Here is a 57671-nt window from a genome sequence, read left to right on the forward strand (position 1 = left end):
CGAGATGGACGGGGTATCAACATATCTGGCGTTGACTTTTGGCACGCTGTTGAGTTCTCAAGGAACGGAAGCTTCCTTCGAGACCGTTTCACCGGTCCCTCCGGGCTTTCCCTTCGTTGTCTCCAGCTTAGCAGATCCGATTTCCTTCTCTGCCACCCTCTGGAGGGGGTTCGCCGTCCGACTTTCGCTTTTCGGCTTTTCCGACTCTATCAGACTCTTTCGTGTCCGATTCCCGCCGGCGGGATTTCCTGCTTTTGCGTTTCCGCCTTTCGGCTTTCGCGCTCCCCGACTTTAGCAGATGCTTTTCGTCGGATTTACCGCACCGCTTCGAGGGCGCACGTTTCCGTGGCGTTCTCGTCGCGGGGGTTGTGCCAACGTACTGGAGCGGGGCACCCCGATGCAAATCGAGGGTGCCCCGCTCCTGGTGGTGCGTCAGACCTCCACGACCACAGGGAGGATCATCGGGCGGCGACGGTAGTTGTCGGAGACCCACTTGCCGATCGCACGGCGGATGAGCTGCTGCAGCTGGCGGACCTCCGCCACGCCGTCGGCGGCGGCGCGGGCGAGGGACTCCTCGATCTTCGGGAGGACTTCGCCGAAGGCCTCGTCGTCGATGCCGGAGCCGCGGGCCTGGATGTACGGCCCGCCGACGGCCTTGCCGGTGCTGCTGTCGACCACGAGGAACACCGAGATGATGCCCTCCTCGCCGAGGATGCGGCGGTCCTTGAGGGAGGTCTCGGTGATGTCGCCGACCGAGAGGCCGTCCACGTAGACGTATCCCGCCTGGACCTTGCCGGTGATCTTGGCGACGCCGTCGACCAGGTCGACGACCACGCCGTCCTCGGCGAGGACGCAGCGGTTCTTGGGAATGCCCGTGGCCTGGCCCAACTCGGCGTTGGCGCGCAGGTGCCGCCACTCGCCGTGGACGGGCATCAGGTTGCGGGGCCTGCAGATGTTGTAGAAGTACACCAGCTCGCCCGCCGAGGCGTGGCCGGAGACGTGCACCTTGGCGTTGCCCTTGTGCACGACGTTGGCGCCCCAGCGGGTGAGGCCGTTGATCACCCGGTAGACCGCGTTCTCGTTGCCGGGGATCAGCGACGAGGCCAGGACCACCGTGTCGCCCTCGACGATGCGGATCTGGTGGTCGCGGTTGGCCATCCGGGACAGGGCGGCCATGGGTTCGCCCTGAGAGCCGGTGCAGACGAGGACGATCTTCTCATCGGGGAGGTCGTCGAGCGTCTTGACGTCCACGATGAGACCCGGCGGGACCCGCAGGTAGCCCAGGTCGCGGGCGATGCCCATGTTGCGGACCATGGAGCGGCCGATGAAGGCGACCTTGCGGCCGCGTTCGTGGGCGGCGTCCAGGACCTGCTGGATGCGGTGGACGTGGCTGGCGAAGCTGGCCACGATGATCCGCTTCTCGGCCTTGGCGAAGACCTGGCGCAGCACCGGCGAGATGTCCCGCTCGTGCGGGATGAAGCCGGGGACCTCGGCGTTGGTGGAGTCGGAGAGCAGCAGGTCGATGCCCTCCTCCGACAGCCGCGCGAAGGCGTGCAGGTCGGTGAGGCGGCCGTCGAGCGGCAGCTGGTCCATCTTGAAGTCGCCGGTGTGCACGACCATGCCGGCCGGGGTGCGGATGGCGACCGCGAGGGCGTCGGGGATGGAGTGGTTGACGGCGACGAACTCGCAGTCGAAGGGCCCGATGCGCTCGCGCTGCCCCTCGGCCACCTCGAGGGTGTACGGCCGGATGCGGTGCTCGGCGAGTTTGGCCTCGATGAGAGCGAGGGTCAGCTTCGAGCCGATCAGCGGGATGTCGTCCTTCTCCCGCAGGAGGAAGGGGACGGCGCCGATGTGGTCCTCGTGGCCGTGGGTGAGAACGATGCCGACGACGTCGTCCAGCCGGTCGCGGATCGAGGTGAAGTCCGGAAGGATCAGGTCGACTCCGGGCTGCTCCTCCTCGGGGAAGAGCACCCCGCAGTCGACGATCAGCAGCCGGCCTCCGTACTCGAAGACCGTCATGTTGCGGCCGATCTCTCCGAGGCCGCCGAGCGGGGTGATACGGAGGCCGCCCTCGGGCAGCGCGGGGGGTGGGCCGAGCTCAGGGTGCGGATGGCTCAAAGTCTCTCCTCACCACGCACGCCACAGGCCCCGGGGAGACCCGGGGACACCGTGCGCGCATGACATCGTGCTTTCTGTTACTGGTTCTCAGGACCGATATTCAGTTCTTAAGTCTTTGGTTACAGCTGTACCCCGCCGGCGGCGAGATCCTGCTTCAGCTGTGCCGTCGCGGCCTCGCCGAGCTCCACGAGCGGGAGCCGCAGCGGGCCGGCGGGCAGCCCCTGCAGGGCCAGGGCGGCCTTGGTGGTGATGACGCCCTGGGTGCGGAAGACGCCGGTGAAGACGGGGAGCAGCTTCTGGTGGATCTCGGTCGCCTTGTGGATGTCACCTGAGAGATACGCCTCGAGGAGGGCCCGGAGCTCAGGGCTGACCAGATGTCCCACGACGGAGACGAAGCCGACGGCGCCGACGGAGAGCAGCGGCAGGTTGAGCATGTCGTCGCCGGAGTACCAGGCGAGGCCGCTGCGGCTTATCGCCCAGCTCGCGGCGCCGAGGTCGCCCTTGGCGTCCTTGTTGGCGACGATCCGGGGGTGCTCGGCGAGCCGGACGAGGGTCTCGGTCTCGATGGGCACGCCGCTGCGGCCGGGGATGTCGTAGAGCATGACCGGCAGGCCGGTGGCGTCCGCGACGGCGGTGAAGTGCCGGTACAGGCCCTCCTGCGGGGGCTTGTTGTAGTACGGCGTCACGGTGAGCAGGCCGTGGGCGCCGGCGCGCTCCGCCTGGCGGGCCAGCTCGATGCTGTGGTGGGTGTCGTTGGTGCCGACCCCGGCGACGACGAACGCGCGGTCGCCGACGGCCTCCAGTACGGCCCGGACGAGCTGCTCTTTCTCCACGTCGCTGGTGGTCGGCGACTCACCGGTGGTGCCGTTGACGACCAGGCCGTCGTTGCCTGCCTCGACCAGGTGCGCGGCGAGCCGCTGCGCGCCGTCGAGGTCGAGGGCGCCGTCCGCGGTGAACGGCGTGACCATTGCGGTCAGGACCCGCCCGAAGGGGGTCTGCGGGGTGGAGGTCGGAGCCATGAGTCCAACGCTACTCGGTGCGGGTGCCGGGTCACCCCCTCGGGACCTGCGATGAGGACTCCGGCGCTGCCTGCTCGGGGGTTCAAGCAGCACCGGAATCCGTTTCTGAAGACTAGACGAACTGCATGAAACCCGGCAATCGGAACATTCCGGATGAGTGGTGACCTGCTACGGAGCGATCCGGCCGTTGGCGTTGAAGGCGTCGTGCGTGAGCGGCATGAGCTTCGCCCATTCGGCTTCCATCCGCTCCCCGACCATCTCGATCTCCCGCTGCGGGAAGGACGGGACCTTTGCGAGCTCATGCTGGGTGCGCAGGCCGAGGAAGTGCATCAGCGAGCGCGCGTTGCAGGTGGCGTACATCGAGGAGAACAGACCCACGGGCAGCGTGGCCCGGGCGACCTCGCGGGCAACGCCGGCGGCCAGCATCTTCTGGTACGCGTCGTACGACTGCCGATAGGAGGCCTCCATGGCGGCGGTGACGGCCGTGTGCTGTTCGGGAGTGCCGTGGACGAACTCGTACTTGCCGGGGCGGCCCTGCTGGACCAGTTTGCGGTCCTCGCCGGGAACGTAGAAGACCGGCTGGAGCTCGCGATAGCGCCCCGACTCCTCATTGTATGAATTGTGCACGACAAATCCGTCCGCGATGAAGTTGTGGTGCGGCGGCGGCATGGAGATGTCATAGGTCATCTCCTCCCCATCCGGAACGACGGAGACAACGCCCTCCCAGCGCACACCGTTCTGCAAGGCGCGGCGGCGCACTCCGATCGGCACGCCTTCGTCGTTGGTCTTCCGCTGGTGACACGACTTGCAGACCGGTCGCAGGTTCGAGACGTCGAGTGCCTTGGTCAGATCGGTGTCCACGGGGATGACATGGTCCAGTTCCAGATCCATCGCCTCGAACTTCTCCTCGCAGATGTAGCAGAGGTCGATGGGTGCGACGAGACCGGCTCGCTGCTCAGCGGTCCAGATCTGAATCCCTTCGCGCAGGCGCTTCGGGATACCGACCCGCTCGCCGACCCCCACTCGGCCGAGCCGCCCGACGCGGTCACCGACGCGCAGGTCGCCGGCGCGAACCCAGCCCTCCGGCGTCCAGACACGGTGGTCCGCGGTGCACCGCAGAGCCTTGCCGTTGGTCGTGGAGACCTTGATGATCGGCTTCACGCCGGACTCGAAGACGTCGACCATGGACGCCTTCTCCGCCAGCCCGGTGTCCAGGTTGATCGTGTCGGCCAGGAGGTTCTGGCGGGACTTCAGCCTGCGTGTACGCCCCATGGAGTCGGTCACACCGATCTTCCAGTCCCGGTGGATGTCCGCGATGCGTTTGGCCTTGCCGTTCTTGCCCGTACCGACGCGGATCATGGAGTCACCCGGCAGACACCAGCCGACCCGGTGCCGCATGAACTCGCGGAAGACGAAGATCGGCGCGCTGACGAAGAAGGTCATCGAGTTGTGCTCGAAGGGGCTGCCGTGACGGTCCCGCATGAGGTAGTTGATCAGCCCCTTGGAGCGCTCGGGGTCCTTCGTCAGCTCCTCCAGGGACTGCTCGCCCGCCGTGGACACCCGGGCGGCCCACAGCACGTCGGAGTCGGCGGCGCTGTGCTTGACGAGCTCGACGGTCACGTCGTCGCGGAACTGCACGGAATCGTCGGCGGAGGTGTCGGTCACCGGGCGTCCTTCCTCATGGAGCTGGGGGCGGCGCCCAGCCTATGCGCCCGCTCCGACATCGCCCGACACCCGTCGACACCGGCCGTACCCACCGCAAAGCCCCGCAAGGCAGACGACCGGCGGACCACTGCTGGCCGGTCCCGGCGGGGCCCGCTAGCCTCACCGATGTGTCTCTGCCCTTCCTCGCCGCCGACAGCGGCCATGACGAGTACGCCGCGGACGCCGTCCTTCCGCACCGCGTTCAGGACCGGTGGATCCGTCCGTACCGCCCGGGGCCCTGGCGGGTCGCGGCGGCGGCGATGCTGCTGGTGCTCGCCTCGTACATGCTCTTCGCCGCGGTGATCATGGGGCTCGCGGGCAGCGGGTCCGGGGTTCTCCTGACGGTCGGCGGCGCGGTGCTGGTGATCGTCTGCGCGCTGCGGCTGCTGCGCGTGGGGTTCTGGGTGAGCGCGCGCGGGCTGCGGCAGGTGGGGCTCTTCTACACGACGACGCTGCCGTGGAACCGGGTCGGCTCCGTCCGTACGGCCCAGCAGCCGGTGAAGTGGCTGGGGCTGCCCCGGACCGTACAGGGCCAGGCCCTGGTCGTCTCGCGGGCGGGCGGGGAGCTGCTGCGACCGCTGCTCACCGACCACAACGCGGACTTCCTGGGCCGTACGCAGGCTTTCGACCAGGCGGCCGACGCCATAGAGACCTGGGCCGCCGAGCTCCGCTAGAGCGCCGGCTCCGGGGCCTGCTCGGGGCGGTGGCGGGCGATCGGGTTCGCCAGTTCGCCGACGAGCTGCAGCGCGCCGGCGGGGTCGGCGAGGTCGACCATCTGCCTGTTGTCGCGCAGCTGGAGCCGGTTGAGGCAGGACAGGGCGAAGCTGTCGGTGAACAGGTCGTACCGCGCGAACCGGTGGGCCAGCTGCGGGGCCGAGCGCTGGTAGTCGCGCGCGCACTCGGCGACGGTGCGCCAGAAGGCGTCCTCGTCGAGGAGGCCCTCGCCGGCGAGGACACCGTTGAGGAAGCGGAAGAAGCAGTCGAAGACGTCGGTGAAGAGTGACAGCAGCTTCATGGACTCGGGGACCTCGGCGCGGACCCGCCGGACGGCGGGCGGCAGGGCCGCGTCCGGGTCCATCACGCAGATCTCCTCGGCGATGTCCTTGAAGATCGCCCGTTCCACGGCGCCGTTCTCGCCGAGGACGAGGATGACGTTCTCGCCGTGCGGCATGAAGACCAGGTCGTAGGCGTAGAAACAGTGCAGCAGCGGGGTGAGATAGGCGTCGAGGTAGCGGCGCAGCCACGCCTCGGGGGTGAGGCGGGACTCCGCGATGAGGCAACCCACCAGGGAGCGGCCGTCGGGGTCGGTGTGGAGCAGGGACGCCATGGTGGCCAGGCGGCGGCCGGGCTCCAGGCCGGCGACGGGGCTCTCGCGCCAGAGGGCGGCGAGCATCTTGCGGTACGGGGAGTGCCGGTCGGTCGCGGCCTCGTACTGGCGGTGGTGGTAGCCGATGGCGGCGTGCTCGCGGATGATCGACAGACGGGTTGCCTTGAGGACCGCGTCGCGGTCGATGAGCCCGGCGAGCCAGTCGTTGATGGCCGGGGCGGCCTCCATGTAGGCCGCGGACAGGCCGCGCATGAAGCCCATGTTCAGCACGGACAGGGCCGTCTTGACGTAGTGCTTCTCGGGGTGGCTGGCGTTGAAGAAGGTGCGGATCGACTGCTGGGCGAGGTGATGGTCGTCGCCGGGGCCGAGGAGGACCAGGCGCCGGGTGGCGATCTCGGCGGCGAAGGTGACGGAGAGCTTGTTCCACCACTGCCAGGGGTGGACGGGGATGAGCAGATGGTCGTCGAGGTCCAGGCCGAGGCCGCTCAGGGTCGCGGAGAAGCGGGCGAGCACGGCGTCGCCGAGTTCGGCGCGGATGAGGCGGTCGTAGTCGGTGTCCGAGCAGTGGGTGAAGGTGGCGTGGTCGCGGTGGGCGGCGAGCCAGATGAGCCGGACGGGGGCAGCGGCCTCGGGGGCGTACGCGTGGAACTCGTGGGCGCCGAAGCCGAGCCTGCCGTTGTTGGCGACGAAGCAGGGGTGGCCCTCGGTCATCGAGCTCTCGATCGTCTGGAAGTCGGCCCGGGCGAGCTCGGCGGCCGTGTGCCGGGGCTTGCCGAGTGTGTAGGCGGCGCCGGCGAGGGTGGAGCTGATCTCCTCCAGGTAGACCGGCAGGACCTCGTCGGACAGGCCCAGTGCGGTGCGCAGCTCGATGACGAAGTCGACGGCGTCCAGGGGGAGTTCGGCGCCGTCGCGGTGGCGGGTGATGCTCGCGGCGTCGACCAGCCAGTGGTCGAGGGTGAGGACGCGGGCGGCGAAGCGGTACTCGGTGGTGCCGTCGTCGCTGGTGACGGTGTAGCTGCCCGGTGCCGTCTCCTGGGGGTGCAGCAGGCGCTCGTGGGAGAACTCGGCGAGGGCCTTGCGTATGAGCTGACGTCCGGCGCGGTCCCACAGCTCGGGGGTGAGGTGGGCGACGGCGTCGCGGGCGGTGCCGGCTGCGGCGGTCGCGGTCATGCGGTTGCTCCTCGGGCGGCCGGGCCGGCCTGGGTGGCCAGGAACTGCTCGCGGGTGCAGGTGGTGAGCAGTGCCTCCTTCTCGGGCTTGGTGATGGCGCCGACGACCTCGAAGCCGACGGCGGCGTTGAGGGTGTGGACGGCGGTGTTGCGCAGGTCGGGTTCGACGACGACGCGGCGGTGGGCGGGGTCGTCGAGGAGGAAGGCCATGACGGTGGTGATCACGGCGAGGCTGAAGCCGCGCAGGGGCCGGTCGGTGGGGGCGCACAGGAAGTGCATGCCGACGTCGCCGTCCTGCGGTTCGTAGAGGCCGACCAGCTCCACGTGACGGGGGTCGTAGCGCTCGACGAGGAAGGCGGGGCGGCCGCCGTGGAGGCCGACGAAGGCGTCGTGGTGCGGGTGGTCGGCGATCTTGCCGTACTCGTGGGCGACCGCCGCCAGGTCGGCGTCCTGCATCATCCAGTAAGCGGACTTGGGGTGGGTGACCCACCCGTGCAACAGCTGGGCGTCGCCCGCGGGGTCCAGGGGGCGCAGGGCGAAGGTGCCCAGGCGCCGGTCGGTGCGGGAGAACAGGAGGGTGGCGGTGTTCACGCGGCGGCTCCCGCGGGGGCGCCGAACTCCTGGAAGGCGATGGACTTCTCGACGGGGTAGATCTCGCGGCCGAGCAGCTCGCGGATGATCCAGGAGTTGCGGTAGGGGCCCATGCCGAGGTCCGGGGAGGTGATGCTGTGCGTGTGGGTGCCGCCGTTCTGCAGGAAGATGCCGCGGCCGGTGGTGTCGATGCTGTAGTTGCGGGCGACGTCGAAGCGGCCGTGGCGGTCCCAGCGGATGCGGTCGCGGACCGGCTCCAGGAAGGCGGGGACCCGGTACTTGTAGCCGGTGGCCAGGACGAGGCCCTGGGTGTCGAGGGTGAAGTCGAGCTCCTGCTCGGTGTGGCGCAGGCCGAGGGTGTAGGTGCCGCTGCCCTCGTCGTAGGCGGCGGTGGTCAGGGCGGTGCTGGTCATCAGCCGGGTGGGGACGGGGCCGCCGACGCTCTTCTGGTAGAGCAGGTCGAAGATGTTGTTGATGAGCTCGGCGTCGATGCCCTTGGACAGGCTCTTCTGCTGGGCCTCGAGGCGGTAGCGGGTGTCCTCGGGGAGTGCGTGGAAGTAGTCCACGTACTCGGGCGAGGTCATCTCCAAGGTGAGCTTGGTGTACTCCAGCGGGAAGAACCGCGGGGAGCTGGTCACCCAGTTGAGGCGGTAGCCGCCGTCGCCGGTGCCGGCGAGGAGGTCGTAGTAGATCTCGGCGGCGCTCTGGCCGCTGCCGACGACGGTGATGGACTCCTTGGCCTGCAGGGCGGTCCTGGCTTGCAGGTATCCGGAGTTGTGGATGAGGTCGCCGCCCAGATCGCGGCAGGCCTTCGGGAGGTACGGCGGGGTTCCGGTACCCAGGACCAGGTGGCGGGCGCGGTGGGTGGTGGTCTCGCCGGTGGTGCGGCGGGCGTGGACGGTGTAGAGACCCTCGCTCTCGTCGTACTCGACGCGGGTGGCCTCGTGGCCGAAGCGGACGTTGCCGAGTCGGCCGGCGGCCCAGCGGCAGTAGGCGTTGTACTCCTCGCGGACGGGATAGAAGTTCTCGCGGATGTAGAAGGCGTACAGCCTTCCCGACTCCTTGAGGTAGCTGAGGAAGGAGTACGGGGAGGTGGGGTCCGCCAGGGTGACGAGGTCGGCCATGAAGGGGGTCTGGAGGGTGGCGAAGTCCAGCAGCATGCCCGGGTGCCAGTCGAAGTGGGGCTTGCTCTCCAGGAAGAGGCCGTCGAGGCCGTCGACGGGGTCGGTCAGGCAGGCCAGGCCCAGGTTGTAGGGGCCGAGCCCGATGCCGATGAAGTCACGGGTGGACATGAGGAGCGCTCCGTGGGGGGTGACGAGGGTTCGGGGTTCAGCCGGCTCGGCGCTCGGGCCCGGTGTCTGCGCCGTCCAGGTGGCGGCCGGCGTGCTCGGCGAGCAGGTCGAGGACGTGGGCGATGTCGCCCAGTGACGTCTCGGGGTTGAGCAGCGTGAACTTCAGGTAGTGGCGGCCGTCGACCTCGGTGCCGGCCACGACGCCCTCGCCGGAGGCGGCCAGGGCCTCGCGGGCGTACAGGTTGGCTTGGTCGGTGCGGGCGCGGGCGGGCTCGTCCGGCGGGAGGTAGCGGAAGACGACGGTGCTGAGCTGGGACTTGGTGACGACCTCGAAGCGGGGGTCGGCGTCGAGGAGCCGCCAGGCCTGGTCGGCGCGGTCGCAGACCTCGTCGAAGAGGGCTCCGACGGCGTCCGGCCCCATGATGCGCAGGGTGAGCCAGAGTTTGAGGGCGTCGAAGCGGCGGGTGGTCTGGATGCTCTTGTCGACCTGGTTGGGGACCTTCTCCGCGGTGCGCGCCGGGTTGAGGTAGTCGGCGTGGTAGGTCGCGTGGCGCAGCGCGGCCCGGTCGCGGACCAGGACGACGCTGGAACTGACCGGCTGGAAGAAGGACTTGTGGTAGTCGACGGTGACGGAGTCGGCGCGCTCGATGCCGTTCAGGAGGTGGCGGCGGGTGCGGGAGACCAGCAGGCCGCAGCCGTAGGCGGCGTCGACGTGCAGCCACACGCCGGCCCAGTCGCACAGGTCGGCGATGGGCTGCAGCGGGTCGATGGAACCGAAGTCGGTGGTGCCGGCGGTGGCGACGACGGCCATGAGGACGAGGTTTTCGCGCTTGCAGCGCTCGATCTCGCGGGCGAGGGCGGCCGGGCGCATGCGGCGCTCGCGGTCGGTCTCGACGGTGATGACGGCCTCGGGCCCGAGGCCCAGCATCTTGGCGGACTTCTTCACGCTGAAGTGGCTCGCCTCGGAGGAGATGACGCGCAGTCTCGGCAGGATCCCGTGCTTCTCCACCGGGACCGGGGAGTCCTTCGCCGCGCGCAGGCAGGACTCCTCGCGGGCGAGCAGCAGGGCTTGGAGGTTGGACTGGCTGCCGCCGCTGGTGAAGATGCCGTCGGCGTCCTCGCCGAGGCCGATGCGCTCGGCGGTCCAGTCGACAAGGCGGCGTTCGATGAGGGTGCCGCCGGCGCTCTGGTCCCAGGTGTCGAGCGAGGAGTTGACGGCGGTGAGCACGGCCTCGCCGAGCAGGGCGGGGATGACGACCGGGCAGTTGAGGTGGGCGAGGTAGCGCGGGTGGTGGAAGTACACCGCGTCGCGCAGGTAGACCTCGTCGAGTTCGTCGAGGGCGGCGCCGGGATCGCCGAGCGGGGCGTCGAGGTCGATGCCGGAGATCCGGGGGGCGAGCCGGTCGGGGGTGATGCCGGTGAACGGCTGTCCGGTGCCGGCGATCCGGCCGGCGATCCGGCCGACGCCCTGGGTCAATGAGCTGCGGTAGTGGTCGAGGTTCAGCTCGTTGAACAGGTGCGCCCGTGCGTTTCGTCCGTCGCCGTTGGGAGCGGCGGGGGCTGCCGCCGCGGTCGGGTCCTCTTCGGTGCCGGCGAGGATGGTCATGGGGGTCCTCTCGTGGGGGATGTCAGTCGTCGGCCCCGGCGCCGGTGCCGGCCCCGGCCTCCGCCCGCAGGTGGTCCTCGCTGGCGCCCTTGCGCCAGTAGCCGACGAAGGTGACCGCTCGGCGGTCGAGGCGGCGCTCGCCCACGAGGTGGCGGCGCAGGGCGCGGACGGTGCCGGACTCGCCGGCGATCCAGGCGTAGGGCGTGCCGGCGGGAAGCCCGGCGGCGCGTACGGCCTCGATGAGGCCGGTGCCGTGCGATGCGGCGGCCGGGTCGCGGACCAGCCAGGTGATCTCGGCGTCGGCCGCGGTGGTGAGTTCGCGGAAGTCCCCGGCGTGCGGGACCTCGATGAAGACCTTGGCCCTGGTGCCGGCGGGCAGCCAGGCGAGGATGCCGTCGGCCGCGGGCAGCGCGGTCTCGTCTGCGGCGATCAGCACCCAGTCGGTGCCGGCCGGGGGACGGAAGCGTACGCCGGAGTTGTCCTCGACGACGGGTCCGATGATCTTCACCCGGTCGCCGGGGCGGGCGGACGCGGCCCAGCGGGAGGCGGGGCCGCCGTCGCCGTGCAGGGCGAAGTCGATGTCGAGTTCGCCGCCGGGGCCGGGGCGGTGGGCACGGATGGTGTAGGACCGCAGGACCCCGCGAACGCCGGGGTCCATGGCCCGCCACCGGGTGTACCAGTCCTCGCCGGTGGGGACGACCGGGGCGTCCTGCCCCGGGTGCGGCAGGATGAGCGAGAAGCTCTGGTCCCTGCCGCCGCCGACGAATTCCTCGATCGGGTCGCCGCCCAGGGAGACGCGCGTCACCGAGGGGCTGACCTCCGTTCGGCGGACGACGTGGAGGTCGAAGAAGCGGAACACGTCGGTGCTCATGGTGGAGCGTTCTCCTTCAGTGCGGTGACCTGCGGTCAGCCGTGGTTCAGGTGAGCTTCTTGGCGTTCTGGATCGCCTTGGCCAGGTCCCCCAGGAGGGGCGCCGCGCCGGCCCAGGAGAAGCGGGGCACGGCGTCCCAGGCGGCGATCTGGCCTGCCTTGACGGCGGCCAGCTTCTTCCAGGCGGGCTTGGCCTCCAGCGCCTTGGGCTGCAGGGCGGTGTTGCGGGCGTCGAGCAGGATCAGGTCCGCGTGGTACTTGTCCGCGTTCTCCCAGCTGAGGCTCTCGTAGTAGTCGCCGCCGCCGGTCTTCTCCGGGACGATGACGTCGACGCCGAGGGATGTGAAGTACATGAGATCGGTGCTGACCGCGGGGTTGGAGACGTAGAAGAGGTCGGCGGCACCGGACGCGGCGAGGACCTTGATGCCGCCGGAGGCCTTCGCGGCCTGGCGCAGGGTCTCGGCGGCCTTCTCGAAGCGGGCCTTGGCCTCGGTGACCTTGGGCGCCTTCAGGTCGGCGCCCAGGGACTCGGCGAGTTCGGCGTAGCGCTGGATCGGCTCGGTCATGGGGACCCGGCCGGTGGTGATCGCGACGCTGGGTGCGAGCTTGAGGATCTTGTCCCTGCTCTCGTCCGGCACGTACCAGAGGGCGCCCGGGTCGTACATGTGCGTGACGAGGAGTTCGGGGCGCAGAGCCGCGTACTTCTCGATGCCGAACTCGCCCCAGACGTTGCCGAGGATCTCGACCTTGCCGATGTCGAGGTCGCCGGCCTGCTTCTCGGCGGTGCCGTCGGCCCTCCTGGTCTCGCCGAAGACGCCGACGATCCGCTTGCCGAGGCCGAGGTCGACCAGGGCGGCGGCGGTGCCGGTGAAGGCGACGATGCGCTGGGGGGCGGCCTTGGCGGTCACCTTGGTCTCGCGGTCGTCGGTGAAGGACCACGGTCCGCTGCCGACGGCGGCCTCGGCGGCGGACGTCTTGTCGCCGCCGCCGGAACCGCAGGCGGCGAGGAACGCGCCGAGGCCCAGGGCGCCACCGGCGGCGAGCAGGCCACGGCGGCTCGGGCGGGGGTCTGCGGCGATGGGCATGACGGTGCCTGCTTTCGAGAAGGACGAGATCGGACGAGATCAGGGGTACTCACCGGGCGACGGTCGAACTTAGGTTACCCTAACCTAAGTTTCGAACCAGTCGTCAACAGCCGCCCATGAGCCGGCACTCGGAGGCCGTACGTGAACCCCACCAACTCCCCCGTCCCGGGGGGGAGTCCAAGACCCTTGCCCTCGGCCGCGGGCGAGGACAGGGCCAGCCCCGCCCGGCTGCTGCCGCGGACCGCCGGGCTGCCGGCCTCGCTGCTGCTCCTGCTGCTCGTGCTCGGCACGGGGGTCGCGGTGGGCGCCAAGGCCCTGTCCCCGCAGGAGGCGTGGCAGGGGCTCACCGACAGCGGTTCGGCCACGTACACGGTCGTGCACGACATGCGGCTGCCGCGCACCCTGCTCGGCCTGGTCGCCGGCACCGCGCTCGGCGTCTCGGGCGCGCTCATGCAGGCGCTGACCCGCAATCCGCTGGCCGACCCGGGACTGCTCGGCATCAACGCCGGCGCCTCGGCGGCCGTGGTCACCGCGATCGCCCTCACTGGACTGGGCAGTTTCACCGGTTATGTGTGGTTCGCCTTCGCGGGCGCCGCGGCGGTGTCCGTGCTGGTGTACGCCGTCGGCGGCGGGCGGGGGGCGACCCCGGCGCGGCTGGCGCTCGCGGGCACCGCGGTGAACGCGGCCCTGTTCTCCCTCGTCAACGCCGTCATGCTGCTGGACTCCGCCGCCCTGGAGCGCATGCGCTTCTGGACGGTCGGCTCGCTGGCCGGCGCCGACATGACGACGGTGGTCCGGCTGACGCCGTTCGTCCTCGCCGGGCTGCTGCTGGCGCTCGCCCTGGGGCGGCCGCTGAACGCGCTGTCCCTCGGCGACGACACCGCCCGCGCGCTGGGCGCCCGGCCGGCCCGTACCCGCGCGGCGGTGATCGTCGCGGTGACGCTGCTGTGCGGCGCGGCGACGGCCGCCTGCGGGCCGCTGGTCTTCGTCGGACTGATGGTGCCCCATCTCGTCCGCGCCCTGACCGGACCGGACCAGCGGTGGATGATGCCGTACAGCGCGGTGCTGGCCCCGGTCCTGCTCGTGGGCGCGGACGTGCTGGGGCGGGTCGTCGCCCGGCCGTCGGAGCTCCAGGTCGGCGTGGTCACCGCCGTCCTGGGCGGGCCGTTCTTCCTCTACCTCGTACACCGGCGGAAGGTGGCGGCCGTATGAGCGTCCTGCGGTACGGAACCTGGTCGGTGCGCCTGCGGCCGCGCGCGGCGCTGGTCGGCGCGGTGTGCGCGCTGCTCGCGCTGGCGGTGGGCGTCCTCGCCATCGGCACCGGCGACTACCCCCTCGCGCCCGGGGACGTGCTGCGCACGCTCGCCGGGAACGGCGCCCCCGCCGACGACTTCATCGTCAACGAACTGCGGCTGCCGCGCGTGGTGACCGCGCTGCTGACCGGCGCCGCCCTGGCACTCGCCGGTGCCGTCTTCCAGTCCGTGGTCCGCAATCCGCTCGGCAGCCCCGATGTGCTGGGCTTCACCCAGGGTGCGACGGCCGGGGCGCTGATCGTGGTCGTCACCGGCGGCGGCAGCGTGACGCTCGCGCTCGGCGCGGTCGCCGGCGGCGCGGCGACGGGTGTCCTGGTCCACGCGCTCGCCTGGCGGCAGGGTGTGCACGGCTACCGGCTGGTCCTGGTCGGCATCGGTGTCTCGGCGATCCTCACCGGAGTCAACGGATATCTGCTGACCAAGGGGCAGTTGATGGACGCCGCCCGGGCGCTGCTGTGGATGACCGGCAGCCTCGACGGACGCGGCTGGCGGGACTGCGGGCCGCTGCTGGTGGCGATGGCGGTGCTCGTACCCCTGGTGATGCTGGGCTGCGGGCGGAGCCTGCGGATCATGGAGATGGGCGACTGCGCGGCGTACGGGCTGGGCGTGCGCGTCGAGCGGATCCGGCTGGTGCTGCTGGCCTCCGCGGTGCTGCTGGCCTCCTTCGCGGCGGCCGCGGCAGGCCCGGTGTCCTTCGTGGCGCTGACCGCGCCCCAGCTGGCGCGGCGGCTGACCCGGGCGCCGGGCCCGAATCTGCTGCCCTCGCTGTGCATGGGCGCGGTGCTGATGGTGGCCGCCGACTGGGCGGCGCAGTCGGTCTTCCCCGGCCGGCGGCTGCCGGTGGGCGTGGTGACGGGGGTACTGGGCGGGGGCTATCTCGTATGGCTGCTCGCCACCGAGCGCAAGGCAGGACGGATATGACGACGACCAACGACGCGGCGGCCGGCGCGGCGGTACGCACCACGAACCGGCTCAGCGGCGAGGCGCTCACACTCGCGTACGACCGGCGGACCATCGCCGAAGGGCTGAGCGTGGCGGTGCCGGACGCGTCCTTCACGGTGATCGTCGGCCCCAACGCCTGCGGCAAGTCGACGCTGCTGCGCGCCCTGTCGCGGACGCTGAAGCCGGTGGCCGGCACGGTGCTGCTGGACGGTCAGCACATCGGCAGGCTCCCGGCGAAGCAGGTGGCCCGCACCCTGGGACTGCTGCCGCAGACCTCGGTGGCCCCGGACGGCATCACCGTCGCCGACCTCGTGGCGCGCGGCCGTTACCCGCACCAGGGACTGCTGCGGCAGTGGTCGCGGGAGGACGAGCGGGTCGTCGCGGAGTCCATGGCCGCCACCGGTGTCGCGGAGCTGGCGGAACGGGCGGTCGACGAACTCTCCGGCGGCCAGCGCCAGCGGGTGTGGATCGCCATGGCACTGGCGCAGCAGACCCCGCTGCTGCTGCTGGACGAACCGACGACCTACCTGGACATCACGCACCAGCTGGAGGTCCTCGACCTGTGCGCGCGGCTGCACGAGGAGGGCCGCACCGTCGTCGCGGTCCTGCACGACCTCAACCACGCCGCCCGGTACGCCACGCATCTGATCGCGATGCGGGACGGCCGCGTGGTGGCAGAGGGGGCCCCGGTGGACGTGGTCACCGAGGCCCTGGTGGAGGAGGTCTTCCGGCTGCGCTGCCGGGTGATCGACGACCCGGAGACGGGAACCCCGCTGGTCGTTCCCTCGGCACGGCGCTGAGCCGCGCGGGGGCGCATGTCGCGGAGGCGGCCGCACTCGACCTGCCGGAGCCGTCCGCCGGGCGCGGGCCGGGACCGTGCGCCCGGGCGCGGCCCCGTTCCGGTGGGCCGATGCGGGGCGTCCGGACGCGGCCCCGGCACGACGCGGGGCGCTGCGCGGCCGACAGCCTTCCGTCATCGCGTGTTCGCCTGCGGCTGTTACGTTCCGGCCGACCCGGCCCGCCGAGGACCTGGAGCGACTCTTGCTCGCACCGCCCCACCCGAACACGCTCCTCACCGCCCCCGGGCCGCTGCCCGCGCTGGAACCGCTGCGGGGCCGCGCCGTCGTCGTGAAGTTCGGCGGCCACGCCATGACCGACGAGGCCCTGCTGCGTTCCTTCGCTCAGGACGTGGTCCGGCTGCGGCAGACCGGGGTGCGGGCCGTGGTGGTGCACGGCGGCGGCCCGCAGATCAGCGCGCAGCTCGACCGGCTGGGCGTGCCCGCCCGGTTCCTCGGCGGCCAGCGGGTCACCACGCCGGAGACCCTGGACGTCGTGCGGATGGTGCTCGCGGGCAAGGTCCAGCGGGAGCTGGTACGGCTGCTCAACGAGCACGGCCCGTATGCCGTCGGCCTCACCGGTGAGGACGCGCACACCCTGACCGCGGTGCGCCGCTACGCCGAGGTCCACGGCGAACTGGTCGACATCGGCCTCGTCGGGGACGTGGCGGAGGTCAACACCGCGGCCGTGGAGGTACTGCTGGACCACGGGCACATCCCGGTGGTCTCCCCGCTCGGCCGGGGAACGGACGGCCAGGTCTACAACGTCAACGCGGACGCGGCCGCCGGTGCGATCGCCGCCGCGCTGGGCGCGGAGGCCCTGGTCGTGCTGACCGACGTGCCCGGGCTGTACGGCGACTGGCCGCGCCGGGACCGGGTGCTGGACCGGCTCACCGCGGGCGAGCTGGAACTGATGCTGCCGTCCCTCGGCGGCGGCATGGTGCCGAAGATGGAGAGCTGCCTGCGCGCGATCCGCGCGGGCGTCCGCACGGCACGGGTCCTGGACGGCCGTTCGCCGCACGCCCTGCTGCGCGCCCTGACAGGCGGCCCCGGGGAGACCGGGACGAGCGTCCTGCCGGGCTGAGGCCGGGCCCCGCTCAGGGGGTCTGCGGCGCCTTCCCGCGCAGGGCGATCGCCCGCTGCATGGCCTTGCGCGCCCGAGGGGTGTCCCGGGCGTCGTGGTAGGCGACCGCGAGCCGGAACCATGTACGCCAGTCCTCCGGCGCGGCCTCCGCCTCCGCCTTGCGCTTGGCGAAGACCGCGTCGGCCGAGTCCCGGTCGATGCGCCCGCTCGGGGTGCGCACCAGCTCGTCCTCGGGGAGTCCGCCCTCGGCCTCCAGCTCCCGGGCCAGCCGGTCCGCGTCGCGCGCGAACTGTGTCGTACGGACCAGGAACCAGGCGCCGACCAGGGGCAGCACCAGCACGGCCACGCCGAGGACCACCGTGACCGGGCGGCCGTCCTGGATCAGCCACACGCCCCGGGCGCCGGCCAGCACGAAGTAGACGACCAGCACGGCCGCGAGGACGAAGTAGGTGATCTTTGCGCGCATGATGGCCGAACCGGCTCTCAGTCTCTGTCTCGGTCTTCGGTCTGTCAGTCGAGGTCCATGAAGTGCTCCAGGCCGAAGGTGAGCCCCGGCGTGGAGACGACCCGCCGCACGCCGAGCAGCACGCCAGGCATGAAGGAGGAACGGTTCATGGAGTCGTGACGGATGGTGAGGATCTCGCCGGCGTCACCGAAGAGCACCTCCTGGTGGGCGACGAGCCCGCGCAGCCGCACCGCGTGTACGGGCACCCCCTCGACGTCGGCGCCGCGCGCGCCGTCGAGCGCGGTGGTGGTGGCGTCCGGCTGCTCGCCGAGCCCGGCCTCACGGCGGGCGTCGGCGATCAGCTGGGCGGTGCGGACGGCCGTGCCGCTGGGGGCGTCGACCTTGTCCGGGTGGTGCAGCTCGACGATCTCCGCCGACTCGAAGAACCGGGCCGCCTGGCGCGCGAAGCGCATGGCCAGGACCGCCCCGATGCCGAAGTTCGGCGCGATGAGGACACCGGTCCCCTGCGCCGCGCCGAGCCAGCCGCGCAGGGTGTCCAGGCGCTCGTCGGTCCAGCCGGTGGTGCCGACGACGGCGTGGATGCCGTGCCGCAGGCAGAAGTCGAGGTTGCCCATGACCGAGCCGGGGGTGGTCAGTTCGACCGCGACCTGGGCACCGTTCTCGGCCAGCGACTCCAGCTTGTCCTCGCGGCCGAGCGCGGCCACCAGCTCCAGGTCGTCCGCGGCCTCGACCGCCTTGACCGCCTCGGCGCCCATGCGGCCGCGGGCCCCGATCACACCCACGCGGATCTTGCTCATCGTTCCAGTCCTCCGGTCGAACGGTCGAGACGGTCGGTACGGCTCAGGCGACGGACTCGTGCAGGCGGGCGGCCTGCCGGTCCTTCAGCGGGCCTATGACGGCCAGCGACGGACGCTGTCCCAGGACGTCGCGGGCGACCGCGCGCACCTCCTCGGGCGTCACCGAGGCGATCCGCTCCAGTGTGGCGTCCACCGACATCTGCTCGCCCCAGCACAGCTCGCTCTTGCCGATCCGGTTCATCAGGGCGCCGGTGTCCTCCAGGCTCAGCACGGTCGAGCCGGAGAACTGCCCGATGGCGCGGACCAGCTCCTCGTCGCTCAGCCCGTGCTCGGCGACCTGGTTCAGCTCCTCGCGGCAGATCTTCAGTACCTCGTGGACGCGGCGCGGCTGGCACCCCGCGTACACCCCGAAGAGCCCGCAGTCCGCGAAGGACGAGGTGTACGAGTACACGCTGTAGGCGAGCCCGCGCTTCTCGCGGACCTCCTGGAAGAGCCGGGAGCTCATCCCGCCGCCGAGCGCCGTGTTGAGCACGCCCAGCGCCCAGCGCCGCTCGTCGTGCCGGGACAGCCCCGGCATGCCGAGCACGACGTGGGCCTGCTCGGTGCGGCGCTCCAGCAGTTCCACGCGGCCCTGGCCGCGGATCGTGCGGTCGCCGCCGCGCGGCGGACGGGGCACCGCCTCGGGGTCACGGAGGGCGCCCGCGTCCTCGAAGGCCCTGCGGACCTGGCGGACGACGGTGGCGTGGTCGATGTTGCCGGCGGCGGCGACGACCAGCCGCGTCGGGTCGTAGTGCTTCCGGTAGAAGCGGGCGACCTGGTCGCGGGTGAGCGCGTTGATGGTGTCGACGGTGCCGAGGACGGGCCTGCCCAGCGGGGAGTCGCCCAGCATGGCGGTGGCGAACAGGTCGTGGACCTGGTCACCGGGGTCGTCCTCGGTCATGGCGATCTCCTCCAGGACGACACCGCGCTCGGCGTCGATGTCCTCCTGGCGGATCAGGGAACCGGTGAGCATGTCGCTGACCACGTCGATGGCGAGCGGCAGGTCGGTGTCGAGGACACGCGCGTAGTAGCACGTGTACTCCTTGGCCGTGAAGGCGTTCATCTCGCCGCCGACCGCGTCGATCGCCGAGGAGATGTCCAGTGCGCTGCGCCGGGCGGTGCCCTTGAAGAGCAGGTGCTCCAGGTAGTGCGTGGCGCCGTTCAGGGACGGGGTCTCGTCGCGGGAGCCGACGCCCACCCAGATGCCGAACGTCGCGGAGCGCACGGTCGGCAGGGTCTCGGTGACGACCCGCAGGCCCCCGGGGAGCACGCTGCGCCGCACCGTGCCGATCCCGTCGGCACCGGGCAGCAGGGTCTGCGTGCGGACGGCCCGCCCCTTGGTGGAGGGGCGGGCCGTCACGCGTGTGGAGCGGGTGGTCACTTCTCGGACGCGTCCTCGGTCTTGTCCTCGGACGCCTCGTCCTCCTCGATGACCGGGATCAGCGACAGCTTGCCGCGCTGGTCGATCTCGGCGATCTCGACCTGGACCTTGGAGCCCACGGCGAGGACGTCCTCGACGTTCTCGACGCGCTTGCCGCCGGCCAGCTTGCGGATCTGCGAGATGTGCAGCAGGCCGTCCTTGCCCGGGAGCAGGGAGACGAAGGCACCGAAGGTGGTGGTCTTCACGACCGTGCCCAGGTAGCGCTCGCCGACCTCGGGCATCGTCGGGTTGGCGATGCCGTTGATGGTGGCGCGGGCGGCCTCGGCCGAGGGACCGTCGGCGGCACCGATGTAGATGGTGCCGTCGTCCTCGATGGTGATCTCGGCGCCGGTGTCCTCCTGGATCTGGTTGATCATCTTGCCCTTGGGGCCGATGACCTCACCGATCTTGTCCACCGGGATCTTGACGGTGATGATGCGCGGGGCGTTCGGCGACATCTCGTCCGGAGTGTCGATCGCCTCCATCATCACGTCGAGGATGTGCAGACGGGCGTCGCGGGCCTGCTTGAGGGCCGCGGCCAGGACCGACGCCGGGATGCCGTCGAGCTTGGTGTCCAGCTGCAGGGCGGTGACGAACTGCTTGGTGCCGGCGACCTTGAAGTCCATGTCGCCGAACGCGTCCTCCGCGCCGAGGATGTCGGTGAGGGTGACGTAGTGGGTCTCGCCCTCGATCTCCTGGGAGATCAGGCCCATCGCGATGCCGGCGACGGGGGCCTTCAGCGGCACACCGGCGTTCAGCAGCGACATGGTGGAGGCGCAGACCGAGCCCATCGACGTGGAGCCGTTGGAGCCCAGCGCCTCGGAGACCTGGCGGATCGCGTAGGGGAACTCCTCGCGGGCCGGGAGCACCGGGATCAGCGCCCGCTCGGCCAGCGCGCCGTGGCCGATCTCGCGGCGCTTGGGGGAGCCGACGCGGCCGGTCTCGCCGGTGGAGTACGGCGGGAAGTTGTAGTTGTGCATGTAGCGCTTGCGCGTCTCGGGCGACAGCGTGTCCAGCTGCTGCTCCATGCGCAGCATGTTCAGCGTGGTGACGCCCAGGATCTGGGTCTCGCCGCGCTCGAACAGCGCCGAGCCGTGCACCCGCGGGATCGCCTCGACCTCGGCGGCCAGGGTGCGGATGTCGGTGACGCCGCGGCCGTCGATGCGGACCTTGTCCTTGATGACGCGCTCACGGACCAGCTTCTTGGTCAGCGAGCGGTAGGCGGCGGAGATCTCCTTCTCGCGGCCCTCGAACTGCGGCAGCAGCTTCTCGGCGGCGAGGCCCTTGACACGGTCCAGCTCGGCCTCGCGGGCCTGCTTGCCGGCGATGGTCAGCGCCTGCTTGAGCTCGTCGGCGACGGCGGACTCGAGCGCCTCGAAGACGTCGTCCTGGTAGTCCAGGAAGATCGGGAACTCGGCGGTCTCCTTGGCGGCCTTGGACGCCAGGTCGGCCTGCGCCTTGCACAGCACCTTGATGAAGGGCTTGGAGGCCTCCAGGCCCGCCGCGACGACCTCCTCGGTCGGCGCCTCGGCGCCGCCCTCGACGAGCTTGATCGTCTTGTCGGTGGCCTCGGCCTCGACCATCATGATCGCGACGTCGCCGTCCTCGAGGGTGCGGCCGGCCACGACCATGTCGAAGACGGCCTCCTCCAGCTCGCTGTGGGTCGGGAAGGCGACCCACTGGCCGCGGATCAGCGCGACGCGGACGCCGCCGATCGGGCCGGAGAACGGCAGGCCGGCCAGCTGCGTGGAGCAGGAGGCGGCGTTGATGGCGACCACGTCGTAGAGGTGGTCGGGGTTGAGCGCCATGACCGTCGCCACGACCTGGATCTCGTTGCGCAGGCCCTTCTTGAAGGACGGGCGCAGCGGGCGGTCGATCAGGCGGCAGGTGAGGATCGCGTCCTCGGAGGGACGGCCCTCGCGGCGGAAGAAGGAGCCGGGGATCCGCCCGGCCGCGTACATGCGCTCCTCGACGTCCACCGTCAGCGGGAAGAAGTCGAGCTGGTCCTTCGGGTGCTTCGAGGCGGTGGTGGCCGACAGCACCATGGTGTCGTCGTCCAGGTAGGCCACGGCGGAGCCGGCGGCCTGACGGGCCAGACGGCCCGTCTCGAAGCGGATCGTACGGGTGCCGAAGCTGCCGTTGTCGATCACGGCCTCGGCGTAGTGGGTCTCGTTCTCCACTATGGGGATTCTCCTCTTTCGTGCCCCCGAGCGTCTTCCCGGGAGCCGTCGGTGGAGGGGCGTCCGCCGGGCCGGTCTTCGATCGAAGCCACCGGGACGTACGTGCTGCCCGGGGGCCACTACCGAGGACCGGCTCTGGTGGCGTTTAGGAGGACGCTCCCTCCGCATGCTCTATGGCGTTGTGTATGGGACCAGACTACAAAGCTTCGGCCCCGGTCTCGCGCCCAGCGCGGTCCCGTACGTACGCCAAGGGAGCGGCTCCCGGACGGGAACCGCTCCCTTTACGGCGTCTCAGCGGGCGCCGGCGGCGCCGCGGCGGATGCCGAGGCGGTCGACGAGCGCACGGAAGCGCTGGATGTCCTTCTTGGCCAGGTACTGCAGCAGGCGGCGGCGCTGGCCGACCAGGATCAGCAGACCACGACGGGAGTGGTGGTCGTGCTTGTGGGTCTTGAGGTGCTCGGTCAGGTCAGAGATGCGGCGCGAGAGCAGCGCGACCTGGACCTCGGGGGAGCCGGTGTCGCCCTCCTTGGTGCCGAACTCGGCGATGATCTGCTTCTTCGTCGCGACGTCGAGCGACATACGGTCTCCTTGTGGTGTCGTTGCCTCCGAGCGCCCCTGGTCTGCGTCACAAGGGAAGCTGCGATGACTCGGAAGGCGGGACGCGCCGCCTTCGGGCGGACGCATCGATTACACAGAGTACCACCCCGGGCCCGGTGCGATGTCCGGGCCCGGGGTGGCGGGCGCCCAGGGCGGCTGCGGGGAGGCCCGGCTCAGCCGCTGGTCATGCCGCGGGCCTCGGCGTACAGGTCGAGGACCGCGAGGGCGAGCGGGATCAGGGAGAGCAGCACGGTCGCCTCGGCGAGGTCGAGCATCCGGCCCCAGAAGGGGGTGACGCCCTTGCTCGGGACGATGAGCGCGATCGCGAGCAGCAGGGCCGCGCCCAGGGCCACCGCGGCCGACAGCCACACGGTGCGGATCTCGAGCGAGGAGTGGTTGCCGCGCAGCAGGTCGGTGAGGACGTCGGTCGGCAGGTTGAGGGAGAGGCCGATGATCAGCAGCCCGACGGTGATCACACCGGCGACCATCAGCGTCACGACCTGCGAGGTGTAGCGGAACAGCCGGGCGCGCATCAGCGTCGCCAGGCCCATGGCGAGGGCGAGCAGCTGCGCCCAGGAGTTGTCGGAGAATCCGAGAACGACACCGGCGGAGCCGACGATCGCGGCGGCGCACCCGCCGACCAGGCCGAGCAGCAGCTCGTGGCCGCGGCGGGCCTGGTTGGTGATCCGCTCGAAGTCGACCGGTTCCTCCTCGCCCTGCCGCTCGGCGTCGCCGCGGTGCCGGGCCTGGACCTGGTCGGGCGAGCGGAAGCCGATGGGCAGCCGGGCGAAGCGGGCGGACCAGCCGGGCAGGAAGCCGATGACGGCGATCATGACGACGGCGGTGACGGCGGCGGCCTCACGCGGCGCGGCCTCGGTGAGGATCGCCACGAAGGTGGCGAGGGTGCCGACGGCGGCGGTGAAGGAGGCCGCGACGAACGGCGCGTCCCCCTGCGGCAGCATCAGCACGAGCAGCACCGCGGCGCCGAGCACGACGACGCAGCCGATGAGGAAGTGCAGGCGACCGGGTCCCTCGTTCCTGCCGACGCCCATGATCCCGGAGCCCGCGACCAGCAGCAGCGGCAGCGAGGCCAGGCCGAGGGCGACGGCGGAGGCGCGGTCGTCGTACACGCGGGCGCGCACCGCGGAGAGAGCGACCAGCACCAGGCCCGCGGCACCGGCGAGGACGCCGGGCAGGCCGTGCATGTCGTGCTTGACGGGCTCGGAGAACCAGAGCACGAAGGCCATGAGGGCGAGCAGGATGACGCCCGCGGTCAGGCCCACGCCGCGCATGAGGCCGTCGTTCCAGCTGCGGCGGTCGGTCTGGACCGCGGCGGCGACGGCGTCGACGACATCGTCGAAGACGGCGGGCGGCAGCGAGTCCGCGAACGGACGCAGCAGCAGCAACTCGCCGTCGTGGACGCGCTGTTCGGCCAGGGACAGGGTGTCGTCGAGGACACTGCCGTCACGGCGGACCAAGTTGTAGCCGGTGGGGGCGGCTTCGTCGGGCGTCTGGCCCGACAGGCGCAGTATCTCTGGATGGATGTCGGAGAGCGGCACGTCCTCGGGGAGTGCCACATCGATCCGGCTGTTCGGCGCCGCCACCGTGACTCTGCAGAATCCCGTTGCTGAGATCGTGCTCACCTGGAGTAGTCCCCCTCGTCCGGTGATGGGTGGGTTGGGGTGAGGTCCACGCGGCCGTCCAGGGTCGGACCCCCGTTCCGCGCTTCGCGATCCGTCACCCTACCGGGTGCCCCAAGTCCCTTGTCCCTCACCCGTCCCAGTGCCCCGCGCCTGTCATGCCCAGTAGGATCGCCACCTGCCTGTGGTCCGATGCCCGCCCCGCGCGGGGCGGAGCGCGACCGGGACGTGTCATACGGGGGACCGTCGCCACGGGGGCGGCCCGAAACTGCGATTCGCGTGAAGGACTGGTGCATCGGTGAGCGTGGTCGTCATCAAGCGCCCGCCGCGGGTTTACCCGCCGGAGGTGCCGAGTGAGGAGGTACGGCTCGAAGCCCCGCCCGAACTGCCGCGCGGCGAGGACCAGGGCCTGCTGATGAATCTGCTGCCCATGCTGGGCATGGGTTCGTCGGCGGCCTTCTTCTTCCTGCCCACGGGCACCGGGGGGTCCGGCGGGTTCATGAAGATCATGGGCGTGCTCATGATGGGCTCCACCGTGGCGATGGTGGTGGCCCAGATCGTGCGTGCCCGCAAGGGGCCGTCCGGGCAGATGGCGGAGGCCCGCCGGGACTACCTGAAGTACCTGGCGCAGGTGCGCCGCGGGGTGCGCAAGACCGCCCGCAGGCAGCGCGACGCGCAGTATTACCTGCACCCGGCGCCCGAACAGCTGTGGGCGCTGGTCGCCGAGGGCTCGCGGGTGTGGGAACGCCGGTCCACCGACCCGGACTTCGCGCAGGTGCGGGTGGGCCTCGGCCCGCAGCAGCTGTCGACGCCGCTGGTCGCGCCGGAGACCGCCCCGGTGGACGAACTGGAGCCGCTCACCGCGCACTCGATGCAGCAGTTCATCGCGGCGCACGGCTCGCTGGACAACCTGCCGCTGGCGGTGGGGCTGCGCTCCTTCTACCACGTGACGATCTCCGGGGACCCGGACACCGTCTACGGGCAGACCCGCTCCATCGTGGGGCAGCTGTGCTCCCTGCACTCCCCGGAGGACATGGTCGTCGCCGTCGTGGCGGCGCCCGGCGCCCAGTCGGAGTGGGAGTGGGCCAAGTGGCTGCCGCACGCGCAGCACAAGGAGCACGACGGCGCGGGATCGCGCCGCCTGATATGCGGCGACCTCGGCGAGGTCGAGGAGCTGCTGGCGGACGAGCTGGACGGCCGGCCGCGCTTCAACCGCGAGGGCCAGCCGGTGCTGGACCAGCCGCACGTGGTACTCGTGCTGGACGGCGGCGGAGTGCCCGCGGACTCGGTGATCGCCTCCGCCGAGGGCCTGCAGGGCGTCACGATCCTGGAGGTCGTCCCGGGTGAACTGGACGAGCTGCGCGGCTCGCTGTCCATCCAGGTGTGGCCCGACCAGCTGTACCTGGAGGCCGGGGCCGGCACCTTCACGGGCACCCCTGACGTGCTCTCCCCGGTGCAGGCCGAGTCGCTGGCGCGGCAGCTCGCGCCGCTGCGGCTGGGTGCTGCGGACGCCGACGAACCGCTGCTGGCGAACCTGGACTTCACCGATCTGATGGGCATCGGCGACGCGTCATCCGTGGATGTCTCGCGGACCTGGCGTCCACGAACCCTTCACGAGCGGCTGCGCGTGCCGATCGGCCTGGGCGAGACCGGCGAGCCGGTCATGCTGGACGTCAAGGAGGCCTCGCAGGAGGGCATGGGCCCGCACGGCCTGTGTGTCGGCGCCACCGGTTCCGGCAAGTCCGAGCTGCTGCGCACGCTCGTCCTGGGCCTGGCCGTGACGCACTCCTCGGAGACGCTCAACTTCGTCCTCGCGGACTTCAAGGGCGGTGCGACCTTCACCGGCATGGGCACCATGCCGCACGTGTCGGCGGTCATCACCAACCTCGCCGACGAGCTCACCCTCGTGGACCGCATGCGCGACTCCATCACCGGTGAGCTGACCCGCCGCCAGGAACTGCTGCGGCAGGCCGGCAACTACGCCAACATCACCGACTACGAGAAGGCGCGCGCGGCGGGCGCGGCGCTCGACCCGCTGCCCTCACTCGTCCTGATCATCGACGAGTTCTCCGAGTTGCTGGCCGCCAAGCCGGACTTCATCGAGATGTTCATCCAGATCGGCCGCATCGGCCGTTCGCTGGGTGTGCACATGCTGCTGGCCTCGCAGCGCCTGGAGGAGGGCAAGCTGCGCGGCCTGGACACCTTCCTGTCGTACCGCATCGGTCTGCGGACCTTCTCCGCCGCCGAATCGCGCACAGCGATCGGCGTCCCGGACGCGTACCACCTGCCCAACGTCCCCGGCGCGGGCATCCTGAAGTACGGCACCGACACGATGGTGCAGTTCAAGGCCGCGTACGTGTCGGGCACCTACCGGGCGCCGGGCACCCGGACGGCGAGCGGGGCGCGCATCGACCGCTCCCCCGTGCTGTTCACGGCCTCCCCCGTCCCCGTGCGGATCATCACCGAGCCGGAGCCGCAGACGCGCTCGGGGCAGGTGGACGACGCGCTCGCCGACACCGTGCTGGACGTCATCGTGGGCCGGCTGGAGGGACAGGGCCCGCCCGCGCATCAGGTGTGGCTGCCGCCGCTGGACGAGCCGTTCAGCGTGGACCAGGTGCTGCCGCCGCTGACGGTGAGCGCCGAGCGCGGTCTGCACGCCGACGGCTACACCGCCACCGGAAAGCTCACCGTGCCGGTGGGCCTGGTGGACAAGCCCTTCGAGCAGCGCCGTGACGTCATGTACGCGGACCTGTCGAGCTCCGGCGGTCACGCGCTGATCGTCGGCGGCCCGCAGTCCGGCAAGTCGACGCTGGTCCGTACCCTGATCGCGTCCTTCGCGCTCACCCACACCCCGAAGGAAGTGCAGTTCTACGCGCTGGACTTCGGCGGTGGCGGCATGCTCGCCCTGGACGGGCTGGCACACGTCGGCGGGGTCGCCTCGCGTCTGGACGCGGAGAAGGTCCGCCGTACGGTGGCCGAGGTGCACGGCATCCTGGACGCCCGCGAGGAGTTCTTCCGCGCCAACGTCATCGACTCCATGAACACCTTCCGCTCCCGGCGGGCGTCGGGGCACTTCCCCGACCAGCCGTGGGGCGACGTGTTCCTCGTCATCGACGGCTGGGGCACGTTCAAGACCGACTACGAGCAGCTCGACCCGGTCATCAACGACATCGCCACCCGCGGTCTGGGCTTCGGCATCCACCTGGTCGTCACCGCCACCCGCTACACCGAGATCCGGCCCGCGCTGCGCGACCAGATCCTCAGCCGGCTGGAGCTGCGGCTCGGCGACCCGATGGAGTCCGAGTTCGACCGCCGGCGCGCCGAGAACGTACCGGTCGGCAAGCCGGGCCGCGGGCTCTCGCCGGAGAAGCTGGACTACCTGGCGGCGCTGCCGCGCGTCGACGCCTCGTCGAACGTGGAGGACCTGTCCGAGGGCATGGCGCAGTTCGTGGCCACGGTCAACGCGGGCTGGTCCGGTCCGACCGCGCCCAAGGTGCGGATGCTGCCGACGATGCTGCCGTCGACCGAGCTGCCCAAGGGCGGCGACTTCTCCGACCGCGGCATCGCGATCGGCGTCGACGAGCTCACCCTGTCTCCGGTCTTCGTGGACTTCGAGACCGACCCGCTGTTCGTGATCTACGGCGAGAGCGAGTCCGGGAAGTCCTCGCTGCTGCGGCTCATCGCCAAGCAGGTCAGCGAGCGCTACGAGCCCGGCAAGGCGCTGTTCGTGGTCTCCGACTTCCGCCGGGCGCTGCTCGGCCAGGTCCCGGACAGCCACGTGTACAAGTACTGCGCCTCCGGGCCGCAGCTGCAGGAGGTCATGGAGTCGCTGGCCGGCTCCATGGGCCGCCGGATGCCCGGCCAGGACGTCACGCCCGAGCAGCTGCGCAACCGCAGCTGGTACAGCGAGCCGGACGCCTGGATCTTCGTGGACGACTACGACCTGGTCGCGACCTCGATGGGCAATCCGATGCAGGTGCTGATGGAGTACCTGCCGTTCGCCCGCGACCTGGGCCTGCGCATCGTCCTGTCACGCAGCACCTCGGGGGCCTCGCGGTCCTCCTTCGAGCCCTTCCTCACCCGGGTCAAGGAATTGGGCGCGACCGGCGTCCTGCTCTCCGGCGACCCGGGCGAGGGTCCGATCTTCGGCAACGTCAAGGCGGCGAAACTTCCCCCTGGCCGGGCGCAGTTCATCACGCGGCGCCGCGGCAACCAGCTCATCCAGACCGGCTTCCTGCCGGAGAGCTGATCCGGCACCGGCGCGCACGCGCCGGGCACGCGCAGTGGGGGCGGGCCGTCGGCCCGCCCCCGCTGCGCGTTCTCGCTCAGTCCCGCGGGGCCGGCGGCCGGTACGCGGGCGGGACGTCCCGGGGATCGCGGCGGACGGCGGCGGGGCGCGAGCCGTCCGAGGCCGCCTCGTCCTCGCGGGCCTCCTCCTCCGCTGCCTGCTGCTCGAACCAGCGCCGCGCGCGCTCCTCCTGCGCCGCCCGCTCCTCGGGCGTCATCCGTTCGTCGGCCCGCTTCAGCTCGGCCATGCGGTCGCCGATCGCCCCGAGGTAGGCGCCGGAACCCAGGGCCTCGCGCATGCCGAGGCGGCCGGAGAGCACCTCCCGCGCCATCTCCTTGAGCGTGCCGTCCGCGTTGGGGTTGTCGGCGAGCGTCCTGAGCGCCTTGTGCAGCCGGCGGGCCTGCGCCGGGTCGTCGGCGACGTCCATCAGGTCCGCGTCGCTGATCTCCTTGCTCATCGGATCCGTTCCCCCGGTGGTGAGTGTCGTGAGAAGAGTGTGCATGCCATGGTGCCACCAGGGTCGGGAGGCCGGGCCGGCCACGGACACGCTTCGTCAACCTTTCGGCCGTCCTTCCCGGAGCGCTGATCCGTGTTCGTCGATCTGATGTGGCACGGTCTGTCTGACCGATGCCGAAGGAGGCGACGACCGATCATGTCCTACCCGGAGCCCCGCTACCTCGGAGAACAGGGTGAGATCAGCGCGCTGTTCCGCTCCGCCGACACCTCCCCCGAGCTGATCGCGCCCTCGGGCAACCGCACCCACTACCTCGCCACGCACGCCTCGACGAGCGGCGAGTTCGGTCTCTACCGGATCGACATGAGACCGGGCTCCCCAGGCCCCAGCACCCACTTCCACCGGTCGATCTCGGAGTCCTTCTTCGTCCTCTCCGGGGCGGTGCAGCTCTTCGACGGCGAGCGGTGGATCACCGCCCGCCCGGGCGACTTCCTCCACGTGCCCGCCGGAGGGCTGCACGCCTTCCAGAACGACACCGACGAGCCGGCGTCGATGCTGCTGCTCTTCGCGCCCGGCGCGCCCCGGGAGGAGTACTTCGAGAAGGCCGGTGAGATGGCGCTGCGCGGCGGCGAGGAGTTCCGGGAGTTCCTGCTGCGCCACGACAGCTACTTCGTGGACCCGCCGCAGGTCGGGCCCGAGCCGCTGTGACGCGTGCGGCGGTCAGCCGAAGCTCTTGTCGATGACGCAGAAGCGGTTGCCCTCGGTGTCGGCCAGGACGACGAAGTCGGGATCCTCCGGGTAGAGGTCCCAGTCGACCCGCCGGGCCCCGAGGGCGACGAGCCGCTCCACCTGGGCCGCCTGGTCGGCGGCGTCGTCCGCGTACAGGTCGAGGTGGACCCGGGGACGCTCCTGCACCGGGGTCCCGCTCAGGCCGAGGGCGATCCCCGGGCCGGCCGCGCCCCCGGCGGGCACCAGCACGGCCCAGTCGTCCGCCACCTGCCCGTCGCGGGGCACATAGCCGAGGGCGGCGCCCCAGAAGGCGGCCGCACGCCGCACGTCCGCGACACCGAGCACGATCGTCCCGAGGTTCAGCACGGTTCGATTGTGGCAGCAGTGCTCGTCCCCGCCCCGCTCGACGCGTACGGCACGCTCACCTGCGACTGGCGCGACGGCGACCTGTGGTGACCTTCGTGGTGACCGCGGCCGGCCTCACGGGGCGTACAGCTCGAGCCGCCAGTCGTTGCAGCGGATGGGATGTCCGGGCGGGTACTCGAAGTCGCACTCCTCCACCAGTGTGAAGCCGAGTTTGCGGCAGATCGCGTTCGAGGGGAGGTTGTCGACCTTGGGGAAGGCGTGCAGGAAGCGCGGGCCCTTCTCGGCCGCCGCGCGGGCGATGACGGCCTCCCCGGCGGCCACGGCGACGCCGCGCCCCTGGAACTCGGGCAGGACGCCCCAGCCGGTCTCGTACACCGTGCCGCCCCGCCAGGCCTTCTCCCAGTAGCCGGTGCTGCCCGCCGGGACCCCCTCGGGCAGCAGGACGATGCTGAACATCCCGCCGCCGCCCTCGCCGCCGCTCGCCAGATACCGCTCGTGTCTGACCAGCAGCTGCTCCTCCGTCTCCGGGCCGCCCAGATGCCGCATCATCTCGGGCGCGTTCGCCCGGCGCAGCAGGGCGAGGTCGCCCTCCGCCCACGGTTCGATCCTCACCTGCGCGGCCATCGCCTGCTCCCCTCGTCGCTCCCACCGATCACACCACACGGGTCCGACAACGCCACCGATGAGTTTCGCCGGCCCGCCCGGTCTCATTCCCCGAAGCCGTTCCGCAGTGGCACGGCTCCACCCGGAAAGGGCAGCACCATGAACGACATCACCATCACCCGGATCTTCGACGCCCCGCTCGCCAAGGTCTGGAAGGTGTGGACCGAGGCGGAGTACTTCGCCCAGTGGTTCGGCGCCCCACTGCCCACCGTCGCCAGCGACGTCCGCCCCGGCGGTGCCTGGCGCGCCACGGTCACCACCCCGCAGGGCGAGATGCCGCTCAGCGGCGTCTACCGCGAGGTGGTGGAGCACGAGCGGCTGGTGTGGACGATGGACGTACCCGGCGCGCCCGAGATCGTCATGGACGCCTGCTTCACCGACCGGGGCGACAAGACCGAGGTCGTCTACCACCAGCCCGGCGTCCCGGAGGAGCACTGCGCCGAGGCCGAGGCCGGAGCGAACCACATCCTCGACAGCTTCGCCTCCGTCCTGGCGAAGGCCTGACGGGGAGGGCCGGCGATCGTGACGGCGACGACCTTCGTCCTGATCCCCGGAGCGGGCGGCGGCACCTGGTACTGGCACCTCCTCGTGCCCGAACTGCGCCGCCGCGGCCACGACGCGGTCGCGGTGGACCTCCCCACCGCGGACGACTCCGCGGGGCTCGAGGAGTACGCGGACGCGGTCGTGGCCGCCGCCGGCGACCGCGCGCCCCTGGTGCTGGTCGCCCAGTCGATGGCCGGCTTCAGCGCTCCGCTCGCCTGCGACCGGCTGAAGGACCGGGTCGCACTGCTCGTCCTGGTCAACGCAATGTTCCCGGCCCCCGGCGAGACCGCGGGCGACTGGTGGGCCGCCACGGGGCAGACCGAGGCCCGACGCGCCCTCGACCTCGCCGAGGGGCGCCCGGTGGACGGGGAGTTCGATCCCCTGGTCACCTTCTTCCACGACCTGCCGCGGCCCGTGGTCGACGAGGCGCTCGGCCAGGAGCACCGTCAGTCCGACACCCCGTTCGGCATCCCCTTCCCCCTGCCCGCCTGGCCGGACGTCGCCACGCGGGTCGTCGTGGGGCGCGACGACCGGCTGTTCCCCGCCGGCTTCCAGCAGCGCGTCGCACGGGAACGGCTCGGCGCCGAGGCGGACGTCCTGCCGGGCGGGCACCTGGTGGCGCTCGCCAACCCGGTCGGGCTCGCGGAGCTGCTGGTGGGCTATCTGCCGGGCTGAGGCACGGTACGCCGCTTGCCTGCGCCCGCTCTCCGACGGGGCCGTACGGAGAACGGGCGCACGCTCACCCCGCGGGGCGGACCGTCTTGGACAGCCGCAGGCCGCCGGGGCTCCACCGGTCCCGCCCGGTGCCCTTCGTCTCGGCCGACCAGCCTGTGCGTCGGCGAGTTCGCCCTGCGTCGCGCAGTACTGACCCGCAAGACGCAGCGCCGGGTCGGCGGCGGCCTGGTTGCAGGCGGACGTCGCGCGGTCGCAGGCTCCCTGCCCGGCCTTCTCCCCCGCCTTGGCGGCCTTGGCCTCCGCCTCGTACTCCCGCGCCTTCTGCTGGCACTCGGCCGGCTTCGAACGCCACGACGACAGCCGGCTCGCCGCCTCCCGCAGGGCGTCCCGGCTGTCGCCCGCGTACTTCGGCAGGTCGCCGGCCTTCTCCGCGAAGGCGCCGGCCGCCGCGACCTCCCAGGTCCTGCCGCCCTTGCGGCTTCCCGTCAGCGTCGTGTACGCGTCGTCCGGCCCCGTCGCCGCCCGGGCGCGCCCCGCCGGGCGACGCACGAGGGGTGCCGCCCGGATCCGGATCTGTGAGGATGCCGTGGGTGTGACGAGACGGCGCGCCGGGCGAGCGGCAAGATCCGGTATCTTCGGGCGGGATTGGCATGTCCTCGCTTAAGTGATGGAGCGGCGCCCCGAAAGGCAAGCGCCGCCGGGCCGTCCGGGTGGAGCACACGACTCCGCACGTCAGGGACGGACCGGCATGCCGGGATTGTTGTCAACGGGGATGGGACACAGGGATGAGCACTCCCTTCGACGGGTCACAGGGCGGCGGAGGCACACGGATGCGGTTGAACTCCGTGCCCGCCGATCCGGGCGGCGGCGGGACTTCGGCCGGGACGACCAAGGTCGACACACAGCGTCTGGACGAGGCCGCCAACGCCCTGGTCGAACTGCGCGGTGACACCGAGAACGTCGACAACAAGGCCGACGAGGACACCGTCGGCTCCGTCATGGGCCTCAACAAGCACACCGCCCCCGGCCCGGCCGAGGGTGGTTCCTGGGCCACCGCGGGCTCCCTCATGAGCATGGACGTCCGCTGGGGCGACCAGGTCCTCAACCTCAAGCGCATGCTCCAGGACATCAGCGACAAGCTCCACACCAGCTCGGGCCACTACACCCGCGCCGAGCAGGAGGAGCAGGCCCGGCAGGCCTCGATCCACACCCCCTTCGGCTGAGCCGGGGACCCGGGACGCCCGGGAGAGATCACAAGGCCCGACCGGAACCGACACCCGTCCACGGGGACGGGACAGGAGCTGACCCACGCATGGTGTCCATCCCCTACCTCGACAAGGCCGACCTCGGCCCGCTCGCCGACGCGGCCGCCTCCTGGGGCGCGCTGCCCGCGAAGTACGAGGCCCTCCAGCGCGAGTTCGAGCAGCGCGTCATCAACCACCTCAAGGGCCACTGGGAGGGCGACGCCGCGACGTCGGCCTTCGCCACCATGGACAGGGCCCGCACGGAGTACCAGAACGCCGCCACCGAGGCCGGCCGTACGGCCAAGCTGCTGCGCGACGCCCACACCGAGTTCGCCACGTACCAGAAGCAGCTGCACGCCCTCCTGGACGAGGCCCGCAACGACAGCTTCCACGTCTCCGAGGACGGCGCGATCAAGGACGTCGACACCCGGTGGAACAGCCCGACCGCCTCCGCCTCCCCCGGCTTCGCCGCGGAGCGCAAGGAGAAGCTGGACTCGCTCTCGTCCCGGCTGAAGCACGTCCTCGAACAGGCCACCGCCGCCGACGAGGCGGCGAGCGCGGCCCTCGAGCGCGACGCGAACGGCGACAGCGGGTCGTTCAACACCAGCGTCTACACCACCCTGGACGCCGTCGAGGCCGACCAGGCGTCCGCGCTGATGAAGAAGAAGGGGCGGCTGACCGACGCCGAGATCACCAAGCTCGACCAACTGCTCGCGGCGAACAAGAACGACCCCGAGTTCTCCCGGCAGTTCGCGGTCAAGACCGGCGCCGAGAACATGCTGGACAAGTACAACCAGCTGGTCACCCCGCCCGCGGGGACGCAGCTGTCCAAGAGCGAACTGGCCCGGCTCAAGGACATCCAGAAGAACCTGGGCACCACCATGGGGACGGCCACCACGTCCGACGACCGCGCGGCACACCCCGACCCGGCCATCACCAAGTTCCAGAACGACCTGCTCGAGGCGGGCCGGCGCGACTTCAACGCCAACCCCACCGAGACCCCGTACGGCCTCAGCGGCTACCAGCTCACCAGCAGCCTGATGAGCCACGGCAAGTGGGACAAGGACTTCCTCCAGGAGTACGGCGACGACCTGATCACCGCCGACAGGAACGGCGCCAACGGGGGCCAGAACCCGGACGCCTACTGGACCGGCAACATGACGCGTTCCCTGGGGCCCACGAACATCGGCGCGCTCGACCCCATGACGGGCTTCATGGACGCCCTGGGCCACAACCCGGAGGCGTCCACCGAGTTCCTCACCTCCGAGTCGGAGGTCAACGGCGAGAAGGTCGACCACCTCGACTACCTGATGAAGGACCGCCACTGGCCCGAGGGCGCCGGGTTCACCGGGGACTCCAAGAACCCCAGCGGCTACAACAACCTCGGGCACGCCCTGGAGTCGGCGACCACGGGACACCCGTACGACACCGGGCCCTCGGCGGACGCGCCCGGGCACAACCCCAAGCAGGCCCAGCTCATGCAGGAGGTCGTCCGTTCCGTCTCCCAGGACTCCGAGCTGGCCCATGACGGCATGCAGGACAGCCTCGGACGGATGGCCGGCGAGTACATGCCGGACATCCACCAGTCCCTGACGAACGACCGTTCGGGGAACAGGGACCAGTTCTATCCGATCGCCGGCACCTCGGCGAACCTGAGCGAGCAGGACACCTCCCGCTTCCTCATGACCGTCGGCAAGGACCCGGACGGCTACGCGGCGATCAACGTCGCCGAGAGCGCGTACACCTCCAACCTCATCGACTACCACCTGCAGCACCCCGACGCCTTCGCCGGATCCACGGACACCGCGCTGAGGGAGATCGCCAGGTCGTCCGGCGAAGTGCAGGGGAGCATCGCGATCGGCAGGCGGGAGTCGGACATCGGCGACGCGGTGGAGGCCGACAAGGCGTACAACGACGCCATGGGGCGCGCGGGCGGCTACGCGTCGGGGATCGTGGGCACCGGCATCGGCGTCGGCACGTCCTTCATCGCCACACCGGCCGTCGGCGCGGGCGTCGGCGGCGTCGCGACCACGGTCACCGGGGACCTCATCAACCAGATCGTCAGCGGCAGCGAGCGGGACACCATGGGCAACGCGGTGTACTCCAGCGGCGCGGACTGGGAGGACGCCAAGTACTCCACCGCGGCCGTCCTCCAGGACGCCTACCGGAACTCGGCGGAGGCCCAGGGGCAGGGGCAGGTCGCCGACTACCAGAACATCCTGGCCAACGAGGTCGAGGTCGGATTCCACTCCGCCGACAGCAACCTGGACGGCTACGGCCAGGACAAGAGGGGAACGGGACAGGGCTGACCGACGGAGCCCGGGGGCGGCCGGCGGCCGCCCCCGGCCATGCATGCAGGATCGCCCGGACATCGCGGACACAGGGATTGCGGCACATGAAGAGGGAAGACCGGATGTGGCTCCGGAAGAACGGCAGGCGTCGGCTGATCGTGTCGGCGGTGGTGCTCGCGGCGCTCGGCGCGGGGTACTACGGGTTCCAGTTGCAGTATCCCGCAGCCGAGGCGGGCAGGGCGTGCGGCGGGATGCTGCCGGTCGACTCCGTGCTGGAGCTCACCGGTAAGTCCCGGCTGAGCCTGTTCGGCGGGGGCTTCGACGCCGACAGCCGGCAGTTCGACGTGTCCGACGACGTGAAGGAGCCCGCCGGGCTCGCGGTGCGGTGCGACGTCGGCGGCGTCGCGATATCCATCGAGACGACGGCCGGCGCACACAACGCCTACGGCGCCTACACCTTCCAGCGCGACCAGGAGTCCCTGCCCGTGCCCCTGGACGCGGGCTGGCAGGGCTTCATGGTCACCGAGGAGGACGACGCCACCGCATCCGTGCTGCTCGGCTGCGAGAACTGGGCGCCGGACAAGGGCAGCGGGATTCTCGTGGCGGGCCAGTCCCCGTCGGGCACCGAGGTGACCGAGGACGTGCGCCTCGCCCTCGCCCGCACCGTCACGGCGACGGCACGGCGCGCGGCGGACAGGACCGGATGCTCGACGCGCCCGGGGGACGCGAACAGGCTCACGGCCCCGGCGGCGTCCGCGACGACGGTGCCGGCCGCCGAGGCCAAGGGGACCTGCAAGGGGCTGACCTCCGCGGCCGAGGTACGCGAGACTCCCGCGCAGACCTCGCCGGTCGAGGAGTGCGTGCTCGCCGGGCACCTGCAACTGGCCGCCGCGTACGGCCCCTTCAACGACAACTCCGAGGCCGTCGCGAACGGCAGGTACGGCGGGCACGACAAACCCTCGGGCGCCGACGGTACGTCGGTGTGGACCTCGGCCACCTGCCAGGGCGCCCTGGGCATCGGCTACTACCACGCGTCGGCGGTCGAGGGGAGCAACCGCGACTTCACCTCGAAGCCGCTCACCGCGACCGAGCGGGCCGATCTGCGCCGCTTCGCAGAGCAGTCGGCCGCCCGGCACGGGTGCGGCGGCCCGGCGAGGCTCACATGACGGCCCTGGGGGCCGAGTCGGTGACGGAGAAGGACAGGGGCGGAAGCCCGACGTACCGGTAGGTGCCGGAGTTGACGGGATCCGCCTCCGGGTACGGGCGGGTCCCGCCGCTAACGGTTCGACGCCCGCCTCTTGATGCCCGCCCGACCCGCCCGGGCGATGCGCTCCGCCCCGGCAGCCCGGCGTTCGGGCGCCAGGCCGTCCCAGTCCCGGGGCTGCATGAAGAGCAGCGTCCCCGAGGCCGGCACGACGGCCGCGCCGCCGAAGAGGTCGTCGCCCGCGAACCACACGCCGTCCTCGATGCCTTCCGGCCACCCGGGGCGCGCCACGGCCTGGCCCGTCTTCATCGTGGGAGACAGGCCCTCGCCCCTTCCGCCCATCCGGACGAAAAGCGTCGACGGCCCCTGCAAGTGGGTCTTCTCCACCGGAGCCCGGAACTCGAGGGGGTACTCCCGGAAGGTCCTCGAGCACTTCCGCAGCAGGGAAAGGCGCGCCCAGGCGAGCAGCAGCGTGATCGCGAGGCCGAGGAATCCGAGGATGGCGACCGGCAGCAGATAGCCGGTCCTGGTGAAGAAGATCTGCAGCCACAAAGGTGCGAAAATCGCGAACCACTTGGCGAAGCGCTTCAGTGCGGTCGTGCGCTGACGTCGCACGATCTCCCTGACGTCCGTCCCGCCGGCCGCGCCGGTCACTGGGGAAACCTTGTCCATTGCCTTCTCTCCGCACTCATCCGAAGGGGCTGCGCGCGTCCGCAGCGGGGTCTGCAGGCGGTTCGGAACCGCGCCCGTCCGACGCGGCCGGGTCAGTGAAGGAGACCGTGCCCGCGGTGCCGAGGAGCACACGCCGGTAGTCGTCGGCGAGATCCACCGACGCGGTGACCAGCTGGACGGCGATGACGGACGACGATCGTACGTCCGGTATGGCCACCGTCCCCTGCCAGACGGTTCCCTGCCGGGGTCCTGCCTCGCCCTCCGGCGGACGGCCCGGTGCGGTCGTCCTGCGCACCGACTCGGTCAGGAAGCCGGAGCCGGCCGGGAGTTCGACCGCACGGACGCCCTCGCCGATGCCGTTCCCCGCCCCGGTGCCCAGCATCATGGCCAGAACCCGCTTGGGATTCGTTCCCGGCATCGGAACGCTGGAGACGGTGAGCACGGACAGCGACGGGTCGCCCCGGTGATCCGGGTGCAGCCCCATGGCCCATCCTTGCACTCGCTGCCGCTGCAGCATCAACGCGACGGCCGCGTACAGACGGAAGACCTGATCGGCTCGGTCGCGGTACTCGGCGGGAAGCTCACGGATCCGTCGCGCCGCCTCCGCGAGGCCGTCGGGAGACGGCCGGATGTCCAGCGGACGGTATCCGTGCGGCAGCCCGTACCAGAACGCGGGCGCGGCTTCGGTGATCTGGTCGTCAAGGGTCTGGTTCACAGTCGAATCCCGCTGATGAGTTCGCCGAGATCGGTCACGAGATCGCCGGCCACGGCCTTCGCCCCGGCCCCCGCCGCCACGGCCTTGGTGGCCTCGGAGGCATCGTGGCCCGGGCCGTCGTCAGGGAACACCCCGAGGCTTTCCATCGACGAAGCGGCGTTGGCGGCCACGTTGATGCCGTTCAGCGCGTAGTCGAGCGTCTTGGCGCTGGTGGCGGCGTCGAGCGCCTTGAACGTGAAGGCCGGCATGATCTCGCTGGTGAAGGCGCTCGCCTTCGCCCCCAGCGACAGTGCCTCCCCGCCCTCCCGGGCGACCGCCGCGGCGAGGCCCGCCTCGCTGCCCGCCCGGGCGAGGACACCCACTCCGGGCACCATGCCGAGGGTGTCACCGGCGACGGAGGCCCAGGCCGTCACCCCCTCCTTCCACCCGTGCTCGCCCCACAGCGAATCCCGGAAGTCCTCGCTCGACAGGTTCTTGCCCAGCGAGGCCGCGCTGGCGACGATCGCGATCCCCGCGAAGAGCGGAGCCAGCGGGGTGGGGAACAGCGCCAGCAGGCCGGCGATGGCCCCGATCGTCCCGGCGTGCTCCAAGAGGAACTCGCCCGCCGCCTTGAGGCCCTCACCGATGGCGTCGAGGGTCTTGTCGAACCAGCCCGGCTCCTTCGGAGCCAGTTTGTCGTCCGCCTCGTCGAGCTTTCCGGCGATGACGTCCGCCCGGCCGCCGTGCTCCCTCTCCAACTCCTGCGCCTTGGCGATGACGTCGTCGTACGCGGCATTGGCCTTGTTCAGGTGGGTCGTCGCTTCGTTCAGCGACCGCTCGGCCGCGCGCAGCCGCGCAGTCGCGGCATCGGCCTCCTCCTGGCTGGGGAACTGCTGTCCCGCGAGCTTCAGGTCCGGGTCGGCGGCGGCCTCGTCGTACCGCTTCCTCGCCTGGTCGGCCGCGGCCTTCTTCTCCCCCGCCGCGTCGTCGTACTTCCTCGCGAGGTCGCGGTACGACGTCAGGTCGCCCTGCCAGGTCTCCAGCCAGACGGCCGCCTTCTCCAGCGAATGGGCGGCGTTCTTCATGTACAGCGGAAGGTCCCCGTCGAGGGCGTCGCGGAAGGCGTCCGCCGCGTCCCCCTCCCAGTGGTCGCTCTCTCCGAGCAGTCGCTCGATCTGCCGGTGCGAGTCGTTCAGCGCGGTGGCCGCCGCCCTCACCTTCAGTTGCAGGGCGGAGACCTCGTCGGGGATGCCGGGCACCGGGTTCCAGCCGAGGTGCGGATAGGGGTTCGCAGCCATCAGATCCCACCGCCACCGCCGGCCGGGGCCGTCTGGGCCGCAATCTTCTTGAGGGCCTGTTCCAGGTTGTCCTCAAGCTCCTCGTAGCTCAGCTTGTTCGCCTTCACTCCCTCGCCGATGGTTCCGATCATCTCGCTGAGCTGCTCGGTCCCGTACTTCCAGCGTCCCTGGAAGACGTCGCACGCCTCGTCCAGGCGTGCCGTCCCCACCTGATCGGCGCGCACGTGCGCCAGCGCTTCGCGCGCCTCCTTCAGATCCGTTACGGACTGCTGCAGCGCGGCGACGAACCGGCCCAGTTGGTCGATGTCCGTCTTGAAGTGATCCCCCATGAATTGACCTCAACTTTTCGTGTGTGTCATGGATGTGCCGTGACGACCGCGCAGGTGGGAACGGATTTCCGCGGGTTGCTCCGCCGCCCCCGGTCTGCGTGCCCCGCGTCACGCCGGGACGGGACGTCTACGCGTCCGGGGCGCCTGGGCCGGCCACCGCCCCGGACGGCTGGTACGGGTTGCCGCCCCGCCCCCGGGTACGCCGCACCCACCTGGGAGACGACGACGAGCCCGACGAGACCGACCCCGGCGAGGACTCCGCCGCGACGGGAGAGATCGCCCTCAGGTCCGCACTACTGGTTCGACCACTGCCCCGGCGTCTGGGGCTGCTGGTACGGGTTGCCGCCCTGCGGGTACTGCTGCTGCGGCGGACCGTACGCGGGCTGCCGGCCGTACTGCGGATGCCCGGCCCCGTAACCGCCCGGCCCACCGGGGCCGGCGGGGCCCCCGGGGCCGCCCGGTCCGCCGCCGTTGCCGCCCTTGTTACGGCGGGCGATCTTGACGATCACGAAGACGATCAGGGCGAGCACCAGCAGCCCCACCAGGCCGATCACGCTGAGCGCGATGACCTGCTTGCGGTCGGCGGCCGCCTGCTCCTCGTCGCTCATGCCGCCCCCCGTGACGTTCGGCGCGGAGGACGAGGGGGTGTCCGTCGCGCCCGTGCCGTCACCGCTCTGCCCGGTCTTCAGCGACTCCGGCACGGCGAGCGGCCCGTACGTCGACCCGGCCGGGATGTCCCGGGTGAGGGCGGCGAGGGGCTGGATGAAGCCGTAGCCGTAGCGCTTGTCCGGGAGGGCCAGGCCCTTCTCGGACGGCGGCAGACCGGCGGACTTGGTCAGCCGGTTGACGATCTGACCGGCGGTCAGGTCCGGGAACTTCGCCCGCAGGAGCGCGGCCGCGGCGGAGACGAAGGCCGTGGAGTCGGACGTGCCGGTGCCCGACCTGTACGCCGCATTGTCTTTCCCGCCGGCGCCGACGATGAACGTCGCGGGAGCAGAAAGTAGAACCTGGGGCCCATAGTTGGAGTTCTCCCAGATCTCCCCATTGTTCTTGACGCCGCCCACGGCCACCGCACCGGGGTAACTCGCCGGATAACCCGCCGTCGTGGCATCGTTACCCGAACCGGCGACTACCAAGACGTCTTTCTTCAGCGCATAGGCGACGGCGTCTGCTTCGGCATCACGCGGAGAGGGGCCTTCGGACGAGATATTGATCACAGAGGCGCCGTGGTCCACAGCGTATCGGATCGACGACGCAAAGCCGTCGGCATCCTGACCGTCATCACGAATATCGAGAATCTTGGCTTGGGGAGCGAGTCCCATGACACCGTCGGATGCACCCGGACCATGACCATGAGCTGCAATGACGGAGGCCATCGCAGTGCCGTGGTCATCGTCGGCTTCTGGAGAGGTGGACCCCCCGTCGATGAAGTCCTTGCCCTTGATCACATTCCCCTTGAGGTCTATGTGACTGGCGTTGACCCCGGCGTCGATGACAGCAACGGTGACGCCTTTGCCCTTTGAGATCTTCCAGATGGAATCGGCGTCGAATGCCTTCAGCGGCCACTGGTCTTCTCTTGTCTGATCCGCTGAGGCAACCGGTGCAGCGGCGAAGATCAGCGCACCCGCGAGAACAACGCCGCCCACTGAGCGCAGCGTCCGTGTGAAGGCCATCCCAAGTCCTCTCCCAGGCAGTGTGGGGGCTGCGGCTTCGCCGGCCGCGCCCCCACACTGTTCTACATGCTGTCGCGTACCGGTCGGCTACTCGATGACTCGAGGGGCGTTGTTGCGCTCGGGGGTCCAGGTCTCCTCGTCCTCGACCAGGTAGTCGGGACGCTCGCCGTCGCGCCGCTCTTCCTCTTCCGTGCGATCGGACTGGCCGCGGCCCATCATGCGGTTCGAGCCCTTGCCGGTGTTGCCGCCGCCTCCGGCGCCCGCGGCACCGCGGCTCCTGTGCAGGCCCGAGCCGCCCGGCGTACCGCGCGTGCCCGATCCGGTGCCCTTGGCGGCGCCGACGACGCCTCCACCGCGACGCGCGAGACTCGCCCCGCGACCGGCGCCGGCACCGCCCTTGCCACCCGCTCCGGCGCCCATTCCGCCGGCACCGGGCATGCCGCCACGGCCCGCGGCACCGGCGCGACCGGCACCGCCCGCGCCGCTGCCGCCCGCCATGCCACCGCGTCCGGTGAGGCCGCCCAGGGCACCCGGGACACTGGCGCCGCCACCGACACCGGCGGTGCCACCGGCCCCGACGCCGCCGGCCCCGCCGACGCCGCCGCCGATGCCGGACGTGCCGCCGCCGTAGCCGCCCGCGCCGGACGTACCACCGGCGATGCCGTCGATGGCCGTGCCGATCTGCGGCTTGCCGCCCCCCGTGGGCTTCTGTACCCCGCCGGAGATGCCCGATTCGCGGGGCGACTTCACCTCACGGCTCGGCGTGACGGGGCCCGTGGTGCCCCCCGTCGCCCCGCGGCTCGAGCTGCCCGGTTGAGGGCTGCCGACCTCTGCCGGAATCGGCATGGGCACGGGGGCGACGCCGCCCGGGTCGCCCGGGTAGTCGTCGTTCTCGTCCACGTGTCCCCGAGGGGCCGGCTTCTTCGTCCACGACCCCATCGTCATCGACTGCGCGTTGTACCCCGCGCCGAGCTGCTCCATCTTCACAGCCATCTCGAGCTGCGCTTCCTTGCCCGCCGACAGCGAGCCGCGGTTGCGGTCCAGCGCGGACTGCGTGTCCATGCCGCTGTTGAGGTCCGCGTGCAGCTTCTCGTCGCTGCGGTCGAACCCGTCGCCGAGGGCGTCGCCCCAACTGGACAGCGTCCCGGGCTTCTCCATCGCGTCGACCTGCGGCTTGATCGTCTTCAGGATGGAGGCCGCGTTGGTCATCGCCTGCGAGGTGTACTTGGCGTACGTGGAGCAGTCGGTGATCATCTTGGTGATGATCTTTGCCTGGGCGGCGAAGCCGTCGGCGGCCCCGCCCTCCCAGTGCTGGGTGATGTGCTCGACCGCGGCGTCGAAGACCGCCTTGGCGCTGCCGGTCCCCACCACGAGCTGGTCGTGCACCTGCAGCCACCCCTTGGCGCAGGACTCGACCTCCACGTGGTCGGCGTTGGCGAGCATGGCCTTCATCTGGTCCATGTCCTTGGCGCCGGCGAAGTTCGTGCTGTGCTCACCGGCGTAGCACTGGGTCGGGGCGTTGTACTCGTAGTACGTCCCCTCGGTGTCAGTCATTGTGCGTTACCCCCTTGGCGACCGGCACGACGTTCTTCACTGCCCTCACTGTGGCCCTTGCTCCGCGCATGGCCCGCTCAGCCCTGCCCGGAGCCGGACATGCCGCCCTGCGCGTCGTATTCGGCGTCCGAATAGTGGCCGTGCACCTTCTTCGTCTTGTCGCCGAAGTCGTTCATGACACGGTGGATGTAGGTGACGACCGCCTCGATGTGCGTCTTCATGTCCTCGTGCGCACGGGCCAGTTTGTCGGCCTCTTCGAATCCGGCGCCGAGTGCGCCGGGCGGCAGATAGGTGTCGTTCTTGGCGCAGACATTGGCCACACCCAGCTGGCTGATGACGCCGTTGAGCTTGGTGATCGTGTCCTCAAGCTCACTCAGATCGACCTTGTACTGGTCACTCATCGTGTCGCTTCCCCGTTCCTACTCATGTGTTGATCCCTCGCTTGCGACGCCAGTCGCCCAGCACCACGCCGCCGCCCACCAGCAGCGCGACGCCGCCGACCGCGCCGCCCACCGCGTAGACGGCGTAGCGCTCGGTGCGTTCCTGGGGGCTCTCGCCGAGGATGACGGTCGCCGCCTCGATCTTCTCGCGGCCGCCGGTGTCGGCGACGGGGTCCGGCGTGGGGGCGTCCTTCGGGGCGGTGGCGTCGTCGTTGACGGCGGCCACGGGGTCGATGACGCCCCAGCCGACGAAGATGTCGCGGCCCGGCTTGCCGCGGTCGGCGGTCTGCTCGATCTGGGTGATGACCTGGCGGTAGCTCCAGTCCGGGTGCTTGGCCCGGATGAGGGCGGCGACGCCGGAGACGTACGGCGCGGAGAAGCTGGTGCCCTGATCGATGCAGTGCCCGCCGTACGGGACGGTGGAGACCATGTCGACGCCGGGGGCGGCGACGCCGACGAAGGGGCCGGGCTGGGAGAAGTTGGCGCGGGCGTTGTCGCGGTCGGAGGCACCGACCGCCAGGACGCCGTCGTAGGAGGCGGGATAGGTCCGCTTGACCTGGCCGTCGGCGCCGTCGTTGCCTGCGGAGGCGACGATCAGCGCGCCGCGCTTCTGGGCGTACTTGACGGCCCGCTCCAGCTCCGAGTTGGGCGGCATCGGCGTGGCGGTGTCCTGCGAGATGTTGATGACCTTGGCGCCCGCGTCGGCCGCGTACTCGATCGCCTCGATCATCGTCTTCACGGTGCCGCCGCCCTGGTTGTCGTTCTGCCGGATGGCGAGGATCGACGCGCGGGGGGCGATACCGACGAAGCCCGTGTCCTTGGAGGGGCGGGCGGCGATGATGCCGGCCACCTTGGTGCCGTGGCCCACCGGGTCCTTGGTGCCGTCGCCCTTGACCTTGCCCTTCTCGATGAAGTCCGTGCCGCCGGGGAACTTGTCGGCGCCGGAGGAGATCGGGCCCTTGATGGCCTGGGCGAGCTGCTTGTTGTTGCGGTCGACGCCGGTGTCGATGACGGCGACGAGGACTCCGAGCCCCTGGGTGTCCTTCCACAACTGGTCGAGCACGATGCGCTGCAACGACCAGGGCGTCCCCTTGATCACGTCGGACGGGAAGGAGCACTGGGTGTCGTCGATCTGGAAACGCCCGGTGTCGCCGTCGTCGGCGAGGACCGTGCGTACGTCACCGACGGCCGGCGCCGGGGCGATACCGGAGGCCGGCAGGCCGAAGGCGGCGAGCGCCGCGGCTGCGGCGATTGCGGCGGTGCGCCTCACGGCGTGCGATCCCACTGGTGTTCCGTCCTCCCGTTGTGTGCGGTTCGTGGCAAACCGCCGACGAGGGCGAGCACGTACGTCTCCCGTACACGCCCGCCCTCATCACGAATTACGCGGCCAGGCGCGCAATCAGCCCCAGATCTGCTTGTTCTTGCTCTCGGTGGCCTGGTAGTTCTGCGCGGCCGTGTCGAGGGCACGGGCGATGGCCTCCAGCGTCTGGTGCATGGACGCGGCGCGCTGGTCCCACTCGGTCTGCTTGGCGCGGTAGGCCTCCTGCGCGGAGCCCTCCCAGGTGGTGGCGATCTTCTTCACGCCGGCCTCGAGGTCGTCCAGCTGGCGCTTGATGTTGTTGGCCGTCGTACGGACGTCGCTCGCGGCCTGGGAGATGGTCTGGAAATTGACCAGGATCTGCCCGGACATGTGATGTCTCCTCAGATGTTGGACTCGGACGGGTCATCCGGCGGACGCGGCGTCAGATCACCGCGCGGGGCCGGTCATCCGAACGGGTTGCCACCCTGGGCCGAGATGCTCTGGATGGACGCGCGCTGCTCCTCCTCGGAGGCGGAGTAGTTCTTGGTGCTCGCGTCGACGGCTTCCTTGATGTCGCCCAGGATCTGGTTGATCTTGTTGGCGTCCTCGTTCACCTGCGTCTGCAGGTTGTTGTACGCCGTGGCGGCGGAGCCCTTCCAGCCGGAGGTGATCGTGTCGATCACGGTCTGGAGGCGGCGGATCTCGCCCTGGATCGAGGAGTTGACCGTGGAGATGCGGTTGCTGAATGCAACCATCTCCTCCTCGGTCATGGTGAACTGCTGTCCAGCCATGTGTGGCGTCCCCCATGAGACGTAGAAGATCGGATTCGACGCACATCGGAAGATGTTGTCGGTCTTCAACTCTAGCCAATAGCGGTGACAAGGCGAACAGGTACCCGGTTCCGTATCGGGATCCTGACCTTCATCACCAAACCCTCACGTTGCCAAGGGCGTTGATGATATGGCCAATGGTTTGTCAAATTCTCAAACAATTCCCGTGGAGGTCCCCGGAAAGCCAGTTCAGGACCCCTGCGCCTGCTTCGCCGCGTCGACGTCGAGCGTCGGTCCGTTGGCGAGCAGGTCCGACCAGATCCGCGGCACCGGCACCGGGGAGTTCTTCGCGTAACCCAGCTTGGTCTGCACGACGCCCACCGCGTCGTCCTGCTTGGCGGCGCCACCGCTGTCGCTGTCGCCGGTCGTCGGCACCGAGTAGCGCAGGCCGGTGTCGGTGACCAGGAAGATGGACCCGATGCGCTTGTCGGTACCGTCGTACGCCTTGTAGAACAGGCCGCTACCGGGCGAGACGTAGGTGTTCGTACCGCTCTGCGCCACGTCCCGGGGGAACTTCTTACCGGCCCACATGGTCATCGCCGGCTTCTTGGTGAGCTTGTCGTCCCCGCCGCTGTACACGCTGCAGGCGACCCGCCGGCCGTCCTTGTCGTCCTGGGTGTTGGCCTGCTTGACCGCCTTCTCGGGCCAGCCCAGATCGTCCATGAATGTCTCGCTGGCCTGCGCCGAGGTGACTTCGCCCACGTTGACGGAGACCGGTTCCGGTGATCCGTCGTAAAGGGACTGCGCCTGGGGGCTGTTCAGCAGCAGCCTCGCCATGAAGCCGGTGACGCGGACGACCCGGTCCCTCTCCACCACGTACTGGTCGTTGTTGGCCCGCAGGACCAGGCCGACCTTCGCGTGCTCGGGGCTCAGGCCCGGTGCCGCGGAGGTCTCGCCCATCCCGTCGACCGGCGGGAAGGTGATGGCCGCGCCCGGCACGTTGTTCAGCGTCGAGAGGAAGTCGGCGTCGACCTTCTGCGGCTGGGCGGAGGCGCCGAAGATGACCTGGCGCAGCGTGTTGACCAGCCCGGGCTGCTGCTTCCAGTCGGGCCCGCCGAGCAGATAGGTGAAGCCCTTGTCGGTCACCAGGTACTGGGCACCGCCCGGCACCTCGATGTACATGGCCTCGTCGTCGCGGAGCCGGTTCGCGCCCCCGACGAGCGCCGCCTCCTTGGGCTTCTGCTGGTTGATGACGAAGACCGCGCGCTGCGCCGACTGATCCGTGCCGCCACCCGGGGTCTCGCACAGCGCCCAGGTCTTCGCCTTGCCGGCGTCGCTCTCACCGGGCAGCCGGTCGGGGGCGTAGGGGATGCCGATGGTGGTGCCGAGCGTCATGCCGCTGTTGTCCAGCACCGATTCCTTGACCTTGATGACCTCGAACTTCTCCGGATCCAGGAGCAGTCGGGCGGAGGCGAGGTTGAGCACCGGGTGCAGCTGCGGCTCGCCGTTGGTCTTCAGGACGACGTAACGGGTGGTGGACTCGTCGCCGACGATGACCTTCTGGGCGGGAGTGTCCCAGCCCTGGGGCGCGGAGGGCTTCAATATGCCCCAGAAGCCGAAGCCGACGACGACCAGCAGGCCCACGACGAGACTCGGGGCGACGGTCTTCAGCGGACGCGGGGCGGCTTCCTCGGAACCGTGCGGGGACGGCTGGAGAAACGCGGCCACCGTGCGCTTGCGCGCGAACGAGTAGGCGTTCAGCTCATCCCTACGTGTCGCCATTCCTGCGTCAACTCCCCGTATGTCTCTGCTTTGTTGTGGCGCCCCCCGCCCGGACGTGCCGCCGCGCCGAGGGCTGTGGCGGGTGGGACCCCTACTATGCCGTGTGACGATCGCACCGTACGGTACGGGGTAGCTCGATCGGCCCGCCAGCGGCGCCCGGGGCGCCCCGTCGCGGCCACGGCGAGCGGACGCGAGCGAGCGACACGGCGCCGGAGGCCGCCCACGCGGCACACGTACCAGCAGAAGCAGAAGGGTTGTACGGGGGATGACCACCGCGACCAGGTCCGGGCGCAGGCCCGGGAACGAGCCATCGCAGCAGTACTCCGGACCGCCCCCGGGCGGGCAGGGCGGCTCCCCCGCGGCGCGGGCCGGGGCCGCGGCGCCGGTGATGACCCGGCGGCCGGGGAGCATAGGCCCTGTGCGCGTGCAGCAACTCGTGCTGATCGAGCTGGCACTCGCACTTCTGCTGGGCGGCTGGCTGATCCACAAGGTGGCCGGGCCGATCGTGGCCGCGGTCATCGCCGTGCCGCTCGTGCTGTTCGGCCTGCTGCGGCGGCGCGGCCGCCCGATGCCGGAGTGGATGGCCACCGCCCGCGCCCTGAAGACCCGTCAGCGGCGCAACGCCGTCGCCGTCCCGCAGGGCACTGACCCTGGTTTCGTGCCGGCCGTGGAGTGCGACCCGGCGCTGCGCACATACGGGTACACCGACGAGCGCGAGCAGCGTGAGATCGGCATGGTCGGTGACGGGACCTTCCTGACGGCCGTCGTCCAGGTGCAGGCGGTGGACGAGCCGCTGCGCCCGGCCCGCGGTGTCCGCTCGCTCCCCCTGGACCTGCTGAACGGCCTGCTCACGGTCGACGACATCCGGCTCGCGTCGGTCCAGGTCGTCCAGCACACGCAGCCCGCCCCCGCGCCGCACCTGCCTCCGCAGGCGGTGGCCGCGCGCTCCTACGCACCGCTGCAGGCGCAGAGCCGGACGCCGGGGCTGCGGCTCACCTGGATCGCGCTCAAGCTCGACCCCGAACTGTGCCCGGAAGCGGTGAAGGCACGCGGCGGCGGCATGGCCGGTGCGCGGCGCGCCCTGCTGCGGGCCGCGGACCACCTGACCAGCCGGCTGGTGGGCGCCGGGCTCGAGGCACGTGTGCTGACCGAGCCGGAGATCATCGCCGCCGTGGCGACCTCCAGTTGTGTGAACCCGCTCGCGACGACGGGCGGCGCCGCCCTCGACGGCAGCCGCCAGGCGCGCCGCACCTCGGAGAGCGCGCGGGCGTGGCGCTGCGACGACCGCTGGCACACCACGTACTGGGTCAGCCGCTGGCCGCAGTTGGGCGCGGGCGCCACGGCGCTGCCCGACCTGGTGGGGCTGCTGACCTCCTCGCCCGCGCTGGCCAGCACCTTCTCGCTGGTCCTCACGCCGGGCGGCAGCCGCTCTTCGCTGCTGTCCGGCTACGTTCGGCTGACCGGTCGCAGCGAGAACGAACTGGTCGAGGCGCGCCGCCAGTTGGAACGTCGTGCGACCGCGTCCCGGCTGGGCCTGGTGCGGCTGGACCGTGAGCAGGTGCCCGGCATTCTCGCCACGCTGCCCCTGGGAGGTACCCGCTGATGTCGGCCCCGACCGTTCCCTTCGGCGGGCAGCGCCCCGGCGCCGGCTCCGGTTTCCCCGGCGGCGCCGAGCCGCGCCCCTCGCACCTCCCGCACGGCGCCGACCCGCGCGGCGGCTCCGGCACCGGCACGGGTGCCGGGCGGCGCACGCTGCGTGCCGCGTTCGGGCTGCTCGGCCCGCGCCGTGACCGGCACACCCTCGCGCCCGGGCAACTGACCGGGCTGTCCCTGCCGATCGGTGACGACGGTGTCGTCATCGGGATCGACGCCGCGAACCAGCCCGCCGTCCTGGCGCTGAGCCGCCCGGCCCGGCTCGACGTGGTGCTGGTCGGCAGCATGTGGCTGGCGCAGGTGCTGTCGCTGCGCGCGGCCGCGACCGGTGCCCGGGTCGCGGTGGAGACCGCGCGTCCCCAGTCGTGGGCGCCGATGGCGCAGGCGGCGGGCGGCGGCCAGCAGTGCGTGACGGTGCACGAGGTGGGGCGGATCGCCCCGCAAGGGCCGTCGGTGCACAGCCCGGTGGTCATCGTCCGCGACTGCGGCGCGCGTCCGCCGCGCAGCCGGGTCGCGGCGCAGTCCTGGCAGTCGGTCATGACGCTGCTGCCGTATCTCGGGCCGACCGCGCCGCGGTTGCTCGCCGGCGACGACGTGGTGGGGCTGCAGCGCGTCTCCCCCCAGGAGGCCGAGATCATCGGCCAGATCATGGGGCTGCCGGAGGCGGACGTGACCGCGCTGCCGACGCTCAGCGACAACGTGACGATGTGGTGCACGCGCAAGCACCGCCAGTACGTCATGACGCAGCCGACGGACGCGGAGTCCGGCCTTCTCGGCCCGGCCCGGCGCGTGGACTAGCGGTCCCGCACGGTCTCGTGCCGCGGCGGTTTCCGCGCCGCGGCACGGGGCATGGGGGCACAGGGGCCCCGGGAATCCTCAGCGGTCGCGTCAACTCACCGATGGCACGGCCCCCGTGCGGGGCAAAACGGGCATCACGGCGGCGTGCCGGTCGTGACGTCAATGGCGCTTGCCCTAGCAGCGGGCCGGGTGATTAGGCTCTTCCGGTGAGCCGCGGCGGCTGTGCCGCGGGAACTCCGTACGGGGGAATCGCGTCCGCTCCGACGGACCGGGCGCGTACATCAGTTGACCAGGAGGCACAGTGAGCAGCGATCAGGACGACATCCGCACGGGCGGGGCCGTCCCGGACGGGGATCAGTCCGACGCGGACCTCACGGGCGAGTTCCAGATCGACTACGCTCCGCCGTCCTGGTACACGCAGCAGGCGGGGGGCGGTTCGGCGGTGACGCCCCCGCCGCCCACGCCGTCCGCTCCCCCGGCTCCCGGTCCCGCCGTGAATCCGCCGCCGCCCGTCGGTCCGCCGATCGCCATGGCCCCCGAGACGGCACACCCGCCGCAGCAGCCGCAGGCGTCGCAGCCCGTGGCGGCGGAGCCGCAGGCCGAGCAGCCACCCGTTCCCGCCCCCACGACGGCCCCCGACTTCCCGCCCCTGCGCCCCGCGGAGGAACCGCCCGCCCCCGCTCAGCCGCAGGCCGCGCCGGTGGTACCCGACGCCGCCCGTGAGGCCGCCGCGGCGGCGGTCTTCGCCGACGCCGGGCCCGCCCGACCGGAGGAACCGCGGCCCGCGGAACCGCAGTCCGCGGAGGCGCCCGCTCCGGTGGCCGCCGAGGTCACGCCCGCGCCCGCCGAGCCGGCTGCCGGGGCGCAGCCTGTGCCGCAGGCCGAGGAGACCCCCGAGGCGGAGACCGGGCCCGCCCCCGAGCCGCAGCCGGAACTCCGGCCACAGCCTGAGCCGCCCGTCGCCCCGCAGCCGGAGGCCGGGCCGGTCGCACCCGCGCCGGTGTCCCCGCCGCCCGCCCCGGCACCGCAGTCCCAGGTGCCGCCGCTGCCGCCGGAGTACCAGCCGGCCCCCGCGCACGAGGAGCCGCAGCCGCCGGCGCCGGTGTCGCCGCCCCCGCCGCCGCAGACCATGCCGCAGGCGGGATACGGGTATCCCCAGCCCCCCGACCAGGGCGCGCCGTGGGGTGACGCGAACGCGCCCGCACCTCAGCCTCAGCCTCAGCAGCCGTACGGCTACGGCTACCCCCTGCCGGCCCCGCCGCCGCACGGCTACGGCTACCCGCAGCCGAACCAGGGCGCCCCCTGGGGCGACCCCAACGCGCAGCAGCAGCCGCCCCAGCCCCCGGTCCAGCCCCAGCCCCAGCCGCCGTATCCGCAGCAGGGGTACGGCTACCCGCAGCCCGGACCGTACGCACAGCCCCCGATGCCGCCCTACGCGCAGACGCCCCAGCAGCAGCCCCCGGCTCCCGCGCCCGCGCCCGGCCCACAGCAGGGGCAGCCGCCGATGCCTCCGCACGCCGACCCCAACTCCCCGTACCCGCAGCAGGGATACGGCTACCCGCAGCCCGGGCCGCACGCCCAGCCCCAGCCGCCGCAACAGCCGCAGCCCCAGCCCCCGGTCCAGCCGCAGCCCCAGCAACAGCAGCCGCCGGCCCCGCCCGTGGACCCGCGCACGGCCGCCGGCTGGGGTGGCCCCGGTCCCGGGCAGGAGCAGCAGCAGCGGGTCATGCACGGCGCCCCGCTCGGCTACAACGCCGCGGTGGAGCTGTCCTCCGACCGTCTGCTGCGCCAGCAGCCGAAGGCGCGCAAGAACAACAACCAGCCGTCGCGCTTCAAGATCGGCGCGAAGAAGGAGGAGCAGGAGCGCCAGCGCAAGCTGGACCTGATCCGCACCCCGGTGCTGTCCTGCTACCGGATCGCGGTGATCAGCCTCAAGGGCGGCGTCGGCAAGACCACGACGACCACCGCCCTGGGCTCCACGCTCGCGTCCGAACGCCAGGACAAGATCCTCGCCATCGACGCCAACCCGGACGCCGGCACCCTCGGGCGCCGGGTGCGCCGCGAGACCGGCGCGACGATCCGGGACCTGGTCCAGGCGCTGCCGCACCTCAACAGCTACATGGACATCCGCCGCTTCACCTCGCAGGCGCCCTCGGGGCTGGAGATCATCGCCAACGACGTGGACCCGGCCGTCTCCACGACCTTCAACGACCAGGACTACCGCCGCGCGGTGGCCCTGCTCGGCCAGCAGTACCCGATCATCCTCACCGACTCCGGCACCGGTCTGCTCTACAGCGCCATGCGCGGGGTGCTCGACCTGGCCGATCAGCTGATCATCATCTCCACCCCGTCGGTGGACGGTGCCAGCAGCGCCAGCACGACCCTCGACTGGCTCGGTGCCCACGGCTACGCCGACCTCGTCCAGCGCAGCCTCACCGTGATCTCCGGAGTCCGAGAGACCGGGAAGATGATCAAGGTGGACGACATCGTCGCGCACTTCGAGACCCGCTGCCGCGGCGTCGTGGTGGTGCCCTTCGACGAACACCTCGCCGCCGGCGCCGAGGTCGACCTCGACATGATGCGGCCGAAGACCCGGGAGGCGTACTTCCACCTGGCGTCGCTGGTCGCCGAGGACTTCGTCCGCGCCCAGCAGGCCCAGGGCGTCTACCCGCCGCCGCAGGGCGGCTACCCGCCCCAGCAGGGTCAGCAGCCGTACCCGCCGCAGCAGCAGATGCCCCCGCAGCAGGGCGGGTACCCGCCGCAGCAGCACCAGCCGTACGAGCAGCCGGCCCCGCCGCCCCCGCCCGCGCAGGGCGGCGTGCCCCAGGGCTGGTCCCAGCAGCCGCCCCCGCCACCGCAGCAGGGACAGCCCGGACCTCAGCAGCCCCCGGCACCGGGGCAGATCCCGCCCGGGTGGACCCAGCAGCAGTGACGAGAAGGGCCCGTCCCGCCATCGCGGCGGGACGGGCCCTTTCGTCTGTCAGCGGTATGCCGGCCGGTTCACTCCGCGCCGAACACGTCCACCAGTTCCCGCGCGCGCTTGACGTCGTCGGCCATGCGCTCCAGCAGCGCGTCGATGGTGTCGAACTTCTCCATGCCGCGCAGGTAGGCGAGGAAGTCGACGGCGACGTGCAGCCCGTACAGGTCCAGCCCGACGCGGTCGATGGCGTACGCCTCGACGGTTCGCGCCGTCCCGTCGAAGGTGGGATTGGTGCCGACGGAGATCGCGGCGGGCATGGCCTCGTCGTCGACGTGCAGCCAGCCGGCGTAGACCCCGTCGGCGGGGATCGCGGTGTGCGGCAGCGTCTCGACGTTCGCCGTCGGGTACCCGAGGTCGCGGCCGCGCTGCGCGCCGCGGACGACCACGCCCTCGACCCGGTGCGGCCGCCCGAGGATCTCCATGGCGCCCGCCACGTCGCCCTCGGCGATCAGACGGCGGGTCATCGTGGAGGAGAACGGCTGTCCGCCGCCCGCCTCGCCCGTGAGGTACAGGTCCACGACGTCCACCTCGTAGTCGTACTTCAGGCCCATCGCCGACAGGAACTCCACGTCGCCGGCGGCCTTGTGCCCGAAGCGGAAGTTCGGGCCCTCCACGACGGCCCGCGCGCGCAGCGCGTCGACGAGCACCGTACGGATGAAGTCCCCCGGCGAGAGCTGCGAGAACTCGGCCGTGAACGGAAGGATCAGCAGGGCGTCGACGCCCAGCTCCGCCATCAGCTCCGCGCGGCGGTGGTGAGCCGCCAGCAGCGGCGGGTGGCTGCCGGGGCGGACGACCTCGCTGGGGTGCGGGTCGAAGGTGACGACGACCGAGGCGACGCCCAGCTCACGGGCGCGCTCCACGGCCCGGCCGATGATCAGCTGGTGCCCGCGATGGACGCCGTCGTACGAGCCGATGGTGACGACGCTGCGTCCCCAGTCCTCGGGGACGTCCTCCAAGCCTCGCCAGCGCTGCACAGTGACCGCTCCTCGACCGCCGATGGTTCTCCGATGTGCAGGTCCAAGCCTGCCATGCCGGGGGGCCCACCGGCGCGGCGCCCCCGCTGACAGCGCCGTCACCGATCCACCGGGCCCCCTGCCGCGGCGGGCCGGTCACACCGGGAAACGGCCGCCGACCGGCGACAGCACGCCCATGGAACCCGGATCGCGGGCGACCCAGATCACATCCCGGCCGCGTACCTGCGGGGCGTGGTGCGCCTCCGCGCCGCCTGGTCACAGGCCCACCGCCGTCGCCTCCGGTGCCAGCTGGTCGCACATGCGCCGGGCGCTGGGCCCGATGACCGCGTCCCACACTCCGGCGCCCGCCCCGCCGAGCCCGTCCACGGCCAGCCACCCGCGTACCTGCCGGGCGAATCCCGGAGACCGGCTCACCAACTGCACCAGTCTCCGGTCGAAGAGGGCCGCGCCCTCGGGCGTACGGCAGAGCATGAGTCCGACCCGGTGGACCAGGTCGCGGGTCATCGGGGCGGGCCGCCGGGCGCACCCGTCGGCGGCGGCGGTGAGGAGGGCGTCCAGGACCGCCGGGTCGCGTTCCGGGCCCAGGAGGACCTCCAGCAGCTCCTGGCGCAGCGGACGGGAGACCGGGGTGCCCGGCGCGGCGAGGACGGACGCCAGCACCCTGCGCACCTCCGGCTGGTGCTCCCGCAGCATTCCGGTGACGAGCGGGAGCAGCACCGCGCGGGCGGCGGGCCCCTGCTCCAGGCGTCGGTCGAGGTAGACCGCCACATGGCGGGCGCCCTCGGGACGGTGGCCGAGGTGGTCCCACACCAGGGCGGCGGCCCGGCGGGCGAGCGCCGGCGTGGTCACCTCGGCCAGTTCGCGCAGCACCTCCGCGGCGCCCGCGCCGGGTTCGCGCAGCCGGGCGTGGAAGGCGGCGAGCACCTGCTCGGGGTGCGTGGGAAGGGCCGCGGCGAGCGCCCCGGCGGGCAGCCGCGGATCGCCCGCGGTGAAGCGCTCCAGGGCGGCCCGCAGGTGGAGCGAGCGAGTGGCCGGATCCCGTACGAGGAGCCCGAGCGCGGCGCCGTGCAGGGTGCAGTCGGCGGGACGGGCCAGGATCGCCAGAGCCGCGTGGCGCAGCAGCTCGCGGTCCGCGGCGAGCGCGGCGTGCGGGGCGGCCCGCAGGCCGTAGGTGGCCGCGGCGACGTGCCGCTCGGGGCGGTCGTCGTGGGCCCAGCGGTCGACGGCGCGGCACACGGCGGACGGCTCGTCCTCGGCGAGGGCCGCCAGCAGCTCGTCGGCGCGGGGGTGGGCCGCGGCGACCAGGGCCTCGGCGAGGTCGTCCACGGCGTGCCGCCGATGCGTGTGGAGCAGGGCCTGCGCGGCGGTGGCGACCGTGGGCCGGAGGCCGCCGGGAGCGGACTGCAGCAGCCGTTCGTCCGTGAACCAGCCGCAGAGCGCGGGCAGCGACGGGCGCGGCGCCGCGGCCAGCACGTCCCCGGCCGCCGTCAGGAACCGCTCCCGCGTCCCGCCCCCGTCGCGCGGCGGGCCGTCGGCGGGCAGCAGCAGCCGCAGCAGCGCCAGGCGCTCCTCTGGGGGCAGCCGCAGCCGTCGCCAGAACCACGGTCCGAACTCCCCCAGCCCCGCGCCCTCTTGGAAACCCCCGGCCTCGATCGAGCGGGCCGTGACGCGCTCCGCCAGCAGCCGCAGCACGTCCCGGTACGGCGTCGCGTCGGGCACCCCGAGCAGGGTCTCCCCCAGCAGGTGCGCCGCCCACCAGACCGCCTCCGCGCGCCGGGCCTCCGCCCGGCCTGCGCCGTCGTCCCCGCCGCGCGGCCTGGGCACGCCGTCGAGCAGGACCGGTCCGGCACCACGCGCGGCGGGCACGGCCGCGTGCCGGTCCAGCACGAGGGCCAGCCGCCGGAGCCTGCCGGCCAGGGCATCCGGCCCCGACCGGCGCGCGATGAGCAGCAGCGACTGGACGACGGGGCCGATGCGGTGCCGCGGCAGGGGCAGGGCGCGCGGCGCGGAGGGCGGAGCGAGCGACGGCGCCGGCGGGACCGGCGGTACGGCGCTGTGCCGGGGCGCCGCCCCGGTCCGCGAGGGCAGGCGCACGGGGGCGTCGGCGGAATTGTCCGGGACACCGGCGAACCATCGGTGGACGAGGGCGTACAGCGCCTCGTCCAGGTCGAGCTGACAGCCCTGGAGCCAGTCGCCGAACTCCTCGTGGGCGATGCGGTATCCGGCGCCCGCGGGGACCACGAACCCTTCGGTGAGCACTGCCGCCGCCCACCCCGGGCGCCACGGGAAGAGTTCCTCGAAGGACGCCCGGTCCAGTTCCCCCTGCCCCGGACCCAGGCACCGCCGAGCCGCCTCGTGTGCCTGCCCCGCCACCCGGGCGGCGAGCCGCCGTACCTCCGCGCCCCGCGCGGAGGCCGCGATCCGGGTCGCGATCCGCAGGCACACCAGATCCAGGTAGGCCGAGAAGATCTCCGCCCGGCCGGGCCGCCCCGTGAGGCCGCCGCCGGCCGCCCGCACCTCCGACAGCAGCCGCAACGCCAGGGGATGCGCCGCGTCCTGCTCCGCGAGGGCATCGACGGGCAGCCCGTGGCGCTCCCGGGCCGGCCGCGCCAGGTCCGCGGGCAGCCCGCCGAGCCGGAGGCAGGCGGGAAGTGCCCGGGCGCCCGGTGGGGTGCCGGCGTCATGGAGCAGGCCTGGCGGGAAGAGCACGCCCGCCTGCTCCCAGTACTCGGGGCGGCACGCGACGATCAGCCGTACCCCCGTCGTACGCAGCCAGCGCGCCGTGCCCGCGGTCCACTCGGGCAGGGCGTGCGCGAGCAGGGGCGGCATCTCCTCGGGACCGTCCAGTACGACGAGCAGGGGCCGCCCCGCGGCGCGCGCCAGCCGGGCGACGGCATCGGGCGACGCGTCGTCCGGTGCGCGCTCCGGCGCCGTGCCCGCGTGCACGATGCGGCCCGCGGTGGCCAGCGCCCGCTCCACGGCATCCCTCAACCCGCCGTCCCGCGCGCCCAGTTCCGCGCCGCGCAGCCACACCGTGGGCGCCGGATCCGGGCCCGCCGCGCGCCGGGCGGCCAGCGCCGCGAGCTCGGTCGTACGACCGCTGCCGGGGGCGCCCACCAGCCCGAGCACGAGGGCTCGCCCATCCCCCGCGAAGCGCATCAGCTCCGCCTCCGTGTCCGGGCGCGCCACGGGTTCGCGCCAGGCGCGCGACCGTCCGGCGGGACCGAGGGTCGTGGCGGTCAGCTGCAGCGCCCCGGCGAGATTGAGGTGCGGCCCGTACGCGGGCACGGTCGCGGCGTTGCGTGCCAGCACGTCCGCCGGCGCGCCGCCTTCCGCGGGCGGCCGCAGCGGCACCGCGTACCCCGCCGCGCGACGCCCCGCATGCACCGCGGTCACGACGACCCCGTGCACGGCACCGCTCCCCGCGTCGATCACCGGTTCCCCCGAGGCGACCTCGCGCAGGGCCTCGTCCCCGCCGCGCGTCGCGGCGAGCTCGTACGCCGCGTCCAGCAGGTGGAAACGGTCGGTCGCGGTGTACGTCACGGGCGCGGTCCCCACGATCGTGCCCTCCGTCCACGTCCGGCCGCCGCCGGCCGGCCCCGCCACCCGCAGTCGAACCGCGCGCCCGGGCGCCGCGGTGCGCGCGAACTCCGCGACGGGGAGCGGCGGTACGTCCAGCCCCTCCGTCATCACGAGCGCCAGCCCGAGTCCGGGCAGCGGGGTGATCGCGTGGGCCTCGACGAGGGCCGTCTGTTCCCCGTGCGCGTGCAGCACGAGCCGTACGAGACCGTCCACGGCCTCATGGCTCGTCACGAGCGTCCCCCGCCCCTCCCGCACCTCGACGAGGAACCCCGTCCCCCGCGGCCGTCCGGCCAGGTCGCAGACGCGCACCAGCGCCCGGTCAACATCGGCGGACCGCACCGCCATTCGCGCACCTCCCCGCCACAGTGCCCGTTTCGACCGTAGACGTCCGTTGATCGACACAACAGATCCCATGTCGAACGCGCCCCCAAGCGCTCCCTCTCTTCACTCCAAGCGCCTGCCCGTTGGAGTGAATTGATCTTGCGGCCTGGATAGGGACGGGGGGAGGGGGAATCGTGCAGCGCGGGCCGCCAGGGGGGAGGGCCCGCGCTTCACGGTTCTGTGCGGGTGCGGTTGTTTGTTGCGGTGGGGGTGTTCCGGCGCGGTCAGTTGCCGCGTGT

At 71.8% G+C, this 57671-nt stretch carries 46 protein-coding genes and 1 pseudogene; 15 read left to right on the plus strand and 32 right to left on the minus strand.

The genetic code is table 11. The features are described from left to right. Positions 1–432: 432 nt before the first annotated feature. From ACWDAS_RS35355 to ACWDAS_RS35370, 4 genes and pseudogenes are all read right to left on the minus strand, one after another. Entirely contained in the window at positions 433–2118 is a 1686-nt protein-coding gene (locus tag ACWDAS_RS35355) for a ribonuclease J (protein WP_450399012.1), read from the minus strand. A gap of 119 nt (positions 2119–2237) precedes the next feature. After that, on the minus strand, positions 2238–3137 hold the full coding sequence (gene dapA / locus ACWDAS_RS35360; protein WP_450399014.1) for a 4-hydroxy-tetrahydrodipicolinate synthase: 900 nt from the start codon (positions 3135–3137) through the stop codon (positions 2238–2240). A gap of 168 nt (positions 3138–3305) precedes the next feature. Continuing rightward, a complete protein-coding gene (gene thyX / locus ACWDAS_RS35365; RefSeq protein ID WP_450399145.1) occupies positions 3306–4454 on the minus strand; it encodes an FAD-dependent thymidylate synthase in 1149 nt (382 codons plus the stop codon). 9 nt (positions 4455–4463) lie between these two features. Beyond that, a pseudogene (locus ACWDAS_RS35370) lies at positions 4464–4802 on the minus strand (FAD-dependent thymidylate synthase); the annotation flags it as partial. Between the two features lie 167 nt (positions 4803–4969). Here ACWDAS_RS35370 and ACWDAS_RS35375 point away from each other — a divergent pair. Next, entirely contained in the window at positions 4970–5515 is a 546-nt protein-coding gene (locus ACWDAS_RS35375; protein WP_450399017.1) for a hypothetical protein, read from the plus strand. Here the strand turns inward: ACWDAS_RS35375 and ACWDAS_RS35380 are convergent. Genes ACWDAS_RS35380 through ACWDAS_RS35405 form a run of 6 tightly spaced genes read right to left on the minus strand, consistent with a single transcriptional unit; the run spans position 5512 to position 12781 of the window. Beyond that, a complete protein-coding gene (locus ACWDAS_RS35380) occupies positions 5512–7338 on the minus strand; it encodes an IucA/IucC family protein (protein ID WP_450399019.1) in 1827 nt (608 codons plus the stop codon). The two genes, ACWDAS_RS35375 and ACWDAS_RS35380, sit on opposite strands and share 4 nt — an antisense overlap. Then, complete coding sequence (locus ACWDAS_RS35385; protein WP_450399022.1) at positions 7335–7928, minus strand: GNAT family N-acetyltransferase; 594 nt, start codon at positions 7926–7928, stop codon at positions 7335–7337. Before ACWDAS_RS35385 ends, ACWDAS_RS35380 begins: the two co-directional genes overlap by 4 nt. Continuing rightward, positions 7925–9220 (minus strand): lysine N(6)-hydroxylase/L-ornithine N(5)-oxygenase family protein, encoded by a 1296-nt coding sequence (locus tag ACWDAS_RS35390; protein WP_450399024.1) that lies wholly within the window; start codon positions 9218–9220, stop codon positions 7925–7927. The genes ACWDAS_RS35385 and ACWDAS_RS35390 overlap by 4 nt, the downstream gene beginning before the upstream one ends. A gap of 37 nt (positions 9221–9257) precedes the next feature. After that, the gene (locus ACWDAS_RS35395; protein ID WP_450399027.1) at positions 9258–10826 is read right to left on the minus strand and encodes a pyridoxal phosphate-dependent decarboxylase family protein; all 1569 of its coding nucleotides are present in this window, start codon (positions 10824–10826) and stop codon (positions 9258–9260) included. A 22-nt stretch (positions 10827–10848) separates the two neighbouring features. Continuing rightward, a complete protein-coding gene (locus tag ACWDAS_RS35400; RefSeq protein ID WP_450399029.1) occupies positions 10849–11697 on the minus strand; it encodes a siderophore-interacting protein in 849 nt (282 codons plus the stop codon). Positions 11698–11743: 46 nt separating this feature from the next. Next, positions 11744–12781, minus strand: coding sequence for an ABC transporter substrate-binding protein (locus ACWDAS_RS35405; protein ID WP_450399031.1), 1038 nt, complete (start codon positions 12779–12781; stop codon positions 11744–11746). A gap of 186 nt (positions 12782–12967) precedes the next feature. Here ACWDAS_RS35405 and ACWDAS_RS35410 point away from each other — a divergent pair, with 186 nt between their 5' ends. The 4 genes from ACWDAS_RS35410 to argB all read left to right on the plus strand — a co-directional run bounded on the left by ACWDAS_RS35410 (position 12968) and on the right by argB (position 16956). Continuing rightward, positions 12968–13993 carry a FecCD family ABC transporter permease gene (locus ACWDAS_RS35410; RefSeq protein ID WP_450399033.1) on the plus strand — a complete coding sequence of 342 codons (1026 nt, stop codon included), beginning with the start codon at positions 12968–12970 and terminating at the stop codon, positions 13991–13993. Continuing rightward, positions 13990–15015 carry a FecCD family ABC transporter permease gene (locus ACWDAS_RS35415; RefSeq protein WP_450399035.1) on the plus strand — a complete coding sequence of 342 codons (1026 nt, stop codon included), beginning with the start codon at positions 13990–13992 and terminating at the stop codon, positions 15013–15015. Before ACWDAS_RS35410 ends, ACWDAS_RS35415 begins: the two co-directional genes overlap by 4 nt. Further along, positions 15012–15836, plus strand: coding sequence for an ABC transporter ATP-binding protein (locus ACWDAS_RS35420; RefSeq protein ID WP_450399036.1), 825 nt, complete (start codon positions 15012–15014; stop codon positions 15834–15836). Before ACWDAS_RS35415 ends, ACWDAS_RS35420 begins: the two co-directional genes overlap by 4 nt. A 241-nt stretch (positions 15837–16077) precedes the next feature. Beyond that, positions 16078–16956, plus strand: coding sequence for an acetylglutamate kinase (argB, locus tag ACWDAS_RS35425; protein WP_450399039.1), 879 nt, complete (start codon positions 16078–16080; stop codon positions 16954–16956). Between the two features lie 13 nt (positions 16957–16969). Here the strand turns inward: argB and ACWDAS_RS35430 are convergent, their stop codons facing one another. From ACWDAS_RS35430 to eccD, 6 genes are all read right to left on the minus strand, one after another. Then, positions 16970–17422: a hypothetical protein gene (locus ACWDAS_RS35430; protein WP_450399042.1), complete on the minus strand. Its 453-nt coding sequence runs from the start codon at positions 17420–17422 to the stop codon at positions 16970–16972. A gap of 44 nt (positions 17423–17466) precedes the next feature. Next, on the minus strand, positions 17467–18219 hold the full coding sequence (gene dapB, locus ACWDAS_RS35435; RefSeq protein ID WP_450399044.1) for a 4-hydroxy-tetrahydrodipicolinate reductase: 753 nt from the start codon (positions 18217–18219) through the stop codon (positions 17467–17469). 43 nt (positions 18220–18262) lie between these two features. Continuing rightward, complete coding sequence (locus ACWDAS_RS35440) at positions 18263–19639, minus strand: M16 family metallopeptidase (RefSeq protein WP_450399046.1); 1377 nt, start codon at positions 19637–19639, stop codon at positions 18263–18265. After that, positions 19636–21858 carry a polyribonucleotide nucleotidyltransferase gene (locus ACWDAS_RS35445; RefSeq protein WP_450399048.1) on the minus strand — a complete coding sequence of 741 codons (2223 nt, stop codon included), beginning with the start codon at positions 21856–21858 and terminating at the stop codon, positions 19636–19638. The genes ACWDAS_RS35440 and ACWDAS_RS35445 overlap by 4 nt, the downstream gene beginning before the upstream one ends. 291 nt (positions 21859–22149) lie before the next feature. Then, on the minus strand, positions 22150–22437 hold the full coding sequence (rpsO, locus tag ACWDAS_RS35450) for a 30S ribosomal protein S15 (RefSeq protein ID WP_018562610.1): 288 nt from the start codon (positions 22435–22437) through the stop codon (positions 22150–22152). Between the two features lie 191 nt (positions 22438–22628). Further along, on the minus strand, positions 22629–24098 hold the full coding sequence (eccD, locus tag ACWDAS_RS35455; protein WP_450399050.1) for a type VII secretion integral membrane protein EccD: 1470 nt from the start codon (positions 24096–24098) through the stop codon (positions 22629–22631). Between the two features lie 295 nt (positions 24099–24393). Between eccD and eccCa the strand changes: the two genes are divergently transcribed. Continuing rightward, the gene (gene eccCa / locus ACWDAS_RS35460; RefSeq protein ID WP_450399053.1) at positions 24394–28344 is read left to right on the plus strand and encodes a type VII secretion protein EccCa; all 3951 of its coding nucleotides are present in this window, start codon (positions 24394–24396) and stop codon (positions 28342–28344) included. Between the two features lie 76 nt (positions 28345–28420). On the opposite strand, the gene ACWDAS_RS35465 is transcribed toward eccCa, so the two are convergent. Further along, complete coding sequence (locus tag ACWDAS_RS35465; protein ID WP_450399056.1) at positions 28421–28840, minus strand: hypothetical protein; 420 nt, start codon at positions 28838–28840, stop codon at positions 28421–28423. 195 nt (positions 28841–29035) lie between these two features. Between ACWDAS_RS35465 and ACWDAS_RS35470 the strand changes: the two genes are divergently transcribed. Continuing rightward, on the plus strand, positions 29036–29545 hold the full coding sequence (locus tag ACWDAS_RS35470; RefSeq protein ID WP_450399059.1) for a cupin domain-containing protein: 510 nt from the start codon (positions 29036–29038) through the stop codon (positions 29543–29545). A gap of 12 nt (positions 29546–29557) precedes the next feature. On the opposite strand, the gene ACWDAS_RS35475 is transcribed toward ACWDAS_RS35470, so the two are convergent. Together ACWDAS_RS35475 and ACWDAS_RS35480 are read right to left on the minus strand one after the other, a co-directional pair. Then, entirely contained in the window at positions 29558–29932 is a 375-nt protein-coding gene (locus ACWDAS_RS35475) for a VOC family protein (RefSeq protein WP_450399061.1), read from the minus strand. Positions 29933–30046: 114 nt separating this feature from the next. Continuing rightward, complete coding sequence (locus ACWDAS_RS35480) at positions 30047–30556, minus strand: GNAT family N-acetyltransferase (RefSeq protein WP_450399063.1); 510 nt, start codon at positions 30554–30556, stop codon at positions 30047–30049. A gap of 138 nt (positions 30557–30694) precedes the next feature. On the opposite strand from ACWDAS_RS35480, the gene ACWDAS_RS35485 reads away from it, so the two are divergent. The 5 genes from ACWDAS_RS35485 (at position 30695) to ACWDAS_RS35505 (ending at position 36514) form a co-directional block, all read left to right on the plus strand. Next, positions 30695–31099, plus strand: coding sequence for an SRPBCC family protein (locus ACWDAS_RS35485; RefSeq protein ID WP_450399066.1), 405 nt, complete (start codon positions 30695–30697; stop codon positions 31097–31099). Positions 31100–31117: 18 nt separating this feature from the next. Then, the gene (locus ACWDAS_RS35490; protein ID WP_450399068.1) at positions 31118–31813 is read left to right on the plus strand and encodes an alpha/beta fold hydrolase; all 696 of its coding nucleotides are present in this window, start codon (positions 31118–31120) and stop codon (positions 31811–31813) included. 830 nt (positions 31814–32643) lie between these two features. Beyond that, entirely contained in the window at positions 32644–33036 is a 393-nt protein-coding gene (locus ACWDAS_RS35495) for a hypothetical protein (RefSeq protein WP_450399071.1), read from the plus strand. Between the two features lie 89 nt (positions 33037–33125). Then, on the plus strand, positions 33126–35366 hold the full coding sequence (locus ACWDAS_RS35500; protein WP_450399073.1) for a DUF6571 family protein: 2241 nt from the start codon (positions 33126–33128) through the stop codon (positions 35364–35366). Positions 35367–35452: 86 nt separating this feature from the next. Beyond that, positions 35453–36514, plus strand: a complete 1062-nt coding sequence (locus ACWDAS_RS35505) for a hypothetical protein (RefSeq protein WP_450399076.1) — start codon at positions 35453–35455, stop codon at positions 36512–36514. A 110-nt stretch (positions 36515–36624) separates the two neighbouring features. Here the strand turns inward: ACWDAS_RS35505 and ACWDAS_RS35510 are convergent, their stop codons facing one another. The 11 genes from ACWDAS_RS35510 to eccB form a co-directional block, all read right to left on the minus strand. Continuing rightward, positions 36625–37206: a hypothetical protein gene (locus ACWDAS_RS35510; protein ID WP_450399078.1), complete on the minus strand. Its 582-nt coding sequence runs from the start codon at positions 37204–37206 to the stop codon at positions 36625–36627. A gap of 34 nt (positions 37207–37240) precedes the next feature. Beyond that, the gene (locus ACWDAS_RS35515; protein WP_450399080.1) at positions 37241–37939 is read right to left on the minus strand and encodes a hypothetical protein; all 699 of its coding nucleotides are present in this window, start codon (positions 37937–37939) and stop codon (positions 37241–37243) included. After that, the gene (locus ACWDAS_RS35520; protein ID WP_450399083.1) at positions 37936–39216 is read right to left on the minus strand and encodes a putative T7SS-secreted protein; all 1281 of its coding nucleotides are present in this window, start codon (positions 39214–39216) and stop codon (positions 37936–37938) included. The genes ACWDAS_RS35515 and ACWDAS_RS35520 overlap by 4 nt, the downstream gene beginning before the upstream one ends. After that, positions 39216–39545 carry a hypothetical protein gene (locus tag ACWDAS_RS35525; RefSeq protein WP_450399086.1) on the minus strand — a complete coding sequence of 110 codons (330 nt, stop codon included), beginning with the start codon at positions 39543–39545 and terminating at the stop codon, positions 39216–39218. Before ACWDAS_RS35525 ends, ACWDAS_RS35520 begins: the two co-directional genes overlap by 1 nt. A 293-nt stretch (positions 39546–39838) precedes the next feature. After that, positions 39839–41218, minus strand: a complete 1380-nt coding sequence (locus ACWDAS_RS35530) for a S8 family serine peptidase (protein WP_450399088.1) — start codon at positions 41216–41218, stop codon at positions 39839–39841. A gap of 87 nt (positions 41219–41305) precedes the next feature. Then, entirely contained in the window at positions 41306–42772 is a 1467-nt protein-coding gene (locus ACWDAS_RS35535) for a hypothetical protein (RefSeq protein ID WP_450399091.1), read from the minus strand. Positions 42773–42849: 77 nt separating this feature from the next. Further along, on the minus strand, positions 42850–43173 hold the full coding sequence (locus ACWDAS_RS35540; protein WP_450399094.1) for a hypothetical protein: 324 nt from the start codon (positions 43171–43173) through the stop codon (positions 42850–42852). Between the two features lie 22 nt (positions 43174–43195). Beyond that, positions 43196–44482, minus strand: a complete 1287-nt coding sequence (gene mycP / locus ACWDAS_RS35545; protein WP_450399097.1) for a type VII secretion-associated serine protease mycosin — start codon at positions 44480–44482, stop codon at positions 43196–43198. 129 nt (positions 44483–44611) lie between these two features. Then, on the minus strand, positions 44612–44902 hold the full coding sequence (locus ACWDAS_RS35550; protein WP_450399099.1) for a WXG100 family type VII secretion target: 291 nt from the start codon (positions 44900–44902) through the stop codon (positions 44612–44614). A gap of 74 nt (positions 44903–44976) precedes the next feature. Next, a complete protein-coding gene (locus tag ACWDAS_RS35555; RefSeq protein WP_450399102.1) occupies positions 44977–45303 on the minus strand; it encodes a WXG100 family type VII secretion target in 327 nt (108 codons plus the stop codon). A 228-nt stretch (positions 45304–45531) separates the two neighbouring features. Further along, positions 45532–47064, minus strand: a complete 1533-nt coding sequence (eccB, locus tag ACWDAS_RS35560) for a type VII secretion protein EccB (RefSeq protein ID WP_450399104.1) — start codon at positions 47062–47064, stop codon at positions 45532–45534. Between the two features lie 265 nt (positions 47065–47329). Between eccB and eccE the strand changes: the two genes are divergently transcribed. The 3 genes from eccE to ACWDAS_RS35575 all read left to right on the plus strand — a co-directional run bounded on the left by eccE (position 47330) and on the right by ACWDAS_RS35575 (position 52447). Next, positions 47330–48667 carry a type VII secretion protein EccE gene (gene eccE, locus ACWDAS_RS35565; protein ID WP_450399105.1) on the plus strand — a complete coding sequence of 446 codons (1338 nt, stop codon included), beginning with the start codon at positions 47330–47332 and terminating at the stop codon, positions 48665–48667. Continuing rightward, positions 48667–49515 (plus strand): hypothetical protein, encoded by an 849-nt coding sequence (locus ACWDAS_RS35570; RefSeq protein ID WP_450399108.1) that lies wholly within the window; start codon positions 48667–48669, stop codon positions 49513–49515. Before eccE ends, ACWDAS_RS35570 begins: the two co-directional genes overlap by 1 nt. Before the next feature lie 301 nt (positions 49516–49816). Next, positions 49817–52447 carry an SCO5717 family growth-regulating ATPase gene (locus tag ACWDAS_RS35575; protein WP_450399110.1) on the plus strand — a complete coding sequence of 877 codons (2631 nt, stop codon included), beginning with the start codon at positions 49817–49819 and terminating at the stop codon, positions 52445–52447. A 68-nt stretch (positions 52448–52515) separates the two neighbouring features. On the opposite strand, the gene ACWDAS_RS35580 is transcribed toward ACWDAS_RS35575, so the two are convergent. Beyond that, entirely contained in the window at positions 52516–53469 is a 954-nt protein-coding gene (locus ACWDAS_RS35580) for a bifunctional riboflavin kinase/FAD synthetase (protein ID WP_450399112.1), read from the minus strand. A gap of 255 nt (positions 53470–53724) precedes the next feature. Continuing rightward, the gene (locus ACWDAS_RS35585; protein WP_450399114.1) at positions 53725–57396 is read right to left on the minus strand and encodes a serine protease; all 3672 of its coding nucleotides are present in this window, start codon (positions 57394–57396) and stop codon (positions 53725–53727) included. Positions 57397–57671 lie beyond the last annotated feature (275 nt).

The organism is Streptomyces sp. NPDC001070 (genome assembly GCF_053598835.1).

Excerpts from the sequence above, each read along its gene's own strand:
- ACWDAS_RS35495 (WP_450399071.1), top strand. The coding sequence starts at position 32,644 with ATGCGGTTGAACTCCGTGCCCGCCGATCCGGGCGGCGGCGGGACTTCG.
- ACWDAS_RS35525 (WP_450399086.1), bottom strand. The coding sequence starts at position 39,545 with ATGGGGGATCACTTCAAGACGGACATCGACCAACTGGGCCGGTTCGTC.
- ACWDAS_RS35465 (WP_450399056.1), bottom strand. The coding sequence starts at position 28,840 with ATGAGCAAGGAGATCAGCGACGCGGACCTGATGGACGTCGCCGACGAC.
- dapA (WP_450399014.1), bottom strand. The coding sequence starts at position 3,137 with ATGGCTCCGACCTCCACCCCGCAGACCCCCTTCGGGCGGGTCCTGACC.
- ACWDAS_RS35405 (WP_450399031.1), bottom strand. The coding sequence starts at position 12,781 with ATGCCCATCGCCGCAGACCCCCGCCCGAGCCGCCGTGGCCTGCTCGCC.
- ACWDAS_RS35520 (WP_450399083.1), bottom strand. The coding sequence starts at position 39,216 with ATGGCTGCGAACCCCTATCCGCACCTCGGCTGGAACCCGGTGCCCGGC.
- ACWDAS_RS35420 (WP_450399036.1), top strand. The coding sequence starts at position 15,012 with ATGACGACGACCAACGACGCGGCGGCCGGCGCGGCGGTACGCACCACG.
- ACWDAS_RS35395 (WP_450399027.1), bottom strand. The coding sequence starts at position 10,826 with ATGACCATCCTCGCCGGCACCGAAGAGGACCCGACCGCGGCGGCAGCC.
- ACWDAS_RS35390 (WP_450399024.1), bottom strand. The coding sequence starts at position 9,220 with ATGTCCACCCGTGACTTCATCGGCATCGGGCTCGGCCCCTACAACCTG.
- dapB (WP_450399044.1), bottom strand. The coding sequence starts at position 18,219 with ATGAGCAAGATCCGCGTGGGTGTGATCGGGGCCCGCGGCCGCATGGGC.
- ACWDAS_RS35380 (WP_450399019.1), bottom strand. The coding sequence starts at position 7,338 with ATGACCGCGACCGCCGCAGCCGGCACCGCCCGCGACGCCGTCGCCCAC.
- ACWDAS_RS35540 (WP_450399094.1), bottom strand. The coding sequence starts at position 43,173 with ATGAGTGACCAGTACAAGGTCGATCTGAGTGAGCTTGAGGACACGATC.
- rpsO (WP_018562610.1), bottom strand. The coding sequence starts at position 22,437 with ATGTCGCTCGACGTCGCGACGAAGAAGCAGATCATCGCCGAGTTCGGC.
- eccE (WP_450399105.1), top strand. The coding sequence starts at position 47,330 with ATGACCACCGCGACCAGGTCCGGGCGCAGGCCCGGGAACGAGCCATCG.
- ACWDAS_RS35530 (WP_450399088.1), bottom strand. The coding sequence starts at position 41,218 with ATGGCCTTCACACGGACGCTGCGCTCAGTGGGCGGCGTTGTTCTCGCG.
- ACWDAS_RS35535 (WP_450399091.1), bottom strand. The coding sequence starts at position 42,772 with ATGACTGACACCGAGGGGACGTACTACGAGTACAACGCCCCGACCCAG.
- ACWDAS_RS35430 (WP_450399042.1), bottom strand. The coding sequence starts at position 17,422 with ATGCGCGCAAAGATCACCTACTTCGTCCTCGCGGCCGTGCTGGTCGTC.
- ACWDAS_RS35585 (WP_450399114.1), bottom strand. The coding sequence starts at position 57,396 with ATGGCGGTGCGGTCCGCCGATGTTGACCGGGCGCTGGTGCGCGTCTGC.
- eccB (WP_450399104.1), bottom strand. The coding sequence starts at position 47,064 with ATGGCGACACGTAGGGATGAGCTGAACGCCTACTCGTTCGCGCGCAAG.
- ACWDAS_RS35480 (WP_450399063.1), bottom strand. The coding sequence starts at position 30,556 with ATGGCCGCGCAGGTGAGGATCGAACCGTGGGCGGAGGGCGACCTCGCC.
- ACWDAS_RS35570 (WP_450399108.1), top strand. The coding sequence starts at position 48,667 with ATGTCGGCCCCGACCGTTCCCTTCGGCGGGCAGCGCCCCGGCGCCGGC.
- ACWDAS_RS35550 (WP_450399099.1), bottom strand. The coding sequence starts at position 44,902 with ATGTCCGGGCAGATCCTGGTCAATTTCCAGACCATCTCCCAGGCCGCG.
- ACWDAS_RS35505 (WP_450399076.1), top strand. The coding sequence starts at position 35,453 with ATGAAGAGGGAAGACCGGATGTGGCTCCGGAAGAACGGCAGGCGTCGG.
- ACWDAS_RS35415 (WP_450399035.1), top strand. The coding sequence starts at position 13,990 with ATGAGCGTCCTGCGGTACGGAACCTGGTCGGTGCGCCTGCGGCCGCGC.
- ACWDAS_RS35470 (WP_450399059.1), top strand. The coding sequence starts at position 29,036 with ATGTCCTACCCGGAGCCCCGCTACCTCGGAGAACAGGGTGAGATCAGC.
- ACWDAS_RS35500 (WP_450399073.1), top strand. The coding sequence starts at position 33,126 with ATGGTGTCCATCCCCTACCTCGACAAGGCCGACCTCGGCCCGCTCGCC.
- ACWDAS_RS35485 (WP_450399066.1), top strand. The coding sequence starts at position 30,695 with ATGAACGACATCACCATCACCCGGATCTTCGACGCCCCGCTCGCCAAG.
- ACWDAS_RS35400 (WP_450399029.1), bottom strand. The coding sequence starts at position 11,697 with ATGAGCACCGACGTGTTCCGCTTCTTCGACCTCCACGTCGTCCGCCGA.
- ACWDAS_RS35555 (WP_450399102.1), bottom strand. The coding sequence starts at position 45,303 with ATGGCTGGACAGCAGTTCACCATGACCGAGGAGGAGATGGTTGCATTC.